The sequence below is a fragment of the Cupriavidus sp. 05T41 genome (assembly GCF_056396525.1).
In genome coordinates this window covers 1-57671 of sequence record NZ_JBFTLQ010000005.1, presented here as the reverse complement: position 1 = coordinate 57671, position 57671 = coordinate 1, and the positions used below count along the sequence as shown (strand labels likewise).

44 protein-coding genes and 2 pseudogenes (1 of these 46 running past the window's edge) are annotated in these 57671 nt (G+C 67.4%); 14 read left to right on the top strand and 32 right to left on the bottom strand.

Features of this window, described 5'->3' with window-relative positions; genetic code table 11:
• The 5 genes from AC1DKV_RS04660 to AC1DKV_RS04640 form a co-directional block, all read right to left on the bottom strand.
• Positions 1–318 carry the 5' portion of an LbetaH domain-containing protein gene (locus AC1DKV_RS04660; protein WP_441612621.1) on the bottom strand. 243 nt of this gene lie to the left of the window's left edge, so the window shows 318 of its 561 coding nt (coding positions 1–318); it begins with the start codon at positions 316–318; its stop codon lies off the left edge, out of view.
• A 352-nt stretch (positions 319–670) separates the two neighbouring features.
• Positions 671–1993 (bottom strand): sigma-54-dependent transcriptional regulator, encoded by a 1323-nt coding sequence (locus AC1DKV_RS04655; RefSeq protein ID WP_477137501.1) that lies wholly within the window; start codon positions 1991–1993, stop codon positions 671–673.
• Entirely contained in the window at positions 1983–3923 is a 1941-nt protein-coding gene (locus AC1DKV_RS04650; protein ID WP_441612619.1) for a sensor histidine kinase, read from the bottom strand. The genes AC1DKV_RS04655 and AC1DKV_RS04650 overlap by 11 nt, the downstream gene beginning before the upstream one ends.
• Before the next feature lie 190 nt (positions 3924–4113).
• Positions 4114–5424, bottom strand: a complete 1311-nt coding sequence (locus AC1DKV_RS04645; protein ID WP_441612618.1) for a dicarboxylate/amino acid:cation symporter — start codon at positions 5422–5424, stop codon at positions 4114–4116.
• Positions 5425–5973: 549 nt separating this feature from the next.
• On the bottom strand, positions 5974–9366 hold the full coding sequence (locus tag AC1DKV_RS04640; protein WP_441612617.1) for a diguanylate cyclase: 3393 nt from the start codon (positions 9364–9366) through the stop codon (positions 5974–5976).
• Between the two features lie 561 nt (positions 9367–9927).
• Between AC1DKV_RS04640 and AC1DKV_RS04635 the strand changes: the two genes are divergently transcribed.
• Together AC1DKV_RS04635 and AC1DKV_RS04630 are read left to right on the top strand one after the other, a co-directional pair.
• A complete protein-coding gene (locus tag AC1DKV_RS04635; protein WP_441612616.1) occupies positions 9928–10245 on the top strand; it encodes a hypothetical protein in 318 nt (105 codons plus the stop codon).
• Between the two features lie 241 nt (positions 10246–10486).
• Positions 10487–10681, top strand: coding sequence for a hypothetical protein (locus AC1DKV_RS04630; protein ID WP_441612615.1), 195 nt, complete (start codon positions 10487–10489; stop codon positions 10679–10681).
• 94 nt (positions 10682–10775) lie between these two features.
• Here AC1DKV_RS04630 and AC1DKV_RS04625 read toward each other — a convergent pair whose 3' ends face one another.
• A complete protein-coding gene (locus tag AC1DKV_RS04625) occupies positions 10776–11849 on the bottom strand; it encodes an acyltransferase family protein (protein WP_441612730.1) in 1074 nt (357 codons plus the stop codon).
• 334 nt (positions 11850–12183) lie between these two features.
• On the opposite strand from AC1DKV_RS04625, the gene AC1DKV_RS04620 reads away from it, so the two are divergent.
• Positions 12184–12642 (top strand): (2Fe-2S)-binding protein, encoded by a 459-nt coding sequence (locus AC1DKV_RS04620; RefSeq protein WP_441612614.1) that lies wholly within the window; start codon positions 12184–12186, stop codon positions 12640–12642.
• Between the two features lie 13 nt (positions 12643–12655).
• A complete protein-coding gene (locus AC1DKV_RS04615) occupies positions 12656–14914 on the top strand; it encodes a xanthine dehydrogenase family protein molybdopterin-binding subunit (RefSeq protein WP_441612613.1) in 2259 nt (752 codons plus the stop codon).
• Between the two features lie 24 nt (positions 14915–14938).
• Here the strand turns inward: AC1DKV_RS04615 and AC1DKV_RS04610 are convergent, their stop codons facing one another.
• Both AC1DKV_RS04610 and AC1DKV_RS04605 read right to left on the bottom strand, forming a co-directional pair.
• Positions 14939–15793 carry an anti-sigma factor family protein gene (locus AC1DKV_RS04610; protein ID WP_441612612.1) on the bottom strand — a complete coding sequence of 285 codons (855 nt, stop codon included), beginning with the start codon at positions 15791–15793 and terminating at the stop codon, positions 14939–14941.
• Positions 15780–16421, bottom strand: a complete 642-nt coding sequence (locus tag AC1DKV_RS04605) for an RNA polymerase sigma factor (RefSeq protein WP_441612611.1) — start codon at positions 16419–16421, stop codon at positions 15780–15782. The genes AC1DKV_RS04610 and AC1DKV_RS04605 overlap by 14 nt, the downstream gene beginning before the upstream one ends.
• A 204-nt stretch (positions 16422–16625) precedes the next feature.
• On the opposite strand from AC1DKV_RS04605, the gene AC1DKV_RS04600 reads away from it, so the two are divergent.
• Positions 16626–17510, top strand: a complete 885-nt coding sequence (locus tag AC1DKV_RS04600; protein WP_441612610.1) for a metallophosphoesterase family protein — start codon at positions 16626–16628, stop codon at positions 17508–17510.
• A gap of 45 nt (positions 17511–17555) precedes the next feature.
• Entirely contained in the window at positions 17556–17972 is a 417-nt protein-coding gene (locus tag AC1DKV_RS04595) for a cupredoxin domain-containing protein (protein ID WP_441612609.1), read from the top strand.
• A 90-nt stretch (positions 17973–18062) separates the two neighbouring features.
• On the opposite strand, the gene AC1DKV_RS04590 is transcribed toward AC1DKV_RS04595, so the two are convergent.
• Genes AC1DKV_RS04590 through AC1DKV_RS04580 form a run of 3 tightly spaced genes read right to left on the bottom strand, consistent with a single transcriptional unit; the run spans position 18063 to position 24085 of the window.
• A complete protein-coding gene (locus AC1DKV_RS04590; protein WP_441643349.1) occupies positions 18063–21260 on the bottom strand; it encodes an efflux RND transporter permease subunit in 3198 nt (1065 codons plus the stop codon).
• Entirely contained in the window at positions 21257–22504 is a 1248-nt protein-coding gene (locus tag AC1DKV_RS04585) for an efflux RND transporter periplasmic adaptor subunit (protein WP_441612607.1), read from the bottom strand. Before AC1DKV_RS04585 ends, AC1DKV_RS04590 begins: the two co-directional genes overlap by 4 nt.
• A gap of 33 nt (positions 22505–22537) precedes the next feature.
• A complete protein-coding gene (locus AC1DKV_RS04580; RefSeq protein WP_441612606.1) occupies positions 22538–24085 on the bottom strand; it encodes an efflux transporter outer membrane subunit in 1548 nt (515 codons plus the stop codon).
• 615 nt (positions 24086–24700) lie between these two features.
• Here AC1DKV_RS04580 and AC1DKV_RS04575 point away from each other — a divergent pair.
• The 3 genes from AC1DKV_RS04575 to AC1DKV_RS04565 all read left to right on the top strand — a co-directional run bounded on the left by AC1DKV_RS04575 (position 24701) and on the right by AC1DKV_RS04565 (position 26606).
• Positions 24701–24985 carry an ArsR/SmtB family transcription factor gene (locus AC1DKV_RS04575; protein ID WP_441612605.1) on the top strand — a complete coding sequence of 95 codons (285 nt, stop codon included), beginning with the start codon at positions 24701–24703 and terminating at the stop codon, positions 24983–24985.
• 122 nt (positions 24986–25107) lie between these two features.
• Entirely contained in the window at positions 25108–25716 is a 609-nt protein-coding gene (locus tag AC1DKV_RS04570; RefSeq protein ID WP_441612603.1) for a 2OG-Fe(II) oxygenase, read from the top strand.
• 35 nt (positions 25717–25751) lie between these two features.
• On the top strand, positions 25752–26606 hold the full coding sequence (locus AC1DKV_RS04565) for a LysR family transcriptional regulator (protein WP_441612602.1): 855 nt from the start codon (positions 25752–25754) through the stop codon (positions 26604–26606).
• A 47-nt stretch (positions 26607–26653) separates the two neighbouring features.
• Here AC1DKV_RS04565 and AC1DKV_RS04560 read toward each other — a convergent pair whose 3' ends face one another.
• The 5 genes from AC1DKV_RS04560 to pdxR all read right to left on the bottom strand — a co-directional run bounded on the left by AC1DKV_RS04560 (position 26654) and on the right by pdxR (position 32530).
• A complete protein-coding gene (locus AC1DKV_RS04560; RefSeq protein ID WP_441612601.1) occupies positions 26654–27604 on the bottom strand; it encodes a GGDEF domain-containing protein in 951 nt (316 codons plus the stop codon).
• Positions 27605–27691: 87 nt separating this feature from the next.
• A complete protein-coding gene (locus tag AC1DKV_RS04555) occupies positions 27692–28015 on the bottom strand; it encodes a hypothetical protein (RefSeq protein ID WP_441612734.1) in 324 nt (107 codons plus the stop codon).
• A gap of 1059 nt (positions 28016–29074) precedes the next feature.
• Positions 29075–30079 (bottom strand): zinc-dependent alcohol dehydrogenase family protein, encoded by a 1005-nt coding sequence (locus AC1DKV_RS04550; protein ID WP_441612600.1) that lies wholly within the window; start codon positions 30077–30079, stop codon positions 29075–29077.
• 427 nt (positions 30080–30506) lie between these two features.
• On the bottom strand, positions 30507–30962 hold the full coding sequence (locus AC1DKV_RS04545) for a carboxymuconolactone decarboxylase family protein (protein WP_441612599.1): 456 nt from the start codon (positions 30960–30962) through the stop codon (positions 30507–30509).
• 122 nt (positions 30963–31084) lie between these two features.
• Positions 31085–32530, bottom strand: a complete 1446-nt coding sequence (gene pdxR / locus AC1DKV_RS04540) for a MocR-like pyridoxine biosynthesis transcription factor PdxR (protein WP_441612598.1) — start codon at positions 32528–32530, stop codon at positions 31085–31087.
• 412 nt (positions 32531–32942) lie between these two features.
• On the opposite strand from pdxR, the gene AC1DKV_RS04535 reads away from it, so the two are divergent.
• The gene (locus AC1DKV_RS04535; RefSeq protein WP_441612597.1) at positions 32943–33524 is read left to right on the top strand and encodes an LOG family protein; all 582 of its coding nucleotides are present in this window, start codon (positions 32943–32945) and stop codon (positions 33522–33524) included.
• A 137-nt stretch (positions 33525–33661) separates the two neighbouring features.
• Here AC1DKV_RS04535 and AC1DKV_RS04530 read toward each other — a convergent pair whose 3' ends face one another.
• Complete coding sequence (locus tag AC1DKV_RS04530; RefSeq protein ID WP_441612596.1) at positions 33662–35938, bottom strand: FdhF/YdeP family oxidoreductase; 2277 nt, start codon at positions 35936–35938, stop codon at positions 33662–33664.
• 69 nt (positions 35939–36007) lie between these two features.
• Positions 36008–38800: an ATP-dependent Clp protease ATP-binding subunit gene (locus AC1DKV_RS04525; RefSeq protein ID WP_441612595.1), complete on the bottom strand. Its 2793-nt coding sequence runs from the start codon at positions 38798–38800 to the stop codon at positions 36008–36010.
• 715 nt (positions 38801–39515) lie between these two features.
• On the opposite strand from AC1DKV_RS04525, the gene AC1DKV_RS04520 reads away from it, so the two are divergent.
• A complete protein-coding gene (locus tag AC1DKV_RS04520) occupies positions 39516–40322 on the top strand; it encodes a family 1 encapsulin nanocompartment shell protein (protein ID WP_441612594.1) in 807 nt (268 codons plus the stop codon).
• A gap of 197 nt (positions 40323–40519) precedes the next feature.
• Positions 40520–41578, top strand: a complete 1059-nt coding sequence (locus AC1DKV_RS04515) for a Dyp-type peroxidase (protein ID WP_441612593.1) — start codon at positions 40520–40522, stop codon at positions 41576–41578.
• A gap of 28 nt (positions 41579–41606) precedes the next feature.
• Here the strand turns inward: AC1DKV_RS04515 and AC1DKV_RS04510 are convergent, their stop codons facing one another.
• From AC1DKV_RS04510 to AC1DKV_RS04500, 3 genes and pseudogenes are all read right to left on the bottom strand, one after another.
• Positions 41607–42527: a bestrophin family protein gene (locus AC1DKV_RS04510; protein ID WP_441612592.1), complete on the bottom strand. Its 921-nt coding sequence runs from the start codon at positions 42525–42527 to the stop codon at positions 41607–41609.
• A pseudogene (locus tag AC1DKV_RS04505) lies at positions 42524–42706 on the bottom strand (hypothetical protein); the annotation flags it as partial. The gene AC1DKV_RS04510 and the pseudogene AC1DKV_RS04505, both read right to left, overlap by 4 nt.
• A gap of 87 nt (positions 42707–42793) precedes the next feature.
• Positions 42794–43085, bottom strand: a pseudogene (locus tag AC1DKV_RS04500) (GntR family transcriptional regulator); the annotation flags it as partial.
• Between the two features lie 765 nt (positions 43086–43850).
• Between AC1DKV_RS04500 and groES the strand changes: the two are divergent.
• Both groES and groL read left to right on the top strand, forming a co-directional pair.
• Positions 43851–44141, top strand: a complete 291-nt coding sequence (gene groES / locus AC1DKV_RS04495) for a co-chaperone GroES (RefSeq protein ID WP_017225479.1) — start codon at positions 43851–43853, stop codon at positions 44139–44141.
• A 39-nt stretch (positions 44142–44180) separates the two neighbouring features.
• A complete protein-coding gene (groL, locus tag AC1DKV_RS04490; RefSeq protein ID WP_477137500.1) occupies positions 44181–45824 on the top strand; it encodes a chaperonin GroEL in 1644 nt (547 codons plus the stop codon).
• 126 nt (positions 45825–45950) lie between these two features.
• On the opposite strand, the gene AC1DKV_RS04485 is transcribed toward groL, so the two are convergent.
• The 11 genes from AC1DKV_RS04485 to cpaB all read right to left on the bottom strand — a co-directional run bounded on the left by AC1DKV_RS04485 (position 45951) and on the right by cpaB (position 57404).
• Entirely contained in the window at positions 45951–46739 is a 789-nt protein-coding gene (locus AC1DKV_RS04485) for a metallophosphoesterase (protein ID WP_441612590.1), read from the bottom strand.
• A gap of 99 nt (positions 46740–46838) precedes the next feature.
• Positions 46839–48302: a vWA domain-containing protein gene (locus AC1DKV_RS04480; protein ID WP_441612589.1), complete on the bottom strand. Its 1464-nt coding sequence runs from the start codon at positions 48300–48302 to the stop codon at positions 46839–46841.
• Between the two features lie 33 nt (positions 48303–48335).
• On the bottom strand, positions 48336–48974 hold the full coding sequence (locus AC1DKV_RS04475; RefSeq protein ID WP_441612588.1) for a TadE family protein: 639 nt from the start codon (positions 48972–48974) through the stop codon (positions 48336–48338).
• On the bottom strand, positions 48974–49453 hold the full coding sequence (locus tag AC1DKV_RS04470; RefSeq protein WP_441612587.1) for a TadE/TadG family type IV pilus assembly protein: 480 nt from the start codon (positions 49451–49453) through the stop codon (positions 48974–48976). The genes AC1DKV_RS04475 and AC1DKV_RS04470 overlap by 1 nt, the downstream gene beginning before the upstream one ends.
• A gap of 91 nt (positions 49454–49544) precedes the next feature.
• Positions 49545–50501, bottom strand: coding sequence for a type II secretion system F family protein (locus AC1DKV_RS04465; protein WP_441612586.1), 957 nt, complete (start codon positions 50499–50501; stop codon positions 49545–49547).
• A 32-nt stretch (positions 50502–50533) separates the two neighbouring features.
• The gene (locus AC1DKV_RS04460) at positions 50534–51508 is read right to left on the bottom strand and encodes a type II secretion system F family protein (protein ID WP_441612585.1); all 975 of its coding nucleotides are present in this window, start codon (positions 51506–51508) and stop codon (positions 50534–50536) included.
• 30 nt (positions 51509–51538) lie between these two features.
• A complete protein-coding gene (locus tag AC1DKV_RS04455; protein ID WP_441612584.1) occupies positions 51539–52894 on the bottom strand; it encodes a TadA family conjugal transfer-associated ATPase in 1356 nt (451 codons plus the stop codon).
• 64 nt (positions 52895–52958) lie between these two features.
• Positions 52959–54170, bottom strand: coding sequence for a CpaE/TadZ family protein (locus tag AC1DKV_RS04450; RefSeq protein WP_441612583.1), 1212 nt, complete (start codon positions 54168–54170; stop codon positions 52959–52961).
• A gap of 76 nt (positions 54171–54246) precedes the next feature.
• Complete coding sequence (locus AC1DKV_RS04445) at positions 54247–54576, bottom strand: hypothetical protein (protein WP_441612582.1); 330 nt, start codon at positions 54574–54576, stop codon at positions 54247–54249.
• Positions 54577–54590: 14 nt separating this feature from the next.
• Positions 54591–56486 carry a type II and III secretion system protein family protein gene (locus AC1DKV_RS04440; RefSeq protein ID WP_441612581.1) on the bottom strand — a complete coding sequence of 632 codons (1896 nt, stop codon included), beginning with the start codon at positions 56484–56486 and terminating at the stop codon, positions 54591–54593.
• 66 nt (positions 56487–56552) lie between these two features.
• Positions 56553–57404: a Flp pilus assembly protein CpaB gene (gene cpaB, locus AC1DKV_RS04435; protein WP_441612580.1), complete on the bottom strand. Its 852-nt coding sequence runs from the start codon at positions 57402–57404 to the stop codon at positions 56553–56555.
• Positions 57405–57671: the final 267 nt, after the last annotated feature.

Sequence of the window (57671 nt, the reverse complement as noted above, 5' to 3'; positions counted from 1 at the left end):
GTGCGCGCCCTGGGAAACCACGCAGTAGTCGCCGATTTCGATCGGCGCCATGTTGTACAGCGTGACCCCGTCGGCCACGCCCACGTGGCCGCCCACGCTCAGGTCCCACGGCGCCCAGATCCTGACCGAGGGGTAGATGTGGACATGCGGCCCGAGGCGCGCGCCGAACAGCCGCAGCAGCGCCGCGCGCCACACGTGCAGCGGGCGCGGGCTGGGCCGGAACAGGCACAGCCAGACCCACCGCCAGAGCTGCCGCTGCAGGCGGTTGCCCAGCGAGAACGAGGCGCCCGTGGTCGGGTCGTTGCCTTGTAGGATCATCGTCGGTCCGCTCGGTGTGATCGAGGCCCGCTCAGCTTGTCCGGTGTCGGCGCTGCTACGCTGTCAATGGTTGGCGACCGCGGTACGGGCCAGTACCGCGGTCGCCGGCCCCGGCCGACGGCCCGGGCTTTGTCCCGCACCGGCCGCGCCTGGCGCCGGTTGGACGCAAGGCGCGCGGGAAGGGGTGAAGCCATGGTGGCGCGGCGTACGGCGCGCTTCGGTGCGGCACCTCACATAGCGCGGCGTGACCGTGCAGAGCGTGCGCAGGAGCCCGCGGGGAGCGGGCGGGGCCGGACGGGATGGGCCGGGCCGAGGCCAGGACCGCAAGGCGCGCGGGGCGGCGCGCCGTGGCTCAGAGCCTGTACTTCTTCACCTTGTCGAACAAGGTGGTCTTGGCGATGCCCAGTGCCTCGGCGGCGCGGCTCAGGTTGCCTTCATGGCGGCGCATGGCCTCGGCCACCATGGCCCGTTCGAACTGCTCCACGGCCTGCGCCAGTGGCAGCGCGGCCGGCTCGGCGGTGCCCTGGCCCGGGTTGCAGCCCAGCCCCAGCACGTGGCGCTCGGCCAGGTTGCGCAGCTCGCGCACATTGCCGGGCCACGGGTAGGCCATCAGCGCGGCCATCTCGGCCCGGCTGGCGGCTACCGCCTCGCGCTCGAAGCGCAGGGCGGCCTGGGCCACGAAATGCTCGAACAGCGGCGGCACGTCTTCGCGCCGCTCGCGCAGCGGCGGCAGCTCCAGCGTCACCACGTTGAGACGGTAATAGAGGTCGGCGCGGAACTGGCCGGCCTCCGACAGCGCCTTGAGGTCCGCCTTGGTGGCCGCCACCACGCGGGTGTTGACCGGTACCGGCGTATTGGAGCCGAGCCGCTCCACCACGCGTTCCTGCAACACCCGCAGCAGCTTGATCTGCATCTGCATCGGCATGCTTTCGATCTCGTCGAGGAACAGCGTGCCGCCCTCGGCGTGCTCGACCTTGCCGATGCGCCGCCGCGCCGCGCCGGTGAAGGAGCCGGCTTCGTGGCCGAAGATCTCGCTCTCGAACAGCTGCTCGGGCAGGCCGCCGCAGTTGATCGGCACGAAATGCCGTGCATGGCGCGCGCTGGCTTCGTGCAGGCAGCGTGCCACCAGTTCCTTGCCGGTGCCGGTCTCGCCGTGGATGAGCACGTTGGCGGCGGTGTCGGCCAGGTCCGCAATCAGCTTGCGCAGCCGTTCGATGGCCGGCGACTGCCCGATCAGGCGCGCCTGCAGCGTGTCGCGCCCGGCCAGCTTGCGGCGCAGTTCGGCCACTTCCAGCACCAGGCGGCGCTGCTCCAGCGCGCGCCGCGCCACCTCCACCAGCTGCTCGGGCGAGAAGGGCTTCTCCAGGAAGTCGTAGGCACCGGACTTCATGGCCTGCACCGCCAGGCTGACATCGCCGTGGCCGGTCACCATGATCACCGGCAGCGCGCCGTCGCGTGCCTTGAGTTCGCGCAGCAGCGCCATGCCGTCCATGCCGGGCAGGCGGATATCGCTGACCACCACGCCGGCGAAGTTCTCGCCGGCTTCGCGCAGCGCTGCCTCGGCGCTGCCGACCGCGCGCGTGGCAATGCCTTCGAGCCGCAGGGCCTGCTCGCAGCCCAGGCGTACGTCGGGATCGTATTCGACGATCAGTACGGTGAGCGGATTACTTGTCATGGCCGGTTTCCCTGCTTGCCTGGTTTTCCTGGCGCGCGCCGGGCCGCGCCAGCGGCAGCACCAGCGTGAAGCAGGCGCCGCCGTCCGGGTGATTGCTGGCCTCGAGGCTGCCGCCCGATTCATCCAGGATGCCGGCCGACAGCGCCAGGCCGAGCCCCAGGCCCTGGCCGGCGGGCTTGGTGGTGAAGAAGGGCTCGAACAGGCGGGCGAACGCCTCCTCGGACAAGCCCGCGCCGTTGTCGCGGATGGTCAGGCGGAGCTTGTCGCCCGCCAGGTGGCCGCGCACTTCCAGCCGCGGCGCGGGCATGCCGGCCACGGCGTCGAGCGCATTGCCGAGCAGGTTGACCAGCACCTGCTCCAGGCGGTTGGGGTCGCACGCCAGCACCAGGCCGGGCTCGAGCTGGCGGCTCAGTTCCGGGCGCACCGCCTGCAGGCGCGTGTCGAGCAGGAACAGCGCGTTGTCCAGCGCTTCGTCCAGCCGCGCGGTGCAGCTGCCGTTGCCGGGCTTGCGCGCGAACGACTTGAGCGCGCCGGTGATGCGGCCCATGCGCTCGACCAGGCCGATGATGGTGCCGAGGTTGGCCTGCGCCGTGGCGTTGTCGCCGCGTTCGAGAAATTTCTGCGTGTTGCCCGAGAGCGTGCGCAGTGCCGCCAGCGGCTGGTTCAGCTCATGCGCGATACCGGTGGACATCTGGCCGACGGCGGCCAGCTTGCCGGCCTGGAGCAGGCCGTCCTGGGCCTGGCGCAAGGTCGCTTCGGCGCGGATGCGCTCGGCGACCTCGGCCTGCAGCTGCTGGTTGGCGGTCCACAGGTCGGCGGTGCGCTCGGCCACCTTGCGTTCGAGTTCGCCGTTCGCGGCTTCCAGCGCCACGCGCGCGGCCAGGCGCTCGCCGACGATGCGCCGGCGCACGTTCCAGGCCGCCGCCAGCAGCAGCACGAAGGCCGTCAGCACGCCCGCCAGCGCGGCGCTGTTGAGCGCGGCCAGGCGCGCCTGCGAAGTATTGGTGAGCAGCGTGAGCTGCCAGTCGGTGCCGACCAGCTCGGCGGTCTGCGCCAGCATGGGCGGACCGCGCCGCAGGCGCACCAGGGCGTCGCTGTCGGACAGCTTGCGCACCGGCGCCAGCTCTAGCTGCGGCAGGGGGGCGCGGTTGTACTGCAGGCTGTGCTGCAGCCGCTCGCGCTGCCCCGGCGCCAGCGGCCTGAGCGCGGCCAGCTTCAGCGACGGGTCCGAGGCCAGGATCACCACGCCGTTCTCGTCGGTCAGCAGCATCTGCGTGTCGGCGCCCTGCCAGCGGTTCTCCAGCGGCTCCAGGCCCACCTTGACCACCGCCACGCCGCTGGGCTTGTGGCGGTCGCCGAGCGGGGCGGAGAGATAGTAGCCGGGCTCGCTGCGCGTGGTGCCGACGCCGTAGAAACGGCCCAGCTGGCCATCGGCGGCATCGTTGAAATAGGTGCGGAAGCTGAGATCCTCGCCCATGTAGCTGTCGGGCCGCTGGTAGTTGCTGGTGGCGCGCACGCGGCCGTGCGCATCGAGCACGTATACCGCGCGCGTGCCGGCGCGGGCGTTGAGCGCCGCCAGGTACTGGTTGGCCGCCTCGACCCGCGCCGGGTCGTCCGGCCTGGCCAGCAGCGCGGCGATCTTGTCGTCCAGCGACAGCAGGCTGGGCACGTAGTCGTAGCGCCCCAGCTCGCTCGACAGCGCCTGGTCGTACAGCCGCAGCTGCACCTGGCCGCGCTCGCCCTGGCGTGCCAGGGCGGCGTCGTAGCTGTAGCGGTAGCCCAGCGCGCCAGCCAGCCCGACCAGCACCGCCAGCGCCAGCATGGCGAACAGGGGTACCCACTGGCGCAGGCGGCCGGTACGGCCGTGGCGAGAGGGGGCGTCGGGCAGGGCGCCTGGCGGGGTGGCGTGTGAACGGAACGGGCCAGTCATGGGCTTGCGAGAAAGGCTTTTGGGCTGCGGATGGCTGCAGCGCGCTTCGCCGTGGCAAGGAAATACACGGGCATGGCACGGCGGCGGCAGCGCGAATAACCCCGTCTTTTACCACATCGCGTATTGTGCACCGCAAAAGAAAAAGGCCCGGCTACCTGATCGGCAGCCGGGCCTTGGCGCGCTGGCAGTGTTACTTGCCGGCCAGGACCTGAACGGGTGTCAGGCCAAGGTTGCCGTCGGCAGCGGGGTCATCCGCTTCTTCGGGCACCGGCGCGCCGATGGCGCCTTCGCTTTTGGCGACGACGGTGGTGGCAATGGCGTTGCCAAGTACATTGGTGACGGTGCGGCCCATGTCGAGCACATGGTCGATGCCCAGCACCAGCAGGATGCCCGCCTCGGGCAGGCCGAACATCGGCAGTACCGCGGCCACCACCACCAGCGAGGCGCGCGGCACGCCGGCGATGCCCTTGCTGGTGACCAGCAGCACCAGCAGCATGGTGATCTGCTGCGTGAGCGAGAGGTGGATGCCATACACCTGCGCCACGAACAACGCGGCGAACGAGGTGTACATGATGGAGCCATCCAGGTTGAACGAGTAGCCCAGCGGCAGCACGAAGCCGGTGATGCGCTCCTTCACGCCGAAGCGGCCGAGCTGCTCGATCACCTTGGGGTAGGCCGATTCGCTGCTGGCGGTGGCGAAGCCGATCATCAGCGGCGCGCGCACCATCTTGAGCAGGCGGAACACGTCGCGGCCCAGGAAGAAGTAGCCCCCGGCGATCAGCGCCATCCACAGCAGCGCCAGCGACAGGTAGACGCTGCCCAGCAGCTTGGCGTACACCACCAGCACGCCCAGGCCCTCGGCCGTGATCACCGCGGCGATGGCGCCGAACACGCCCACCGGCGCGAACGCCATCACGTAGTTGGTGACCTTCAGCATGACGTGGCCGAGGCCGTCGATGGCCGCCAGCACGGGTTTGCCCACGCCGTCCTTGACGGTGCCCAGGGCAAAGCCGAAGAACAGCGAGAACACCACGATCTGCAGGATCTCGTTGGTGGCCATGGCCTCGACGAAGCTCTTGGGGAACATGTGCGCGATGAAGTCGCGCAGGTTCAGCGCCCCGGTCTTCAGGTTGGAGGCGGCGTCGGCCGGCGGCAGCGCCAGGTTCATGCCCTGGCCCGGCGTCAGCAGGTTGGCCATCAGCAGTCCCAGCAGCAGCGAGGTGATCGACGCGGCGATGAACCATGCCATGGCCTTCAGGCCGATGCGGCCCACGGCGCGGCCGTCGCCCATGCCAGCGATGCCGCTGACCAGCGTGGCGAACACCAGCGGCCCGATGATCATCTTGATCATGCGCAGGAACACGTCGGTGAGGATGGACAGGTAGTCCGCGATGGACTTGGCGGCGGCGGGGTCCGGCGCCATGTGGTGGGCTGCCGTGCCGGCCAGCACGCCGAGCAGCATCGCAAGGAAAATCAGGGTGGGCAGTCGGTTCAGTTTCATCAGAAGTCGGGCCATGCGCCCGGCGGGTGGCCGGGCGGCTGTTTTTGCGGGGGCGGGGCTGGCAGCTTCAGGCGTGGAGCGCCGTCCCGCGGGGAGCGTCTCGCGGCCTTGCGCCGGGGACGTCAGCGATGCGGGGTCTGCAAGGCGGGCTCTGTCATTGTTTCCTCCATTGTTTTGTCGGTGCGGGCCGGCGGCGGGGCAGCCGCCCGTCAACCTGTATCTGCCGCTTGGGCGGGCGCATACATCGCACGAGCCGTGCCAGGCCGGCGGGCCTGGGGGCTGCGGCTAAGTTGCTGAAAAACAAGGGGAAATCAAAGTGATCCCGGCGCACGGTTCGGGTTTCCGTGCGTTCGGGCGGCGCGCGCGTTCGGATCTCCGAACGCGCCGGGCGGTGCGGAAGGCACCCGCCAGGGGCGGCGGGGCCGGGTGTGACGCGGGCAGCATGCTGCCCGGCGAGGGGAGGGCCGTCAGCCCTTGGTCAGCCCTTCGTCTGCCTGGTCAGCATGGTCAGCATGGTCAGCCATGAATTAGCCGCCAGTCAGCCGCCAGTCAGGCGTTATCGACCGGCAGCGTGCGGCAGCGCTCCAGGAAGTCTTCCAGCGGCATCGGCCGCCCGATCACGTAGCCCTGGGCGTAGTCCACGCCGATCGCGCGCAAGGTCTGCAGGGTCTGCTCGTCCTCCACGGATTCGGCTACCGTGAGCATGCCCAGCCGGTGCCCGATGTCGTTGATCGAGCTGACGATCTCGCGGTCGACCGCGCTGCCGGCGAGGTGGCGGATAAAGCTGCCGTCGATCTTGAGATAGTCCACCGGGAACTGCTTCAGGTACGAGAACGACGACAGGCCCGCGCCGAAGTCGTCCAGCGCCACGGTGCAGCCGGCGCTGCGCATCTCCGCCACCAGCCGGTTGGCCGCGGCCATGTTGTTGATCAGCGCGGTCTCGGTGATTTCCAGCTGGATGCGGCTGGCCGGCAGCACCGATTCGTGCAGCTCGGCATGCAGGAAGGGCAGCAGGAAGGGCTCGCCGAGCGAGTTGGCCGACAGGTTGATGGCCACCGTGAGCGCCGGCACGGCGGCCAGGCGCGCGCCGAACTCGCGCAGCACGTGGTGGATCACCCAGCGGTCCACGTGACCCATCAGGTCATAGCGCTCGGCGGCGGGGATGAAGGCGCCCGGCATCACCAGCTTGCCTTGCTCGTCCACCATGCGCACCAGGATCTCGATATGGCGGTCGGCATCCGCGGCCTCGTCGTCCTGCTGCAGCGCGCGGATTTCCTGCGCGAACAGGCGGAAGCGGTTGGCATCCAGCGCCGAGTGGATGCCCGCGGCCACCTGCAGCTCCTGGTGGTGGCGCTGCGCATCGCTTTCGTCGCGGCGGTACACCGAGACGCGGCTGCGCCCGGCCGCCTTGGCGGCATAGCAGGCCACGTCGGCGCGGCTCATCAGCTCGCCCACCGGCGGGGTCTCGTTGTCGATGGCGGTGATGCCGATGCTGGCGCCGACATCGTAGACGCGCCCTTCCCACGGGAAGCGCTGGCCGCGGATGGCATCGATGATCTTCTGGCAGACACGCTCGGCCTGGTCGACCGAGCAGTCCTTGAGCAGCAGCGCGAACTCGTCGCCGCCCAGGCGCGCCAGCACGTCGTCGGGGCGCACATGGTGGCGGATCACGTGCCCCAGCTCGCGCAGCAGCACGTCGCCGGCGGCATGCCCCGCGGTGTCGTTGACGATCTTGAAGCGGTCCAGGTCGATGAAGCACAGCGCGTGGTGCTGGTGCTGCATGCGCGCGGCCTCGCACGCCTCGCGCAGGCATTTCTCGAACCAGATGCGATTGGGCAGGCCGGTCAGCGCATCGTGCGAAGCCGAGTGCGCCAGCTCGCGCTGCAGCGCGCGCGCGCTGGTGATGTCCTGGAACACCAGCACCGCGCCGATTACCTCGCCCGTGGCGGTACGCACCGGCGCGGCGGAATCCTGCACGTCGTGGCGGTCGCCGGTCAGGCTCTGCAGCACGGCGCCGTCCTGCAGGTAGACCGGGCGCAGGGTCTGCAGGCACTGCTCCACCGGGCTCGGGATGGGCAGGTTGCTGTGCTCGTCGACGATACGGAAAATGAACTCGAGCGGCTGCCCGGCGGCGGCCTGCATGGTCCAGCCGGTGAGCTGCTCGGCGATCGGGTTCATGAACGTCACGGCCATGGCGGCATCGGTGCAGATCACCGCGTCGCCGATCGAGCGCAGCGTGATGTGCAGGCGTTCCTTTTCCTCGAACAGCGCCTCGGTCAGGTGGCGCTGCTCGGTGATATCCCAGTTGGTGCCGATCATGGACAGCGCGGTGCCGTCGTCCTGGCGCAGCACCATTGCCATGGCGCGGATATGGCGCACTTCGCCGTCGGTGCGCTGGATGCGGTATTCGGTATCGAAGGCGCGCGTGCCGCGCACCGCCTCGCGCATCTCGCTGCGCGCCTTGTCGACGTCTTCGGCATGCACCATGCCGATCCAGTGCTGGAGATCGGGCGCGCCGCCGGCGGGATCGCTGCCGTGCAATGCGTGCATGCGCGCATCCCAGGCGATCGCGCCGCTGGCGATGTTCCACTCCCAGATGCCCACGCGGCCGGCTTCCACCGCCAGTTGCGTGCGGCGCGTCAGCGCTTCGAGTTTTTCCTGCGCGGTCTTGCGATCGTCGATGTCTTCGACCTGCGAGATGAAGTGCTGCGGCGCGCCGGTATGCTCGTCGCGTACCAGCGATACCGCCAGCAGCGTCCAGCGGTAGCTGCCGTCCTTGTGGCGGAACCGCTTTTCGATGCGGTATGACTCGATCTGGCCGGCCAGCAGGCGCTCTACCTGGTGCAGGTCCGGGGCGAGGTCGTCGGGGTGCGTGATCAGCGGGAAGGGCAGGTCGAACAGCTCATTGCTCTCATAGCCGAACAGGTCGCAGATGGCGCGGTTGACCTGCAGCCAGCGACCGTCCAGGCCCACCAGCGCCATGCCGATGGCCGAATGCTCCATGGCCTGGCGAAAGCGCCGCTCGCTGCCGCGCAGTTCGCTGCGGTCCCGCCGGTTCTGCTCCAGCAGGAAGGCGATGCTGATCGGGAACAGCATGATCAGCGCGGTCGACAGTTGCACCGATTGCAGCAGGAATGGCTCGCCCGCGACCCGGCCAAGCGAGGCCGCGACCAGGCCCAGCACGACGGTGGCGGTGATCGCCAGCAGCGTGAGCAGCGCGGTGGCGAACGGGTTGGTCAGCAGCGCGGCCAGCACCAGCGGCAGCGCCATCACCACGAACGGCTCGTTGCTCTTGTACAGCGCCAGCATGCCTACCGTCAGGCTGAGCACCAGCAATGCGGCAAAGCGTCGCAGGCCGGCGCGGCCGAAGGTGTCCGCCACGCGCTCGCGCGTGACCGAGACCATCAGCGGCAGCAGCATCACCACGCCCATCGAGTCGGCGGTCCACCAGGTCCACCAGACGGCGGCGAAACCGCTGTTGTACGCGGTGGCGATGGTGGCCGCGCCGATGGTAGCGCCCACCGCCGGCCCCAGGGTGCTGGCCGCGCCCAGCGTCAGCGCGAAGCGCGCCAGCGGACCCGGCCGGCTCTGCGCCGCGCCCGCGGTCATGGTGCGCACCAGCCAGGCGGAGAAAACGATCTCGGCCACATTGCCCAGCGCGAGCGCCAGCGCGATCGCCGGCTGGTCGCCCATGGTCGCATTTGCCGCCACGCCCGCCACCAGCATGCCGGCAAGCAACCATGGCGCGTCGCGGCGGTGGTGGTGCAGCACCACGCCAAGCCCGAACGCGTTCGCCAGCCAGAGCATGGATACGTTGCCGGGATAGCGCGACACGGCGATGCCGGCCAGGGCAAGCAGGAAGAAGCCGAGGGCGGCCAGCGCCACGCGCTGCCAGCGCGGCCAGGAGGTGGGCAATGGGCGGACTTCCGATTCTGGCGTCATGTCTGCGGCTGCGGTCTGATCTAGGGGCTATGGCGGGGCTATGGCGGGGCAATGGCGGCTATTCGCGCAAGTTGCACGCGCGGCCCAGCCTAATCGGTCAATATAGCGGTCATCCGACGGCGGCACGAGCCGAGAAAAATGCCTGTGTCGCCGTTGTTCGGGCTAGCGCGCCCGGCTGATTTCATGTAGGCGACCGATGCGCCCATGGGGGTTCCATCGGCGCGCCGGCCCCCTTCGCCGCCCCGCAACCGGCCTCCGTGGCGGCTTGCGCGCCAGCGGGGCATGCCCCAGCGCGTGGCTGCCGGCTTCGGCTCGTGTCGTCCGAATCCTACAGGCGTTTCAGGCAATTCCCCGCTGAGGTGGGGGATGCCAGCACATATCGTAAAGGCGTTGGCCTGCAATGCCGGGCATTCCCCCGGCCAGGCTGGACTGCTCTGGCGCGGGCAAGCGCGGCCTGCGTGGCTGCCATGCCGGGTGTCAGTCCGTCCATGAACGATGCATCGCCATGACCATCGCCATGACCATCGCCATGACCATCGCTACCACCGCAAGGAGACCACCATGAAACGAGTCCTGATTCAAGGCGCCATCGTGCTGAGCGCCGCCGCCTTTGGCCTGCCGGCAATGGCCCAGCAAGCCCCGATCAACCAGCCCAACCCGAGCGCGCCGCCCACCGAAGGGCAGAACCAGTCTGACCGCAACATGGCCGGCGCTCAGATGGACAACAGCAGCGGCATGTCGAAGTCCGACGCCAAGTCCAAGGGCAAGAGCACCCACCGCGCCGACAAGCCGCGCCAGCAGGATGCCAATCGCGCGCCAAGCGCCGATGCGCCTTCGGGTCCGAAGGGCGACTCGCCCAGTCCGGCACCGAAGCAATAGGGCTTGCGCCGGGCCCGGGCCGGCAGCCGGTCAAGTACCGCGACTCCCTCTGCGTGCTGACCGCCGCCGCCGGCCATCCGCAACGCCCGCGGCGCGCGCAAGCGTGGCTCCCCGCCGATGCCCGACAAGATCCTGCATGGCCCGGAGCCGGGACTTGCGCTCGCCATCGCTCTCTCCATTCCCCGCTCACATTCCCCGCTCACCATTGCGCTCGCCATCCGGGCGCCAACCGAGACACGCCATGACCCAGGCCAGAGAACACCAGCCGGACCCCCGCAAGCCGCACCGCCCAGACCCGCATCCGGGCCGCGAGCACGAGCAGCGCGACCAGGATGACAAGCCAGGGCGCGACCTGCGCGACGAGAACGGCGAACCGCCATCGGCCAGGCGCCCCGGCAATCCCGACGCCAGCGAACCACCGGTGGAAGATTTCTGAGGGCTGCCGCGCAGTGCGCTGGCCACCATGGAACAAGCATCGATGAACAAGCAACAAGCAACAAGCGCAGGCGATGCGTCTCTATTTGCAGCGGTTAGCCGACCGCCCCAGCGAAGCGCCGCGCCAGGCGGCGGCCCGCCGCCATCGCTGGCTGCTCCACCCAGCGGTGCAGCAGCATGGCAAGGCCGAGCGCGAGCGCCGCGTCGATGGCGAAGCGCGCAAGCTGCCAGCCCATCTGCCCGGGTGCCAGCTCTGGCATCAGCCGCTTGACGGCCTCGATCACGGTCGGGTGCGTCAGGTAGAGCGCGTACGACAGCTCGCCCAGCCATACCAGCATGCGCGGCACGCGCAGCACGCCGGCATGCTCGGCCGCCACCGCGCCGAACAGGAGGGCGCCGGCCGGCAGGGCGCGCCCGCCCAGGCTGAATTCCGGCTCCACCAGCACCAGCGAGGCCGAGAATCCGGCCACCCCGAGCGCCAGCAACACCGTGGCCACGCCGCGCGTGAGGCGATGGCGCGTGCGCGCGTAGAGCCACGCGAGCGCGCAGCCCAGCGCGAACTCCAGCACCAGCGGGTTGGCGATCATCGACAGCCATGCCGAGGCGAACGGATAGGCATGGGCCGGATCGAGATCGACCGCGCCGAAGCGCCACCACGGCAGCGCCAGCGTGGTGACGGCGAACACGGCTGCCATCACCAGCAAGGCGCGCCGCCCGGCCAGCATCAGGCCCAGCGCGCACACCGCATAGAACGCCATCTCGTAATTGAGCGACCAGCCCACGTAGAGCGCGGGGTAGCCGAAGTAGGGCGCGTCCTGCGGCGCGCTCGGGATGAAGGCCAGCGAGGCGGCGAACAGGCCCGGGCTGACCGGGTTGAGCGTCAGCGCGTGCAATACCGACATGAACCAGTACGGCGGTGCCAGGCGGCACACGCGGCGGATCGCGAACGACAGCGTCGGTTCCGGCTGCGTGCGCGCCAGCACCGCCACCCAGGCGATGATGAAGCCGCTGATGACGAAGAACACATCCACCCCGACGTGGCCGCGCTTGATCACATTCTCGGTCAGCCAGCCTAGCAGCGGCGCATGCTCGCCGCCCAGGCGCAGGCCCGAGTGATACACCAGCACATAGGCCGCGGCCAGTCCGCGCAGGGCCTGGATGCTGTCCAGCCTGGCGGGGGCAGCGGCGACGGCGCGCGGCGCCCGCGCGCGCCGTCCGGCGGAAGCGGCAGGAAGCGACGGAAGGGCGGGCGGCTCGGGCACGGATCGGGATCGGGCGGATCTGGCGGGGGATAAGAAAGAGACGCCGGGCACCGCGCGAAGTTCGCCGCGCGCGCATCGCCAGGCCGGCGGCTGCCGGCCCGGTGCGCCGTACTGCACGTGCGCCCCCGTTTTGCACTATGCTCAGAAGGCTTTACGCGCCTGCCCCGGCGGCAGGCGCCGCGGACCGGCCGCGCCCGGCGCGCACCAGGCCAGGGCAAACAGACCCAAGGAGCTTCCCCTCATGACCACCCTAGATATCAACGGCAAGCCGTTGCAAGTCGACGTCGATCCGTCCACGCCGCTGCTGTGGGCACTGCGCGACAACCTCGGCATGACCGGCACCAAGTTCGGCTGCGGCATGGCCGCCTGCGGTGCGTGCACCGTGCATGTGAACGGCCAGCCCACGCGCAGTTGCGTGACCCCGGTGTCCGCCGCGCAGGGCGTACGCATCACTACCATCGAAGGCGTCACGGGCGACAAGGTCGGCCGTGCGGTGCTGGATGCCTGGATCAAGCATGACGTGGCGCAGTGCGGCTACTGCCAGAACGGGCAGGTCATGAGCGCGACGGGGCTGCTGCGCAACAAGAAGCACCCGACCGACGCCGACATCGACCAGGCCATGGCGGGCAACCTGTGCCGCTGCGGCACCTACCAGCGAATCCGCGCCGCCATCAAGGATGCGGCGCGCGCGCTGGCATAAGGAGAGCCACATCATGCGAATACAGAACCTGGAAGCACTTGCCGGCGGCAGCCGCCGGCAGGACCCGTCGGCACCCGCGCGCGCGGATGCCGCAGCCACATTCGACCGCCGCGATTTCCTCAAGCTCGCCGGCTTTGCCGGTGGCGGCCTGGCGCTCGGCTTGCTGCCCGTGCCGAATGCGCAGGCGCAGGAAGGCGGCGCGCCCAAGGCGCCGCCCTCGCCGCCGCAGGCCTTCGTGCTGATCGCGCCGGACAACACGGTCACGGTGGCGGTGAACCGGCTCGAGTTCGGCCAGGGCGTGCACACCGCGCTGCCCATGGCACTCGCCGAGGAGCTCGACGTGGACTGGCGCAATGTACGCGCCACGCTCGCGCCCGCCGGCGATGCCTACAAGGACCCCGGCTTCGGCATGCAGATGACCGGCGGCTCCACGGCGCTCAATCATTCCTTCCAGCAATACCGCGAACTCGGCGCGCGTGCCCGCGCCATGCTGGTGGCGGCCGCGGCGAAGCAGTGGCAGGTCGATCCCGCCAGCTGCCAGGTGGCGCAGGGCGTGGTGACTTCCGGCAGCCACCGCGCCACCTATGGGGAGCTGGCGCAGGCCGCCATGGCGCTGCCGGTGCCGCAGCAGGTGAAGCTCAAGGACCCCTCGCAGTTCAAGATCATCGGCAAGCCCACGCCGCGCCTGGACGCGCGCGGCAAGCTGGAGGCAACCACCGCCTTCGGCATCGACACCCGCCTCAAGGACATGGTGGTCGCCGTGGTGGCGCGCCCGCCGCGCTTCGGCGGCAAGGTGAAGTCCTTCAATGCCGACAAGGCGCGCGCAATCAAGGGCGTGGCCGACATCATGCTGGTGCCGGTGGACCGCGGCGGCACCGGCGTGGCGGTGGTCGCGGATGGCTACTGGCCGGCCAAGCAGGCTCGCGACGCGCTCGAGATTGTGTGGGAAGACGCGGGCTCCACCGTCTCCACCAAGGCCCTGTTCGCGCAGTACAAGGCGCTGGCCGCGCAGCCGGGCACGGTGGCGGTGCAGGCCGACCTGGGTGCCATGTCGGGCGCGGCGCGCACCATCGAGGCGGACTATGAGTTCCCCTACCTGGCGCACGCGCCGATGGAGCCGCTGAACTGCACCATGCAGGCCGAGGTGACGGGCAAGACGGTGCAGTCGGTCAAGGTCTGGGTCGGCTCGCAGTTCCAGACCGTGGACCAGGCCGCCATCGCGCGCGTGCTGGGCCTGAAGCTGGACAAGGTCACGCTCAATACCATGATGGCCGGCGGCGGCTTCGGCCGGCGCGCGGTGCCCACTTCCGATTACCTGGTCGAAGCCGCCAACGTGCTGCAGACCTGGGTCAAGAACGGCCATGACGAGCCGCTCAAGGTGATGTGGAGCCGCGAGGACGATATCCGCGGCGGCTACTACCGGCCGCTGCACGTGCACCGGGCCCGTATCGGCATCGATGCGAAGGGGCAGGTGCTGGGCTGGCAGCACACCGTGGTGGGCCAGTCCATCCTCAAGGGCACGCCGTTCGAGGCCTTCATGATCAAGGGTGGCGTGGACGCGACCATGACCGAAGGCATCGTCGAGAACGACTACGGTTTCCCGCTGCAGCTCTCGGTGCACCATCCGCAGGTGGACGTGCCGGTACTGTGGTGGCGCTCGGTCGGCAATACGCATACGGCCTTCGTCAAGGAGACGCTGGTCGACGAGATCGCAGTCAACGCGCGCCAGGATCCGGTGGCGTACCGGCTGTCGCGGCTGGACGCGGGCAAGCACGCGCGCCATCGCGCGGCGCTGCAGCTGGCGGTGCAGAAGTCCGGTTACGGCAAGCGCAAGTTGCCCAAGGGACAGGCCTGGGGCGTGGCCTTGCACGAGTCGTTCAACACCGTGGTGGCCTACGTGGTGGAAGTGTCGCTGGTGAAGAACCAGCCGCGCGTGCACCGCGTGACGGCTGGCGTGCATGCCAACCGCGTGGTCAACCCGATGTCCGCCGAGGCGCAGATCCAGGGCGCCTGCGTGTTCGGGCTGGCGATGATGCGGCCGGGCTTCGCCATCGAGATCGAGAATGGCGCGGTAAAGAACAGCAACTTCCCCGACTATCCGCCGCCGCGCATCACCGATGCGCCGGTGGTGGACGTGTTCTTCGTGCCGTCGGAGGACAACCCCACCGGCCTGGGCGAACCGGGTGTGCCGCCGATCGCCCCGGCGGTGGCCAACGCGCTGTTCACGCTCACCGGCAAGCGCCAGCGGCAACTGCCCTTCGTGCTGGCCTGAGCAGCGGGCAGGCGCGCGGCGCGCTCAGTGCGCGCCGTCGCCGCCGCCCGCGCGCCATGCCTGCGTGAAACGCAGCAGGTCTTCGGCGGAGGCATCGGTGATGGCGGCATAGCGCATGCCATCGCTGTCCCAGCGCGCAAGCTGGTAGCCCTGGTGCGCCTCGATCGCGGGCGCGGCGACGCTCGCGCTGCCCGCCTTGCCCTCTTTTTCCCCGTCTGCCAGCGGCACGACGAAGACATCGATCGGATGCTGGTTGCGGCGGTACACCAGCACCGCCACCGCGCGTCCGTGCACATAGTCCAGGCGGCCGCCCGTCAGCGGGAAACCCTGCGCGGCCAGGTCCCGGACCGGCGGCGCGTAGTCCAGCTTGCCGTTGAACCAGGGCTTGACCGTGTGGCGGTCCGAAGAAGCCACGTCGATGGCGTGGCCGGAGATCAGCGCGCGCACATGACTGGTGACCATCTCGCGCTCCACGGTCGGCTCGCCGGCGTCACGCAGCGCGAACTGCGCCATGCCGATGCCGAGCGCTGCCACGGTCACCGCCGCCATGGCGGCATTGGCGGCCGGGCCCCATGCAAAGTAGCGGCGCAGCGCCTGCCACCAGCCGGCGGGGGCGTGCCGGTCCCGTGGCAGCGCCGCGGCACTGTCGTTTTCCGCGGCTTCGTCCAGTGCCGCCTGCAGCCGGTGGCGCAGCGCGGGGCTGGCGCGGTGATAGGGCGCTTGCGCGCGCAGCGCGGTGCGCAGTTCGCGCAAGTGCGCCAGCTGCGCGCTGCAGGCGTCGCATTGCGCCAGGTGGCGTTCCACGGCGAGCGTATCGCTGACGCCGAGCTCTGCGTCGGCGCAGGCTTGCAGCAGCATCCTCGTGTCATTGCAGTCCATGGCCTGTCTCCCCGGCACCCAGCGGCGGCGCCACGTTCGTGCCCGTTGCGGTGGCGCGCTCCGCCTGCGCGCCGTGCGCCTGCCGGGCGCGCAGCGCCAGCACCGCGGCCGCCAGCAGCTTGCGCGCGCGCGCCAGGCGCGACATCACCGTGCCCAGCGGGATCTCGGCAATGGCGGCGATATCGCGGTAGGGCAGGTCCTCCAGTTCGCGCAGCACCAGTACCTCGCGGAAGGCCAGCGGCAGCTGTTCCAGCGCGAGGTGCAGCAGGCGCACATCCTCGGCGCGCAGCAGCCATTGCTCGGGGCTGTCGCCGTGGCCGTCCTGCCAGCCGGGCAGGGCATCGCCGTCGAAGTGCGCATCGTCGTAGCCGGCGCTGTCGCCCTGGCCGGGCTGCAGCCGCTTGCGCCACGCCGTGAACCAGGTGTTGCGCACGATCGCCAGCAGCCAGGCGCGCGGCTGGTCGCCGCGGAAACTGTCGAAAAAGCAGAACGCGCGCAGGCAGGCTTCCTGCACCACGTCGTCTGCCTCGGTGCTGCTGCCCGACAGCCAGCGCGCCAGGTTGTAGGCGGCGTCGAGATGCGGCAGCACGAGTTCGTCGAATCGGCGGCGTCGGTCGGCAGCGTTCACGTCACTCCTTTGGCCGGGCGCGCGGCGGGGCATCGTCCTGTCCCGTCGCGCCAAATCCGTATACCGAAGATGCGTCGAGTTTATTCCCGCTTTTCGCGCCCGGGGCAAAAAATAAAATCGGCCCGCGGCGGGAATAAAGGCGCGGAGGCGACGGTATGACAGGCATCCCCACAAGCCCCGCAATCAATCATGGAGGGTGCCGAAATGCAGCAACGATCATGGAAGCGGCGCGATTTTCTTGGCCTTGCCGCCTGCGCCGGCGGCGCGGTATTCGCGCAGGCCTTGCCCGGCTGGGCCGCCGGCCGCGACGAGACGTTTTACTTCGTGCAGTTGTCGGACGCGCACTGGGGCTTCCAGGGCCCGCCCAACCCCGACGCGCGCGGCACGCTGCCCAAGGCGGTGGCGGCGGTCAACGCGCTGCCGCAGCCACCGGATTTCCTGATGTTCACCGGCGACCTGACCCACACCACCGACGATCCCGCCGAGCGGCGCCGGCGCATGCGCGAGTTCAAGGCCATCGTCGCCGGGCTCAAGGTGCCGGTGGTGCATCTGATGCCGGGCGAGCACGATGCCAGCCTGGACGAAGGCGCCGCCTACCAGGAACTGTTCGGCCCCACGCACTATGTGTTCGACCACAAGGGCATGCATTTCATCGTGCTCGACAACGTCTCCGACCCGGCCGGCCGCGTCGGCGCCGCGCAGCTCGACTGGCTGGCCGCCGATCTCGGGCGCCAGCCGCGCGACGCGCGCATCGTGGTGTTCACCCACCGCCCGCTGTTCGATCTCTATCCCCAGTGGGACTGGGCCACGCGCGACGGGGCGCAGGTGATCGAGCGCCTGATGCCCTATCCCAACGTGACGGTGTTCTACGGCCATATTCACCAGGAGCATCACCACATGACGGGCCATATCGCCCATCACGCGGCGCGCTCGCTGATGTTCCCGCTGCCCCCGGCGGGCTCGCAGGCGCAGCGCCTGCCGGTGCCCTGGGACCCGGCCCAGCCATACAAGGGCCTGGGCTGGCGCGAGGTCCAGGCCGCGCGTGCCGGCGGCGAGTTCGGCATCGAGGAGAAACCCGTGGCGGCCTGAGCCGTCCCGACGTGCGTACGGCGCATTCATGCAAGGAGACTGGTCATGCAGGTATCGGCGAAGGAACGGGAACGCGCAGGGGAGCGAGCGAGGGAGCAGGCCGGGGAGGGGCTGAGCCGCCGGCGCGCGCTGTGCTGTCTGCTTGTGCTGGCGGGCAGCGCCCCGCTGCTGCGCAGCACGGCCGCCGCGCCGCGCGTGATCAAGGTGCACGCGCGCAAGTTTATCTTCACGCCGGACCGCATCGCGCTGCGCGCGGGCGAGCCGGTGGTGTTCGAACTGACCGCGCAGGATGTGGTGATGGGCTTCAGCGTGCCGGACCTGGGCGTGCGCGCCGACCTGCCGCCGGGCAAGGTGGTGCGGGTCTCTGCCACGCCGGCCAAGGCGGGCACGTTCGGCTTCCTGTGCGACATCTTCTGCGGCTCGGGGCACGAGACCATGAACGGCGTGATCGAGGTCACCTGAGCCCGGTTCTCCACGGGCAGGTGCGGCAATCGCGCGCGAGGCCGCCGCGCCGGACTTCCCGGCAAGGCGAAGGCCCGCCCCGTCCTGCGCTCAGTCGCCCTCGCCGCCTGCCAGCACTCGCTCGTTGCCACTCCCGGGCTCGGCAGGCGGCACGGGGCCGGCCTTGCGCCTGGCCTTGCGCGCCTTGCGTTCCATGTACCAGTAGTGCGCCCGGTCCAGGTACAGGTACACCACCGGCGTGGTGAACAGCGTCAGGGCCTGGGACAGCACCAGCCCGCCCACCATCGCATAGCCCAGCGGCCGCCGCAGCTCCGAGCCCGCGCCATGCCCCAGCATCAGCGGCAAGCCTGACAGCAATGCGCACATGGTCGTCATCATGATCGGGCGGAAGCGCAGCAGGCAGGCCTGGTAGATGGCTTGCTCGGGCGGCATGCCGTGGTCGCGCTCGGCGGTGAGCGCGAAGTCCACCATCATGATGCCGTTCTTCTTGACGATGCCGATCAGCAGGATGATGCCGATCAGCGCGATCACGCTGAGATCGTAGCCGCCCGCCAGCAGGATCAGCAGCGCGCCCACGCCGGCCGACGGCAGCGTGGACAGGATGGTGAGCGGGTGGATATAGCTCTCGTACAGCAGTCCCAGCACGATATACACCGCGATCAGCGCGGCGGCGATGAGGTAGGGCTGCGACGCCAGCGATGCGCCGAAGGCCTGCGCTGTGCCCTGGAACGAGCCGCCCAGCGTCTGCGGGCGGCCCATGCCGGCCAGGGCGGTGTTGATGGCCTTGACCGCGTCGCCCAGCGCCACGTCCCTGGCCAGGTTGAAGGAAATGGTGACGGCGGGGAACTGCCCCTGGTGGCTGATCGAGAGGTAGGCGGTGCTGTTGGTGTCGATCTTGACGAAGGTGGACAGCGGCACCTGCTCGCCGGTCAGCGGCGAGGTGACGTAGAGCCTGGAGAACAGGCTGGGGTCTTCCTGCAGCGCCGGCGTGGCTTCCAGGATCACGTGGTAGCTGTTGATCTGCGTGAAGTACTGGGCCACCTGGCGCTGGCCGATGGCGTCGTACAGCGTGGCGTCGATCAGGGCCGGCGTGATGCCGAAGCTCGATGCCCGTGCCCGGTCGATGGTCAGGCGCGCGGCGGCGGCGGCGTTCTGCTGGTCGGAGGCCACGTCGGTCAGCTCGGGCAGGCCGCGCAGGCGCTCCAGGATGCGCGGCGCCCACTGGTTGAGCTCGTCCAGGTTGGCGTCCACCAGCGTGTACTGGTACTGCGTGCGCGACAGCCGCCCGCCCACGTTGATGTCCTGGCCGGCCTGCAGGAACAGGTTGGCGCCCTGCACCTGGGCCAGCTTGGGCCGCAGGCGTGCGATGACCTCGTCGGCCGAGACGGTGCGGCCTTCATCCTTGGGGCGCAGGCTGATGAAGAAGTTGCCGGTGTTGATGGTGTTCTGGCCGCCGGTCATGCCCACCGCGGCCACGTCCGGATCGGCGCGCACGATATCGGCGAGCTGCACCATGCGCGCGTTCATCGACTTGAACGACGCATCCTGCGCGGACTCCGCGATGCCGAACATGAAGCCGGTGTCCTGCTGCGGGAAGAAGCCCTTGGGGATGTAGATGAACAGCGCTACCGTGGTGGCCACCGTGAGGATGAATACGCACAGGGTGACGAACTGGTGGCGCATCACCACGTCCAGCCCGCGCTTGTAGGCCCCGAGCATGCGGTCGAAGCCGCGCTCGAACAGCTGGTACAGGCGGCCGTGCTCGTGCCCGCGTGGCGGTGTCAGGTAGCGCGAGCACAGCATCGGCGTGAGCGTGAGCGAAACGATCACCGACACCACGATGGTGAGCGTCACGGTGACCGCGAACTCGCGGAACAGCCGGCCCACGATGCCACCCATCAGCAGCAGCGGAATGAACACCGCTACCAGCGAGACCGAGATCGACACGATGGTGAAGCTGATTTCGCTGGCGCCCTTGAGCGCGGCCTCCATCGGCGCCATGCCTTCTTCCACGTGCCGGTAGATGTTCTCCAGCATCACGATGGCGTCGTCCACCACGAAGCCCACGGCGATGGTGAGCGCCATCAGCGAGAGGTTGTCGCGGCTGTAGCCGAGCAGGTACATGCCGCCGGCGGTGCCCATCAGGGCCAGCGGCACGGTGACGCTGGGGATCACCGTGGCCGCCACGTTGCGCAGGAAGACGAAGATGATCATCACCACCAGCGCGATGGTCAGCACCAGCGTGAATTCCACGTCCTTCACCGAGGCGCGGATGGTCTGGGTGCGGTCGGCCAGCGTGTTGACGTTGACCGTGGGCGGGATGGCGGCCTGCAGGCGCGGCAGCGCGGCGCGGATGCGGTCCACGGTCTCGATCACGTTGGCGCCGGGCTGCTTGGTGATGGCGAGGATGATGGCGCGCCCGTTGTGGAAGGTGTTGCCGGCCGGCGCGGCGGCGCCGGCAAAGCCCCAGCCCGCCAGCTTGGCGTTTTCCGGGCCGTCCACTGCCACGCCCACGTCGCGCACGCGCACGGGCGCGCCGTTGCGGTAGGCCAGCACCATGTCGTTCCACGCGGCGGCCTTGGTGAGCTGGTCGTTGGTGTAGACGTTGAAGGCCTTGGTGCGTCCGTCGGTGCTGCCGGTGGGCTGGTTGACGGTGGTGGCGGCGATCACGCCGCGCACGTCTTCCAGGCTCATGCCCATCGAGGACAGCTTCTGCGGGTCCACCTGGATACGCACCGAAGGTTTCTGCTGGCCGCCGATATTGACCAGGCCCACGCCGGAGATCTGCGATATCTGCTGCGCCAGCACGTTGTCGGCGAAGTCGTTGACCTCGGTCAGCGGCAGCGTGTCGGACTGCACCGCCAGCACCAGGATCGGCGAGTCGGCCGGGTTGATCTTGCGGAAGGTCGGGGGCGTGGGCAGGTTGCCCGGCAGCTGGCCGCTGGCGGCGTTGATGGCGGCCTGCACGTCCACCGCGGCGGCGTCGATGCTGCGGTTGAGGTCGAACTGCAGCGTGATCTGTGCGTTGCCCTGCGCGCTGGTCGAGGTCATCTGCGTGAGCCCGGCGATCAGCGAGAACTGGCGCTCGAGCGGCTGCGCCACGTTCGATGCCATGGTTTCCGGGCTGGCCCCGGGCAACGTGGCCGATACCTGGATGGTGGGGAAGTCCACCTGCGGCAGCGGCGCGATCGGCAGCAGCGGCCAGGCCGCCACGCCCACCAGCAGCAGCGCCAGCGCCAGCAGCGAGGTGCCGATGGGGCGTTTGATGAAGGTGGCGGAAATGCTCATGGCCGTGCGTTCCCGGCGCCGCCCGGGGTGGCGGGCGCAGGCGGCGCGGCGCCGGCGCCGGCGCTGGCCACGGTGGCCGCGGGGGTCGCAGGGGTAGCGGGCGAGGCGGTTTCATTCACCCGCGCGCCCGGCTTGAGCTTGTACTGTCCGTCCACCACCACGCGCTCGTCGGCGGCCAGGCCCTTGGTCACGATGGCGCGGGCGTCCTGGATCTCGGCCACCTCGATCGGCCTGGAAGCCACGGTATGGTCCGCCCGCACCACGTAGACGTAGGTGCTCGACTGGCCGCGCTGCACGGCGGAGGCGGGAATGGTCAGTGCCTGTTCGCGCTCGCCGAGCACCAGCCGTGCGTTGACGTACTGGCCTGGCCACAGCGTGTGCGCGGGATTGGGAAAGCGGGCCTTGAGCTGGATCGTGCCCGAGGTGGTGTCGATGGTGTTGTTGAGCAGGATCAGGCTGCCGCGGCCCAGCAGCTGGCCGCTGCCGCGCTCGCTGGCCTCCACTGCGAGTGGCGTGCGGCTGCCCTGGATAGCCTGGTTGATGCGCTGGAATTCACTCTCGGGTAGCGTGAAGACCACGTCGATGGGGTCGATCTGGCGGATCACCACGATGCCGCTGGCGTCAGCCGCGTGGACGATATTGCCCGGGTCGACCAGGCGCGCGCCCACGCGCCCGGACAGTGGCGCGTTGATGGTGGTGTAGTCCAGCTGCACGCGCGCGGCGTTGACCAGCGCTTCGTCGTTCTTTATCGCGGCGGCCAGCTGCGCCACCTGCGCGCGCTGGGTGTCCAGCGTCTGCTCGGTGGTGGCGTTCTCCTGGATCAGTCCCTCGTAGCGCTTGAGGTCGAGCCTGGCGTTGGCGAGCTGCGCCTCGTCGCGCATCTTCTGCGCCTGGGCCTGCTGCAGCTGGGCCTGGAAGGTGCGCGGGTCGATCTGCGCCAGCAGCTGGCCGGCCTTGACGTCCTGGCCTTCGACAAAGCCCACGCGGTCGAGCTGGCCGTCCACGCGCGGCTTGACCGTGACCGTGGCCATGGCCTGCACGGTGCCGACCCCGCCCAGGCCGATCGGCACGTCCTCGCGCCTGACCAGCGCGCTGGAGACCGACACCGCGGGCGCGGGCGCGGCCGCCTGCCGCGGCGCCATCATGCGCTTGAGCGGCCCGATGGCGAACCAGGCCAGCGCGGCCAGCACGAGTATGGCGAGGCCGATCAGGAAGGGGTTGCGGCGGGAGGGCTGGGTCGCCATGGAATGCCTTGGGAAGTGGTGTGCCTGTGCGGTTCAGGGTTGGGCCGGGGCGCCTGCGCTGCCGGCGGGGGCGAGGGTGGCCGGCGCGTTGCCGGCCGCGCCGGGACTGGCCGGGCCGGACGGGGTGGCGGGGGGCATGGCGGACGGATCGGCCATGGCCAGCGCCGCGCTGCTCCAGCCGCCGCCGATTGCCTTGATCAGGCCCACGCTGGCGGCGAACTCGCGGCCACGCAACTGGATGGCGGTACGTTCATTGGACAGCGAAAGGGCCTGTGCCGTTACCACCGCCAGATAAGATGCCGTGCCGGCGCGGTATTGCGCCAGGCTCACGCGCTCGGCCACGCGGGCGGCGTCCACCGCGCGGTCCTGCACCACCACTTCCTGGTCGAGCACGCGCAAGGCCGAGAGGTTGTCCTCCACTTCCTGCAAGCCGTTGAGCACGGTCTGCCGGTACGCTGCCGCCGCGCCGTCGTAGGCCGCCACCGCCTGGTCATTCTGCGCGTTGCGCAGGCCACCGTCGAAGATGGTGCCCGCCAGCGCCGCGCCGAGCGACCACACGCGCCCCGGCGGGCCGAACCAGTTGGCCAGGCTGCCGCTGCTGGCGCCGCCCACGGCGGACAGCACCAGCGAAGGGAAATACGCCGCGCGCGCCACGCCGATGTTGGCGTTGGCCGCGGCCATGCGGCGTTCGGCGGCGGCGATGTCGGGGCGGCGCTCCAGCAGCGCCGAGGGCAGGCCCGGCGGCACCACGAGCGGGCGCATGGCGAATGCCGCGGGCGGCAACGCGAACTGCGCCGGGGCGAGGCCGAGCAGCACCGCGATGGCATGCTCGAGCTGGTTGCGCTGCACCTCCAGGTCGATCGCCTGCGCGCGCGCCGATTCCAGCGTGACCTGGGCCAGCGCCACGTCGCCCGAGGTCGCCACGCCGGCGCGGAACTGGCTCTGGGTGAGCTTGAGCGATGCCTCGTACGCGGCCAGCGTGCGGGCGTAGAGCGCCTCGAGCACGTCGGTCACGCGCAACTGGATATAGTCCTGCACCAGTTCGCCCTGGATGGTCAGGCGGGCCGCGGCAAGGTCGGCGGCGCTGGCCTGCGCGTTGTCGCGGGCGGCTTCGATGGTGCGCCGCACCTGGCCCCACAGGTCGACCTCCCAGCTGGCATCGAGGCTGGCCGAGTGCGTGTTGGACACGGTCTGGATGCCCAGCGTGTTGGTGCGCGCGCGGCCTGCCGACACGGCGGCGCCCAGGGTGGGAAACAAGCCGGCGCGCGCGCCCTGCGCCAGCGCGCGCGCCTGCCGGTATTGCGCCTCGGCCTGGCGCAGGCTCTGGTTGGCTGCGTTGGCCTGCACGACCAGTTCATTCAGGCGGGCGTCGTCGAAGCCGCTCCACCAGTCCTGGCTCAGGTCCACCGGGCGCGGCTCGGCGATCTTCCATTGGTGGTCGGGCGGCGTGGCCTCGCGAAAGGCCGCGGGCGTATCGGGCGGCGGACGCTGGTAGTCCGGGCCGACGGCGCAGCCGGCCAGCCAGGCGCAGGCCATGGCGATGCCGAGCACGCGCGTTGGAAGCGGGCGCGCGGTGATCATGCGGGGGAGCGACGTTCGGGCGTCATGGACGGGCCTTCGTGGTGATGCCGGTTTCCTGCACTGTCTAGCCTTGCCTGGCGATGTGCCGGCGGGGGCGGGGAAGCGTTCCAGGCATGCATGGAGGCGCGCCGCCGCGCATTGCCGCGAGGCTGTCCTATGGCAAGGATAGTGCGGGCCTGAAAGCGGTGTAATGCGCGGCGCATTACCGAATATTTCACTGGCTTACGCTGGTCCGCCTGGCGCGCGCTGCCAGGTGCGGCCTGGAATACATCGCGTCGGGCCGCGCGGGGGGCGGCGGCCAAGCTGTTACCGGATCTTGCCGGCAAGCCGGCCTCGGCATTGTGCGGTGCGCAAGGCCGCGCCGCCGCCGTGCCGGCGGAGGAAGCCCGGCGGACGTTTCTCGTGCGCGCAGCGGCGCCGCCGGCGCGCAGGGCGGATGCGGCACGCTGTTGTAATCTGGTGTAATCGTGCGGCGGCGCGCGCCCGCAGGTTGCATTTGCCTGGAGTGCCGCGTAGAAAGTAGGTGTCGGGCGGCGCAGCGGGAGGGCTGCGGCAAACCGGGCGGCCGGCCGGCGCACACAAGACCATCTGGACGACGAGCGGGAAGGCGTGGCCATGGAGACAGATCAAGAAAGCACACTGACCTATGCACTGCTGGCGGAGCCGGCGCGCGCCGCGATCTGCCGTGCGCTGCTGGAAGCGGGCGAGGAGGGCATGCCCGCCTTCGACCTCGCCGGCATAGCCGGGCTCAACCTGGCGCGGGCCAGCCATCATTTCCGCGAACTGACGCAGGCCGACGTGCTGGCCCTGATCATCCGCGACCGGCAGGTCATCTACGCGCTCAAGGCGCGCCGTGCCGTGCGCATGGCGCTGGAGTATCTGGACGCCAGCGGACTGTAGCCCGGGCGGGCGGCGCTGCCCCGTATAATTCCGCGCTTGCGAGCCCGCGCGGAGAGAAATCCGTGCGCGCGGCGATGGCACGGTGTGCCGTCCGGCCCCACCGATCCTGAGCTTCCCTATCCATGTCCGTCCTGGAAAACCTGTTTGCCGCCCTCGAAGAACATGGCTGGGCGGTCTCCGACGATCTGATCGGCGCCGACCTGGCATTGCGCCTGCACCGCGAGAGCAGCGCGGCGTGGGAGGCCGGGCGCTTCCATCCGGCCCGCGTAGGCCGCGCCGAGGGCATCGCGCGCGAAGCGGATATCCGCGGTGATTCGATCCTGTGGCTCGACGACGCCCCCGCCTGCCCCGCCAGGCAGGCGTTCCAGGCCTGGGCCGCCGATTTCCGCCAGACCCTGAACGGGCGTTACTTCCTCGGTCTCAAGCGCGAGGAATTCCACTTCTCGCACTATCCCGTCGGCACGGCCTACAAGAAGCACCTCGACCAGCATCGCGCGATGCGCGACCGCCAGATCTCGCTGGTGCTCTATCTCAATGCCGAATGGAGTGAATACGATGGCGGCGAGCTGGCGCTCTATTCGCCGGAGGACGACAAGATCGAGCTGCACCGCGTGCTGCCGCGCTTCGCGCGGCTGGTGGTATTTCGCAGCGACCTGGTCCCGCATGAGGTGTTGCCCTGCAACAAGACGCGCTGGGCGCTCACCGGCTGGTTTCGCACCGATGCGGCGTGAGCGCGCGCAGGCAAGCTGACCAGGCGGCCCGGCACATGGAGTGGAGCGATATCAAGATCTTCCTCGCGATCGCCCGCGCGGGCAGCCTCGGCGGCGCCGCGCGCGCGATCGGGCAGACCCAGCCGACCATGGGACGCCGGCTCAAGGCGCTGGAGGAAGCCCTGGGGCAATCGCTGTTCCAGCGCACCAGCGACGGCTTCGTGCTGACCGCCGAAGGCAGCGCCGTGTTTGCGCACGCGGAGCGCATGGAAGAAGAGGCGCTTGCCTTCGAGCGCCAGCTGTCCGGCCACGGCCGGGAGCTGGACGGCATGTTGCGCATCTCGTCGTCGGACTGGTTCGGCGTGCATATGCTCACGCCGGTGATCGCGGACTTTATCCGCTCGCATCCGCGCGTGGCGGTGGAGCTGGTGACCGACGCGCGCCTGTTCAGCCTGGCACGGCGCGAAGCCGACCTGGTGTTTCGCATCCGCGCCTTCGACGAAGCCGATGTGGTGCAGCGCAAGCTGATGCACATGGACTATGCGCTCTATGGCGCGCCCGGCGTGGCGCCGCCGCGCGCGGGCGGCGGGGAGGGCCATGCGCTGCTGACGCTCGACACCGGCTTCTCCGACCTGCCGGACGTGGCCTGGATGCGCCGCTTGCTGCCCGGCGCGCAGGTGGCCTTCGGCAGCAACAGCCGCGAGGCACAGGCGCGCCTGTGCGCGGCCGGCGCCGGGCTGGCGGTGCTGCCGTGCCTGCTGGCCGAGCGCGTGGGCGGGCTGCAGGCCATCGACCTCGGCGAGCCGCCGCCCGGCCGCGACGTATGGGTGGGCTACCACCGCGACCTGCGCCGGCTGGGCCGGCTGCGCGCTTTCCTCGATGTGGTCTTCGCACGCCTCGGCGCCGGCTAGACGCCAGACGAATGCCGGACGAATGCCGGATGGACGCTGCACGGATGCTAGAACGCAACCCGGTCGCGGCCGGCCGCCTTGGCGCGGTACAGCGCTTCGTCGGCCAGGCGCACGAGCTGGTCCGCGCCGTCTGATGCCATGCCGGCATCGACAGCCTGCGCGACCCCGATGCTCGCGCTGATGGGGATGGCCCGGCCGCCATGGCGGACGGCTTCCGAGCGGATGGCGCGGCGGATCCGCTCGGCCACCCCGATCGCGTCGGCGAATGCCGTGTCCGGCAGCAGCACCGCGAACTCCTCTCCGCCATAGCGGCCGAGCACGTCATGCTCGCGCAGGCAGGCGCCGACCCTCGCGGCGACCGCCTTGAGGACGGCGTCGCCGGCCGGGTGGCCGTGCTTGTCGTTGACTTGCTTGAAGTGGTCCAGGTCGAAGATCAGGATGCAGAGCGGCGAGCCGGACCTGCGCCAGCGCCGGAACGCTTCCCGCAGGCGGTCTTCCAGATGGCGGCGGTTGTAGAGTCCGGTCAGCGCGTCGCGTATCGCGGCCTCATGCAACGCGCCGACCGCCTCGTCGCGCGCGCGTTGCGCAATGGCCAGCTCCGTCACGTCGACGATCGTCACGCACACGGCAATGACCTCGTCGTCTTCCATGAGCGGCAGGAACTCGCAATCCTGCCGCATCCAGTCGAGATCGCAGGTGACCGGCAGGTCATGCGGGAAGCGGAACAGGTAAGGGCGGTGCTCCCACGAGGTGAAGGCGCTGATCTTCAGCAGGAACACCGAATCGAGCGTATGCGTGAGCCAGCCTGCGGGCAATTCGGGAAACAGTTCGAGCAGCGGCCGGTGCAAGGCGGCCGCGGCGCTGACGCCGCTGCGGTCCGCCATGAAGAGGTTCCAGAGCACGATGCGGTATTCCCGGTCCAGCACGAAGACGCCGCAGCCCATGCGCGCCAGCGCCAGTTCGTGAAGCCGCGCATGCGCGGCGGAGTCGAGGGACATGTCAGGGGCTCCAGACACTGCAAGGCAAAAACTGCAAGGCGAAGACCGCGGAGCCGGGTTCCGGGTCCCGCGGGGACTGCTAGAGAGCTAGAGACGGGCCAGCACCTCGTCGAGGGCCGTGCACAGCCGCTCGATCGCGCCCTGCGCCAGCATGGCGACCAGGGTCGCCTTGAAGCCGCCGTCCCCGATGCGGATGCTGAGCTCGAGCAGCAGCGCCTGGCCCAAGGCCGGATTGCCGGGCTTGTGCGCGGCGCCGAAGATCTGCTCCGCATCGATCTCGCGCGGCACGGAGAAGGTCGGCCTGCGGCCGAGCTGCGCGAGCAGGCCGGATACGCAGGCGCCAGCGAACACATTCGCGATTTCGAGCAGCAGGCCTCGCGACGCCATTTCCGCGCCGCCTTCGGCAGCCATGTCCTTGCCTGCGTAGACGGCTTCGCACAGCGCGCGCGCCGTCGTGGTCGAAGAACACCATGGTCTCGCCGGCGATATCCGAGCGGAAGCTCTGGCGGAAGGCGGCCACGTCGGGCATCTCGCCCAGCAACCGCGCGATTTCGTCCCTGAGCTGCTGCGGATCGACCAGGCAGATGCGCGGGATCGACAGCGTCACGACGCAGCCCAGCAGGCGCGCAAGCATCGCCCCCGCCGTGCCCATGCCGATATTCGCGATCTCCTGCAGAGCGTCGCAGCGGTCTTCGCCAAGGGTGGCGCGCGGGCCAGGAGCCGGCTGCGCCCTGATGAGCAGCTTGCGCGCAAGGGTGGCGTCGTCGCAGACGAGGTCAGGGCGTGCCATGAATTTCCTCCGATCAGTGTGGTGTCCGCCGGACGAGGATCCGTCTCGCTGGCAGCCCGGGGGCGGCTGCGCGCAGCTATTCGTCATGCTGTCCTGCCGGCGGGAGTCACATCGGGAATGCATGGTGAGAAAGCCGGCCGGATGGCATTCGGGTTAGCGAATGGCGGTGACATCCGGGTATCTGGAAGCTGTCCTCAATTAAACGGCGATGGACGCAAAGAGTAAAGCGGCCTTCCGATTCGGATTCTTATCGATGCCTTGATGCGAGGGATGCAATGCATTCATCCTCTTGCGGTCCCAATGAATCGGATAACTCTTATTTAATTCCTATTCACTTCGACGTGCTTCGGCAAGGATTCCCGGCGGGCGCCGGATGGAGCGGGGGCGGATGATTCGGCGGGATTTCACCAGATTTCCGCGCGTAGTGGCGGAAATCGACGGCGGGACGGCGTTCGGGGGCGCCTGGAAGATGGTCGGCTGCTTGACGGTGAGGATGTGATTATTCTTAATAATTCTTATCGGAATTCAAGGCGCGAAGTGGCATGTTGGCGGCGGATAATCCGAAGGCGAAATACCTTTATCCAGGAAATGGATGGCATATTCGCCCCTGTTCTGCCAATTGCCGTTCCCTCCAGGCCACGGCCCGGCCGCGACGTGTTGCGCGGCCGGGCCGGAATGGTTTAGCCCCGCGCGATTTCCACCACGAGCTTTCCCTTGGCCGCACGCGTCTCGATGGCGTGGTGTGCCTCGATGGCATTGTCCAGGTGGAAGCGGCGCGGATCCAGTTGCACGGTGAGCTTGCCGGCATCGGCGAGAAGGGTGGCCTCCCGCAGGATCTCGCCATGGTGTGCGCGGCCCTTGCCGGTCAGGAGCGGGATCAGGGTGAACACACCCGAGTAAGTCGCGGCGCGGAACGACAGCGGCGCCAGCTTGTGCGTCCCCCAGCCCAGGCAGCTCACCACATGGCCGCCATAGGTGCGTGCGGCGAGGAAGGCGTTGTCCAGCACCTCGCCGCCAACCGTGTCGTACACCACGTCGAAGCCTGCGCCGCCGGTGTGCTGCTCGACGTACTGCTCGACCGTGGTCGTGGCGAAGTCGATTGCGGTGGCGCCATAGCCCTCGATCGTTGCCTTGTGCCCGGCCGAGCCGGTGGCGTAGACCTGCGCACCGAGCGCGCGGGCGATCTGCACCGCGACATGGCCGACGCCGCCGGCGCCGCCGTGCACCAGCACCTTCTGTCCGGGCTGCACGTTGGCCCGGTCGACCAGGCCCTCCCACGCGGTGATGAAGATCAGCGGCAGCGCGGCGGCTTCGCGCATCGAGAAACCGGCGGGCTTGGGTGCGAGCAGGTCGGCGTCGACCGCGGCATACTCGGCCAGCGAACCTTGCACGCCGCCCACGCCGCCGGTCATGCCGTAGACCTCGTCGCCGGGCGCGAAGCAGGACACGCCCGGGCCCACGGCCTCCACCACGCCGGCCAGGTCGATGCCGAGCACGGCGGGCAGCGGCTGACGCGCATGCGCCGCATTGCCGGCGCGGATCTTGGTGTCGAGCGGGTTGACCCCGCTGGCCAGGATGCGCACCAGAACCTGGCCGGGACCAGCCTGCGGCACGGGAAGCTGGACGGACTTGAAGGGCGCGCCTGCGGTTTCGACGATCAGGGCCTGCATGGAGGCTTGCGGCATGGTGAACTCCCGGTAGGAATTGGGTTGAGTCGGATTGAGTCGGGCTGGGTTGGTATCACCATTGTTGTTCATGCGAAAACGAAGATAAATCAACTTGTTCGCATGATATTCATTCATTTGTGCATGACGACATGACCGGGCCGCGCTGATGTGCCTTCAGGACCGCGCTTCCGTGCACGTATCAGAGGGGCGCTGCGGGTGCGCTGTTGCCCGGCGCCCGCGGCGGCGGATCCGGCACCCGGATCGCCGGCAAGCGTAAGCGCATCATGGATGCGCGCGGGCACTGCAGTCGCGCAAGGGGCAGGCCGCCATGCGTCGATTCGGGAGGCGAGCGCCGAGCGCCAGGCATTGCCATGCGCTCAGCGCTCGCTGATGGGGCTGATGGGGCTGATGGGGTTGATGGGGCTGATGGGACTTGTCGGGCTTGTCAGACTTTGGCAGCAGCGGCCGGGGGCGAGCGGAACGCGATTCCGAATCGATTGAACGCGTTCATCAAACCGATCGCATAGGTGAGGTCGGCCAGTTCCTTCTCGCTGAACCCGGCAGCAGCGGCTTCGTAGTCGGCATCGGGAACGCCGGTTTCGGCCACACGCGTCACGGTCTCGGCCCAGGCGAGCGCGGTGCGTTCGCGGGCACTGAATACCTCGCCCGCGTCGCGCCACACCGGTACCAGTACGAGCTTGTCTGCCGCCAGGCCAGACTTGAGCAGATCGCGGGAATGCATGTCGATGCAGAATGCACAGCCATTCATTTGCGAAACCCGCAGATACACAAGATCGACCAGTTCCTTCGGCAGGCTGCTTTTCTGAAGCGTGAGGTACACCCCTCCGAACGCCTTGTAAGCTTCGGGCGAGGCCTTGGTGTAGTCGATACGATGAATCATGACGAATCCTTGTTTGGCTGTTGAAGGACTCTATCGTGTTGCATCCTGGCCTACGCCAGAAGATCCATGATCCGGCTTGCGCACTGGACCATGATTGCCGCCGGGGACGGCGACTGCCAGCGTCATAGCAGCTGCAAGATACGCCTTCCGAGATTCTCGGCGGTGCCCTGGGAGTCGATGTTCGTGAAATTGAGAAGCAAGGCCGAGGCTCCGTCACTGTCCCTCGCACCGTCCCGCGCACCGTCCCTCGTCCAGTTCGTCAATGCTTCCCCGTACAGGCCCGCTGCCCGCATGCGCGCTGCAAGCCGGCGATCCGACTGCTGGCCTTGCAGCCGCAAGATCAGGTGCATTCCTCCAGGCTGTGAATCGATTCGCATGGTTTTCCCCAGCACGCTTTCCAGGCCTGCTGCCGTCGCTTCCCGACGCTCGGCATAGAGCTTGCGCATCCGCTGGATATGGCGCGCGAAGTGCCCCTCCGCCATGAAGGCCGTGACAATCGCTTGCGTCAGCCCGGGACTGCCCCCTGCAAAGGCCTGGGTGATTTGCTCGAACCGCTCGACCTGCGCTTCCGGCACGACGAGATAGGCAAGCCGGATGCTCGGGAAAAGCACCTTGCTGAAGGTGCCGGCATAGAGCACTCGCCCGTCACGGTCCAGGCTCTTCAGCGCAGACAGCGGACGGCTGACATACCGGTACTCGCCGTCGTAATCGTCTTCAATGATCCATGCATTGTTTTGCGTCGCCCAGTCCAGCAGCGCCAGGCGCCGGGGTAGCGACAGAGACACGCACAGCGGACTCTGATGAGCAGGTGTGACCACAGCCGCGCGCGCCCGGGGCGCCAACGCGATGCCATCGGCAATGACCACGCCCTCCCGGTCTACCGGCACCGGGACCGCCGCAATATGCATATGCCCCAATAGCTCCCGCGTCGGCGGGTATCCGGGATTTTCGAGCCATACGTGATCTCCCGCCTTCAGTAATGCATGGGCAATCAGCTCGATGGTGTTGCGATATCCCGATGTCACGAATATCTGAGACGGGGAGCAGTCAATTCCGCGCGAAACCTGCAGGTATGCGGCAATCCCGGCGCGCAGCTCCTGCAAGCCATATACGGAGGGATGGGCCATGTCGGATGGTTGCATGGCACGTACACACCGCGCGCCCAGGCGCGCCCAGATCTTGCGGGGAAACGCATCCAGGGCAGGCAAGCCCATTTGGAACGGCAAGATCGAATCCGGACGAAAGCTGGCCGCAGCAATGGCGCTGCCGGGCCGGGGCAGGGTGCTCGCAACTGGCGTTCGCGGCTCGAGGCCCGGCGTCACGATGGTCCCCGCCTGGCCGCGCGCCTGAATGTACCCCTCGGCTGCCAGCAATGAATAGGCCGCCTCGATGGTGCCTCTCGCTAAACCCAGCTCCTTGGTCAGCGCGCGTGCCGAGGGTACCCGGTCACCCGGCTTCAACACGCCACTATTGATCGCGCCGCGAAACCGGTCGTAGATCTGTCGGTAGAAGGGTGCGGCCGCAGTTGGATCCAACGGCGGAATACTACTGGTTTTCGCGACGGTCATGGACCAGTCCATTTTTGCGGCTGTTTGAAAATGACTATACCATGATGAGCGGCGAGGAAAGCTCGAGGCAAATGCGCGCGACATGCGTGCGGCGATCCCAGAAAGGCGATCCCAAGAAGGCGAACCCATTTGACCTCCCGTCCTCACGCGCGCCCCCATTCAGCGGTTCATGCCTTACCCGGCTTCTGCCGGAAGGAGGCACGTCATCTGCCTGTGCCACCGCCAGCCTGCCAACAACAATCATGGATCAGTCGCAATTTCCGTTCATGGCCCTTGGGTGCGGGTCATGAGCTTGGTAAATTGAAGGCTCCTCCCAGGCATCGGATCGGCAGGTACAACCAGCATATTTCCCTCCGTTTTAGCTTTAATCCATACGCGGCCCTTTATCCGCCCCCAAGGAAATCCAGGTGATATGACGATACGTTCAATCAAGACCATCGCCGTCTTTTGCGGATCGAACTACGGCGCATCGGACGAGTTCGCCGACGGAGCGCGAGCGCTCGGACGGGCACTGGGAACGGCGGGCATAACAGTCGTCTATGGCGGCTCGGCAAGGGGCCTGATGGGTATCGTCGCGGATGCCGCCCTGGCTTCCGGTGGCAAGGTCCATGGCGTGATAACCGAAAGCCTGCACCAGCGCGGCCATTCGCATCCCGGCCTGACCAGGCATGAAATCACGCCGACCCTGCGTAGCCGAAAGGAACGCATGGTCGTGCTTGCCGATGCATTCATCGCCCTGCCGGGAGGCATCGGGACGATCGAGGAACTGATGGAGGTGTGGAGCATGAACCAGCTCGCGGAGATCGACAAACCTGTCGGCCTGTTGGACTCCGCCGGCTTTTTCGCGCCGTTTCTGGGGTTTATCGACCATATGGTCGACACCAAATTCCTGCCGGCGGCGCATCGGCATTCGATATCGGTGGATGCGGACGCGAGCGCCTTGATCGGCAAGCTGCGCGGCTATGCACGTGTCGATGGACCTAAATGGCTATAGCGCCGGACGGTGTCTGCAATGACGACGTCTCGCGTTTCCATGGCGATGCTCCTTCCTTCCCGTCCTGTGGATGCCCCGATCCACCAGGGCTGCCGGGCGCATCGAATCCTGGTACGGTGCACCCGGCGCATCCACGATCAATTGGCGGCTGAACGCGTCACTCGGACGGGAATGGATTTGTACGAGGGCGTGCCGCTTTCCTTGTCGATGTAGTCGAGCGGTACCAGGACGTTCGCCTCCGGATAGTAAGCGGCCACGGATCCGCGCGCGATGCCGTAGGCAATCGCCGTGATGTTCTCGAGCCGGAGCCGTCGGTCCGAGACGATGGTCTCGATGTCTACCAGGTCCCCGTGTTCGATCCCATGCGAGGCCAGGTCGGCCTCGTTCATGAACAGGACGTCGCGGCGGCCGAACACACCACGATAACGATCATCCAGGGCGTAGATGGTTGTGTTGTACTGGTCGTGGCTGCGGATCGTGATCAGGCGCAGGACGTTTTCACCTCCCAGGACCTCGGCGTCCTCGTGCACGCCGGCGTACACGGAGAACTCGGCCTTTCCTGAAGGCGTATGCCACTTGCGCTCGGTCGGCGGCAATGGCAGGCGGAATCCGCCCGGCATCCGGATGCGCTCATTGAAGGCTTCGAACCCGGGGATGCTCCTGTCGATCAGGTCACGGATCTTGTCATAGTCGGCGATCAGCTCCAGCCAGGGGACCTTGCTGTCCGGCAGGGTTGCGTGCGCGATGCTGGCAACGATTGCCGGCTCGGAGCGCAAGTGCTCGGAAGCCGGGGTGAGCTTGCCGGCCGACGCATGGACCATCGACATCGAGTCTTCGACCGTGACCGATTGCGGGCCGCTCTGCTGCACATCGAGTTCGGTACGCCCGAGGCAAGGGAAGATATAGGTTTCCTTCGCCACCAGGAGGTGCGTGCGATTGAGCTTGGTGCCGACGTGCACGCTCAGGTCGAGCTTGGCCATCGCGGGCAGGGATTGCTCGGGATCCGGCAGCGCGACGGCGAAGTTCCCGCCCAGGCAGATCAGGGCCTTCGAGGAACCCCTGATCATCGCCTCGATGGCGTTGACGGCATCGTGCCCGTGTTCGCGGGGAAGCTGGAAGCCGAAGATGCCTTCGAGCCGCTCGAGAAAGTCCGCCGACGGCTTCTCCGTGATGCCGACCGTGCGGTTTCCCTGGACGTTGGAGTGGCCGCGCAGCGGGCATATGCCGGCGCCGGGCTTGCCGAAGTTGCCGCGCAGCAGCAGCAGGTCGGCGATCAGGCGAACATTGGCCGTGCCCTTGTTATGCTGGGTGACGCCCATGCCGTACGTGACAATCGCGGCATTCGACTTCGCATAGGCGATGGCCACCTGTTCGAGATCGGCTTGCAATAGTCCGCTCGCTTTTTCGATGTCCTCCCATGTCGTGGCTTGCAGATCGGCCGCGAAGGCGTCGAAGCCGACCGTGTGCGTGGCGATGAATTCGCGGTCAAGGACGTTACCCTGTTCCGCATCCAGCGCCAGCAGCGACTTCATGATGCCCTTGAGTGCGGCCGCGTCGCCGCCGGCGTTGACCTGGAAATAGGTCGAGGCGATCCGGGTCGAGCCGTAGGTGGCCATCTCAAGCCAGTTCTGCGGATCGGCGAAGCGCTCGAGGGCGCGTTCGCGTAGCGGATTGAAGACGATGATCGGTACGTTGCGACGTGACGCTTCGTGCAGCGTGCCCATCATCCGCGGATGATTCGTGCCGGGATTGTGCCCGATCGAGATGATGAGGTCGCACGTGTCGAAGTCTTCGAGCGACACCGTGCCTTTGCCGATGCCGATCGATTGCGGCAGCCCGATGCTGGTCGGCTCGTGGCACATGTTCGAGCAGTCAGGGAAATTGTTCGTGCCATATTCCCGCACAAAGAGCTGGTACAGGAAGGCGGCCTCGTTCGAGGCCCTGCCGGACGTATAGAACTCCACCTGGTCTGGCGACAACCCGCGCAGGATCTGCCCGATCCGGCCGAACGCCTCATCCCACTCGACTGCCCGGAATTTGTCCGTGGCGCGGTCGTAGACAAGCGGATGCGTCAGGCGGCCCATGTCCTCCAGCTCGAAATCCGAGCGCTGCAGCAGCGATGCCACGGTGTTGTTCTCGAAGAACTCCGGGCGCACGCGCTTGGTCGTCGCCTCCCAGGTGACGGCCTTCGCGCCGTTCTCGCAGAACTGGAAATTGGAACGGTGTTCCTTGTCGGGCCAGGCGCAGCCCGGGCAATCGAAGCCGTCCGGCTGATTGGTCCGGAGCAGCGTGATCGGGGCCTTGATGGTTTCCATCTGCAGCCGGATGGCCTGGGCCGTCGCCCGCAGCGCTCCCCAGCCGCCGGCAGGGCCTTCGTATTCCCTGATACCGGGCACTTCGCGTCGATTGGTCATTTGATGAACTCCATGGATGAAAACGGCGGCACCATGCACTCGGGTCAAGCTGACGCTTCTCGCTGGCTCCTATGCGGCGGACTTCCTCGGCTTTGAGCCGGCACGGCGCTCTGGCGCCTGCTCCAGGGACGGCGTGCCATCGGGGGGCGGGGCATCCTTTGCGCTGTCCTTTGCCTTAGGCTTGGCCGGGAGCTTGTCGAACCGTACCGCCGCGCTGTCCGTGTCGTAGTCGATCCTCGCCTTGTCGCCCGGCTTCAGCGCGTCACCGAGGATCTCCTTGGCGAGACGCGTTTCGATGACCTGGCGAATCTGGCGTTTCAGTTCGCGCGCGCCGAACTCGGGCTGGTAGCCGACTTCGACCAGGTGCTCGACGAGCGCGTCGCCGAAGCTGAGCGTGATGTCCTGTGCCGCCGCCGTGCGCACGATGCGATCGAGCTGGATCTGCACGATCGCGCGGATGTTCTCCTTGCCAAGCGCATGGAAGACGATGATCTCGTCGATGCGGTTCAGGAACTCCGGACGGAAGTGCCCCTTCAGCACGCCCATCAGTGCCGCGCGGACTTCCTTGTCGGATTTTCGCTTGGCCTCGGGCTGCGCCAGGTTATCCATGATGATGGCGGAGCCGAGGTTGCTGGTGGCGATCAGGATCGTGTTGCTGAAGTCGACCACGCGGCCTTTGCCATCGGTGAGGCGACCATCGTCGAACACCTGCAACAGGACGTTGTAGACGTCGGGGTGCGCCTTCTCGATCTCGTCGAGCAGGATCACGCTGTAGGGACGTCGCCGCACGCGTTCGGTCAGCTGGCCGCCCTCCTCGTAGCCCACGTAGCCCGGCGGCGCCCCGATCAGGCGCGCCACCGCGTGACGCTCCATGTATTCGGACATGTCGATGCGGATGATCGCCTGCTCATCGCCAAACACGGTTTCGGCCAGGGCCTTGGCGAGCTCCGTCTTGCCGACGCCGGTGGGCCCCAGGAACAGCAGGGTCGCGATCGGTCTGTGCGTCTGGCCGAGGCCCGCGCGCGACAGGCGTACCGCGTCGCTCACCGCGACCACGGCATCCTCCTGGCCAACCACGCGCTCACGCAGCTTTGCCTCCATGCCAAGCAGCTTCTGCCGCTCTTCCTGCGTGAGTTCCGCGACCGGAATGCCGGTAAGGCGAGATACGACCTCAGCCACCGTCGCCACCGTTACCTCGAGCGTCTCCGAGCCCGTCTTTCGCTGCCACGCCTCCATCGCCTCGTCGAGCTGCTTCTGCTTCTCGCCGATGCGTTCCTCGAAGCGCTTCGCCTCGTCGAAACGCTTGCGCGAGGCGGCATAGTCCTGCTCGCGCTTGAGCTGCGCGGCTTCCGCTTCCAGTTCCAGGATCGCGGCCGGACGGGAGGTCGCGCCGATCCGCACGCGTGCCGCGGCCTGGTCGATCAGGTCGATCGCCTTGTCGGGCAGGAAGCGTGACGTGATGTAGCGATCCGCGAACTCGGCCGCCGCGACAAAGGCATCGTCGGAGAAGGTCACCTGGTGATGTGCCTCCAGCTTGTCACGCAGGCCACGCAGGATCACGATGGTCTGCTCGACGCTCGGCTCCGGCACGAGCACGGGTTGAAAGCGGCGCTCGAGTGCCGCATCCTTTTCGATGTACTTCTGGTACTCGCTCAGTGTCGTTGCACCGATCAGGCTGAGCTCGCCGCGCGCCAGCGCAGGCTTGAGCACATTGGCGATGTCGAGGCCTCCCTCGCCCCCGCCCTGGCCAGCCCCGACGATCGTGTGCAACTCGTCCACGAACAGGATCAGCGAGTCCCGGCTGGCCGTGACCTCGTCGATCAGGTTCTTTGCGCGCTCCTCGAATTCGCCGCGGTACTTCGCGCCCGCAACCATCGCATTGATGTTCAGTTCGACGAGCCGCTTGTCACGCAGGACTTCCGGCACGTCGCCGTTGACGATCCGCTGCGCGAGTCCTTCGACGATCGCTGTCTTGCCAACGCCCGGCTCGCCGATCAGCACGGGATTGTTCTTCTTGCGCCGGGCAAGCACCTCGATCGTGCTCTCGATCTCCTGTGCGCGGCCCAGCACCGGATCGAGCTTGCCCTGGCGCGCCATCGCGGTGAGGTCGCGCCCGAACTTGTCGAGGTTGGGCGTGCCCGTGCCGCCTTCGATGCGACCGTCCTCCGCGCCTTTTCCCACCACCTTGACGACCTTCTGGCGCAAGGCTTCCGGTGTCACGCCATATTTCTTGAGGAGGGCTCCCGCGATGCTCTCGGGCACGGCGGCAAGGCCAATCAGCAGATGCTCGGGCCCGACGTACGAGTGACCCAGTTCGCGCGACGCCTGGAAGGCAAACTGAAAGGCCTTCTTCAGGCGCGGCGAGATCGTCATCCGGTCGAGTGGCGCATCGGGGTCCGCTTCCCCCGTGCGCGCGTGCTCGTCAATATAGGTCTTGATGTCTTCGGACGAGATCTTGAGCTCCTTGAGCAGTGCGCCGGCAATGTCGTTCTCGGCAAGCACATAGAGGAGATGCTCCGTGTCGAGCTCGGCGCGGCGTAACTCGTGCGCCTTCTCCGCCGCGCGCTGCAACAGCTCGATCGTCTGCTCGCTGAAGGCGTCCGTGGCATCGACGGACTCGCGCGGCACCTCGGTGGAGAAGGAGCCTGCATCGTCGGTCTCGCCGCCCAGGCCACCGAACAGGTGTGACATCCCGCCTCCACCGTTCAGGAGGGAGTCGAACGGATTCATCATGTCCTGATGCCGCAGCATCTGGCGGTAGTGATAGTCGCAGATCGAGAGCGTGCGGCGCTCGCCGTTCTCCGTCACGGTGACACGGGCAACCGCGGGGCGTGCATTACAGATGTCGCAGAGGACTGGCATGGCGTGAAGATCCCTGTTGTGAAGATCCCTGTTGGTCGAAGCGTTCAGACTGTTCGATTCGGATGCGGCATGGCAGCCGGGCGTTGCCGGACATGCGAGGCCGGGGACGCCGGGGACACCGGAAGCGTCCGGCCGTCGACTGATGTTTCTGCCTCTGATGCCGCGGCGCGTTTCCGACTTCGTCGCGGCAGTCTCGTGCGTCGAGAACCAGGCGCTCTCCGGAAAGCCGGCACGACAGAGTTCAGCCTTTGGCTAACATAGTTGATGGCCAGGCTGGCGAAAAGATACAGTTGAAAACGATCTGCGCAAGTCGGCTGCGCGGTCCCTCTTTCCCGGCTTTTCCGCTGAACGGAAAGCGGGTGAAACACGATCTGCGGGGAAGCGCCCGACCTTGCGAAGGCGAGCGTCATCGGCCTTTGCCTGCCCGCGGGCTGCCAGCGGCGGACTCTGGTGCGGCGGCAGTTGCCCCGAATCCCGTGCGCGCGGCGAGCATCGTTTAGAGCACAGCGGGAGCGGTTCGCGCAAGCCGATGCGGGAGAAGCCTTGCTGTGCTCTTGCCGAGCCCGGGACGTTCATCGAGAATGATCGGGCAACAAGGCGACGCCACGCTCGGGCGGCACACCCGAGGCAGCGGCGGAAAGAAGGGAACACAAGACACGCGACGAAGACGGCATGACGATTCGACGCGTAGCGGCCAGCCAAAGGAAGCCTTCAAATGAATAATCTTCGTCGGGAGCTCGCGCCAATCTCTGAGGGAGCGTGGGAGCAGATCGAGCAGGAAGCATCTCGCACCCTCAAGCGCTACTTCGCGGCTCGGCGCGTTGTGGATCTGGTCGGACCGAAGGGTCTCGGGTTTTCCGCGGTCGGTACCGGCCAGGTACGGCAAATCGAGTCGCCAGGCGATGGTATCGAAGCCGTCCAACGCGATGTGCGGGCCCTGGTGGAGCTACGGGTCCCGTTTGATCTGTCCCGCCTGGAGATGGATAGTGTCGAACGAGGGTCGAGCAATCCCGACCTGCAGCCACTGAAGGATGCGGCTCGCAAACTCGCGCATGCGGAGGATCGCATTGTCTTCGAAGGCTATGCGGCGGCCGGGATCCAGGGGATTTCCCAGGGTGCCAGCAATGTCGCACAGGCCCTTCCGCCCGATGTCGGCGGGTATCCGGCCGCGGTGGCGCAAGCGCTGGACCAGTTGCGCCGTGCCGGTGTCGATGGCCCCTACAGATTGCTTCTGGGTGACAAGCCATTCACGGACGTCGGCGGGGCCACCGACAATGGCTATCCCGTCCTGCGGGACCTTCGCCAGCTTGTAGACGGCGAGATCATCTGGGCGCCGGCAATGGAAGGCGGCATGGTGCTCACCGGGCGGGGCGGCGATTTCGAACTGCACATTGGCCAGGACGTTTCCATCGGCTACCTTGACCATTCCGAGGCTACCATTCGATTGTATCTGCAGGAAACCCTCACGTTTCTCATGTTGACTGCAGAGGCGGCCGTGATGCTTGAACGTGCCGGGCGGTAGATGGCCGGCCATGCGCCCGGATCGTCCGCCAGCCAACTTATGCAAAGGGCGGCTGCCGTTCCAAGGCAATGTTCGGACCGCCTTTCTGAAATTCACGATGCCACCTGAACCCAAAGTATAGGTAACGATGAGCGATAATTGAGCGGCGCCTATCGTTCCGTTATCGCTGGAATTCGACATGGAAAACACTCGAAAAAATGCCTGACATCATCCCCGAACAGCAAGCCGTGTGTAGTCCGATCACCCGTAGCGCGATCTTTATCGTCGCGGTCCTGTCAGCAGGCGATGACAGCGCAGATGCCGTGCGCGCGTTGTGCGCGGATATCGGCGCGCTCGTTCGTGCCGTGGGAAAGCGGGTCCCCGGCGGAAACCTCTCGTGTGTCTGCGGATTTGGTTCGGATGCCTGGGACAAGCTGTTCGGCGCCCCCCGCCCGGCCGGCTTGCACGCCTTCCGGGAATTCGGCGCCGGCGATCGCCGCGCCATGGCGACGCCGGGTGACCTGCTCCTGCATATTCGCGCCGAGCACATGGATCTGTGCTTCGAACTCGCAACGCAGCTGATGAGCCGGCTTGGCGCGGCCGTGTCGGTGGTTGACGAGGTGCATGGCTTTCGCTACTTCGACATGCGAAGCATGGTCGGTTTTGTCGACGGCACCGAGAACCCGACCGGAGCCGAATCCATTCGTTTCACGATCATCGGTGACGAGGACCCTTCGTTCGCCGGGGGCAGCTATGTGATGGTGCAGAAGTATCTGCACGACATGGCTGGCTGGAACAAGCTGCCCGTCGAGACGCAAGAGCGAATCATCGGCCGCACGAAGCTGTCCGACATCGAACTCGATGAGGCGGTCAAGCCGTCGTCGTCGCATAGTTCGCTCACCACCCTCGAGGAGAACGGAGAGGAGGTGAAGATCTTGCGCGACAACATGCCTTTCGGGCAGCCGGGCAAAGGCGAATTCGGTACGTTCTTCATCGGATACGCCCGTTCGCCCAGGCCGCTGGAACAGATGCTCGAGAACATGTTCGTGGGGCGGCCGCCGGGCAACTATGACAGGTTGCTTGACTTCAGCAGGGCAGTCACCGGCGGCTTGTTCTTCATTCCATCGGCAACGCTGCTGGAGGACCTTGCCGAGCGTCACCCGGATTCCATTCAAGCCGACGGTGGAGGTCACGATTCGATTTTGTCGTCCGAGGCGCAAGGCCATGACGGCTCGCTGAAGATCGGTTCGCTAAAGGCAGCCTCGGAAGCCGATTGACCTGGTTCGACATGCCCGGGAAGATCGCCTACGTGAACTGATACGGCCGCACCGGCAGCGTTTCCGGCGGCAGCTCGCGATCGCAAAGCTCGAGAACAGATCGCTCGATATTGCGCGTCATCGCATCGAGCGCCAGCGCGTTCGGTGCAAGTCCGAATGGTTCGGCGACTTCGCTTGCGATCGCTTCCAGTGCGATCAGCGTGTAGGAGATAAAGACGCATAGCAATGGCGTGAAAAGCTCGGTCGAGTCGACCAGGCCGAAGGGAAGCATCACGCAATAGGCATAGACGGTTCGATGCAGCAGCACGTTATAGGCAAACGGGATCTGCGTGGAGATGATCCGCTCGCAGCCCCCGAGCACGCCGCCCAGCTCGTTGATCTGCTGGTCGAGTATCCAGCGTGTGCTGTCGGTTGCGGCGACTTGTCCCTGGCAGCCGGCGAGGCCGCGGCGAATGTCGTTCAGCAAAGCCATCGGCTTGTAGCATTTCCCCTGCAACGCCGCCATCTGGTCGGGGCCGAGGTAGCGGCGCAGGTCCTCTGTCGGGTCAGTCATGCGCAAGCGATGCTTGAGCGCATAGGCGAATGCAATCAGCATATTGGTGATCCGGGTACGATCCGCGGCAGGCAGGTTCTCCGGGAGGTAGCAGAGCATCTGCGATGTGAGCGCCCGCGATGCAATCAGCAGACTGCCCCATAGATGGCGAGCCTCGTTGAAGCGGGCGTAGCTGGCGTTGTTGCGAAACGCGAGGAAGATGGCCAGTGCCAGGCCGAACAGCGTGAACGGTGCCGTATTGAGCGGAATCTTCTCGCCGAATATCCGGCCATGCGTGAACACCGCCAGGCTGCTGACAGCCCCGATGAAAACCAGTTGGGGAAGGATGGTCTGCAATACCGAACCGTTCCAGGCGAACAGCATCAGGAACCAGTTTTGCCTCGGCCTCACGATCATGGCGTCGTTTCCCCGACATTGGCGTGGCCGGGGCTGGCGTCGCCTTCCCGCACCTTGCCCCGGAAGACCCGGTACTGAAGTGCGTTATAGACCAGGATGATCGGTAACACAACGATGGTGCCAACCGGCGCGAAGCGCTGGCTGGACGGGCTGGAACAGGCTTCCCGGATCGTCAGCGACGAGGCCGATCCGGGCCGCCGCCAACCTTTGAAGGCAGATATTGATCGCCTCGGTCGCGCCCGCGTTTGTCACGTTCCGGAGCATCAAAGCCGGCTGACGTCCACCGGGGAGGACATGGCGATCGGCTTCGAATGCTCGCAACGCCTGCATTCGTCACCCGTCGCTTGCGCGTTGCAGGTCGACGAAATAGCCGGACTGCGGCCGGCTCACCAGCAGGCCGCGGCTTTCCAGCAGCAGGTAGGCGTGAAGCACCGTGGTAATGCTGATCCGGTGTTGCCGGCTAGCCTGCCGCACGGAAGGCAATCGTCCGCCGTGCCGGTAGACACCTTGCCGGATCAGCCGCTCGATATCGTCGGCGAACCTCTCGTAGAGCTTCATCGGACGCTCCTCCCGGCCGGATCGGCGCCAGGTGCATCGCGGTAGCGGAAGCCTCGATCGTGCGCTTGCGGCGGCACGGCCGGACTGCATGAATCGGGTCTGGTGGCGCTGTTGCCGGGCAGCGCAACTATGTCGGGTCGTCCGCGGCGCAAGCCGGCGACAAGGTGGAGGCAGACTTCGCGTATCTTCCCTGGTTCGTCTTTCACGACGGTAGCTCCGATCAATGCGCGTCGCCGGGCCTTGGGGACTGGAACTGGCTGCGCGTCATTTTGTTGAAAGGAAGAGTAGGGGCGAAGCTGTATTGCCAGGAGGCACACATGAGCGTGCCGAAAAAGAGTACAGATTCAATCCTGTGCCAATATCTGGAAAGCTGTACTTGAAGTCGCTGGCATGTGCCGAAACCGGCGCATCGCGGGGTTGCGCTGGGAGGGCGCGCCGGCCGCGCCCGCGCGGTGAGGGTGCGGCTGCGATTGCCCGGGAACCGGGGAAAAGGTGAGCGGACTCGCGTAAGTCCGTCGGCCGTGACCTGCCGAGGCGGCCCGCCCGGAGCACTGGTCGCTGCCTGATTCGCTCGCGCATCGACAGCATCAAGGGTAAACACGTATCAAGTCGCTGACTTGAAAACGTAAACCCCCGTCCCTATAATTAGCACTCGTTGGGTTAGAGTGCTAACAGCCCTCTCTCAGCCTTCCGATTCTGCTGGCAGCCAGCTAAAGCGGCCAGTTCTTGTGAACGTAAAATCACTTTTTGTACCAAGGAGTCCGTATGAATCTGCGTCCTTTGCACGACCGCGTGATCGTCAAGCGTCTGGACAATGAAACCAAGACCGCTTCCGGCATCGTGATTCCCGACAATGCTGCCGAAAAGCCTGATCAAGGTGAAGTGCTCGCCGTGGGCCCCGGCAAGAAGGATGACAAGGGCGCTTCGATCGCTCTCGACGTCAAGGTGGGTGACCGCGTGCTGTTCGGCAAGTATGCCGGCCAGGCCGTGAAGGTGGATGGCCAGGAACTGCTGGTCATGCGCGAAGAAGACATCATGGCCGTGGTGAACAAGTAATCCACGCCACCCCCCGTACAGATTTAGGAGATTCAGAACATGGCAGCTAAAGACGTAGTGTTCGGCGACGCCGCCCGTGCCAAGATGGTCGAAGGCGTGAACATTCTCGCCAACGCAGTGAAGGTGACCCTGGGCCCGAAGGGCCGCAACGTGGTGCTGGAGCGTAGCTTCGGCGGCCCGACCGTGACCAAGGACGGCGTGTCCGTGGCCAAGGAAATCGAACTGAAGGACAAGCTGCAGAACATGGGCGCGCAGATGGTCAAGGAAGTGGCTTCCAAGACCAGCGACAACGCCGGTGACGGTACCACCACCGCAACCGTGCTGGCCCAGTCGATCGTGCGCGAAGGCATGAAGTACGTTGCCGCCGGCATGAACCCGATGGACCTGAAGCGCGGCATCGACAAGGCTGTGGTGAACGCGGTCGAAGAGCTGAAGAAGCTGACCAAGACCACCACCACCAGCAAGGAAATCGCCCAGGTCGGCTCGATCTCCGCCAACAGCGACGAAGTGATCGGCAACCTGATCGCTGAAGCGATGTACAAGGTCGGCAAGGAAGGCGTGATCACCGTGGAAGACGGCAAGTCGCTGGCCGACGAGCTGGAAGTCGTGGAAGGCATGCAGTTCGACCGCGGCTACCTGTCGCCGTACTTCATCAACAACCCGGAAAAGCAAGTTGTCGCCCTCGACAACCCGTTCGTGCTGCTGTTCGACAAGAAGATCTCGAACATCCGCGACCTGCTGCCGGTGCTGGAGCAAGTGGCCAAGTCGGGCCGCCCGCTGCTGATCATCGCTGAAGACGTCGAAGGCGAAGCCCTGGCGACCCTGGTGGTGAACAACATCCGTGGCATCCTGAAGACCGCCGCCGTCAAGGCTCCGGGCTTCGGCGACCGCCGCAAGGCCATGCTGGAAGACATCGCCATCCTGACCGGCGGTGCAGTGATCGCCGAGGAAATCGGCCTGACGTTGGAAAAGGCAACCCTGCAAGAACTGGGTCAAGCCAAGCGCATCGAAATCGGCAAGGAAAACACCATCATCATCGATGGCGCCGGCGATGCAGCTTCGATCGAAGCCCGCGTGAAGCAGATCCGTGCCCAGATCGAAGAAGCGACCTCGGACTACGACCGTGAAAAGCTGCAAGAGCGCGTGGCCAAGCTGGCCGGCGGCGTTGCAGTGATCAAGGTTGGCGCAGCCACCGAAGTCGAAATGAAGGAAAAGAAGGCACGTGTGGAAGATGCACTCCACGCAACCCGCGCAGCCGTGGAAGAAGGTATTGTCCCCGGCGGCGGTGTGGCCCTGCTGCGCGCTCGCGCTGCCATCGCGAACCTGACCGGCGACAACGCCGACCAGAACGCCGGCATCAAGATCGTGCTGCGCGCCATGGAAGAGCCGCTGCGCCAGATCGTCCTGAACGCTGGCGAAGAAGCCTCGGTCGTGGTGGCCAAGGTCATCGACGGCAAGGGCAACTACGGCTACAACGCCGCCACCGGCGAGTACGGTGACCTGGTGGAAATGGGCGTGCTGGACCCGACCAAGGTGACCCGCACCGCGCTGCAGAACGCAGCTTCGGTCGCGTCGCTGATGCTGACCACCGACTGCGCAGTTGCAGAACTGCCGAAGGACGATTCGGCTCCGGCAATGCCGGGCGGCATGGGTGGCATGGGCGGCATGGACGGCATGATGTAAATCTGCCGGCCTGCCTCCAGGGCAGCCTGCTTTACCCGTAGCATCCGTAGTAGCAAAAACCCCCGCTGGCGCGAGCCGGCGGGGGTTTTTGTCTTGGGGCCGCCGCTTCGCGCGGACTGGGCGGCTTCAGATCTCCACGGTGAAGCACCAGTCGAATGCCGGGTTCTCCAGCTCGCCGGTATGGCGTCGCACGTAGCCGCGCGGATTGCACACCACGCGCGCGCCGTCGAGACGGTAGTCGAAGCCCGTATGCGTATGGCCATGGATCCACAGGTCGGCCTGCGCAACCAGGTCGGGCCGGCGCGAGATGAAACCCGCGGAGACCACGTCGTGCGAGTAGCGTGGATCCAGGCTGCCGAGATCGGGGGCGTGGTGCGTCACCACCACGGTCTTGCCATCGAACGGCGCGGCGAGCTGCGCCGCCAGCCAGGCGCTGGCGGTCTCGTGCAGCGCGAGCGCATCGTCGGTGGTGAAGCGGCGGCGCTGGCCGTCGCCGCCGTCGATCTCGATCAGGCGGTGATCCACCATCCGGCTGGCGCACGCCCGCATGGCCTCGTCGCGCCGGCCGGTGCCGAACAGTGTGTAGTCGGTCCACCAGGTGGTGCCGATCACGCGCGCGCGCTCGCCGGCGGGGCCGTCGAAGTAGGCAACGGCCCCGTTGAGCAGATGGACATGGGCCGCGTCGCGCGCCGCGTCGGCCATGGCGGCCTCGGCCGTGTCGAACGCACTCTCGTAGTACTCGTGGTTGCCGGGCACGTAGACCACCGGCTGGGCAAACGTGCTGGCGGCCCAGTCCACGCCGGTGCGGCCGTTGGCAATGTCGCCCGCCAGTACCACCAGGTCGGCGGCGCAGTCGGGCACGGATGCGGGGATGTCGTGTTCGATGTGCAGGTCGCTGAGGATGCGGATCTTCATGCTCTCTCCATGCCGCGCGCACGCCCGGGCGCGGCGTGCCCGTTCGCATGGATTCTTCAGAAAACCCCGGCCGCGGTCAAGCGCGGCCGGGCCATGCACCTATTTGGAGATGCGCAGGATCTCGGAGGCGAGCTTGGAGAAGCAAGGCTTCAGGTTGTCGATGGTCTTGGCGTAGCAGTAGACGCCGGAGGTCTGGTTCTTGTTGTACAGCGGCGCGTCGATGGTATTCGCCATGTTCTTGAGCAGGTTCGCGTCGAAGCCGCCGTTGCCGTCGAGTCCCAGCGTGAACACGTACACATTGTTGTTGCGCAGGTAGCTGGCCATCTCCACAGCGACGTTGGTGGCGGCGTTGTAGACGTTCTGGGACGAGTATGCCGACGTGACGGTGTACGGCACGGTGGTCGGGTAGATCGGGAACTCCTGGTCGGAGGCATTGTGCGCGTTGTAGTACTGCGGCATGCCCATCGGCTGCACCGTCGTCGTGACGACGGTGCCGTCGCTGTTGCCGTTGTTGTCGTCGCCGGTGCTGTTGCTGTTGCTCACGTTGGCGCATGCGCCGCTCATCTTGGTGTTCTGTACCGTGGTGATATAGAAGCCATTGGGCGTGGAGCCGGGCGACGATGCCGTGATGCCGCCCGCGCAGCTGTTGCCGGTCGGCGTGGTGGCGCCGGTGGTGGTGGTGCTAGAGCAACTGCGGCGCCCGCACGTGGTGACCCGCGTACTCGTGGTGCTGCCCATCTGGTAGGTGGCCGCCAGCGTGTTGGGCTGCCCGTCCGAGAAGAACACCACCACGCGCAGGCTGGAGCGGTTGGTGGTGATGCTGTCAAGCTGGGAGCGGGCCTGGTACAGGGCCTCGGCATAGTTCGTGTTGCCGCCATTGCTCAGGCCGCTGATGGTGCTCTGCATCGTCTTGCGGTCGAAGCCGCGCGTGGTCTTGCTGATCGGGATGTCGGAGACAGCGCCCGAGGCGAAATGCACGAGCCCGACGCGGTCCGACGAGGGGCTGAACTGGTCGAGAAAGGTGTTGGCGTTGGACTTGACCGTGCTCCAGACGGGCGACATCGAACCGGACGCATCGATCACGAAGATCAGGTCGAGGTCCTTGCGGATCGACTGGGCCGTCGCGGCGACCGCGACGTTGTTCATGCCGAGCACCTTCATCAGTGTGAGCGGCATGGTGGCCGATGCCGAGACATTGATGGTGACCGCGCCCGCGGTCGGGGTGTCGAACAGCACGGCCGGCGTGGCCAGCGTCGGCACGGCCTGCAGGTAGCCGCTCGGGAAATTGGTGTTGAAGAAGTCCTGCGCCGCCTGCCGTGCGGCGGCCGCCTGGTCGGGTTGCGTGGTGCCGTTGGTGACGGCGCGCGCCGCGGCGACCGCGGCCGAGTCCACCGCGGCATTGAGCTTGGCCTTGGTCACGTAGGCCATGCCCGCGTCGATCGCGAGCCCGGCCGCGCCGAGCAGGCCGATCATCGTCACGGCGGCGACCAGGGTGATCTGGCCGCGCTGCCTGCCGGCACCCGGCGCGCGCGTGCTTCGCAGTGTCGTTCGCGGGGTTTTCATGGCGGCTCCTTTGTCTTGTTCTTGTGGCGGCAGTCAGAACGATGTGACCGAATACAGGTTGGGGCCGATGTCCGGCATCTTGAGCAGCCCCATGGTCAGCCCTTTGAACAACATGTCGAAGTTGTAGTAAGACTCGACCACGTAGACGATCTGGCCGTCGCTGAGCAGGCCCGTCATGGCATTGGCGGTGGGCGACGTGCTGCCGCCGGCGGGCATGCTGCCGCAGCTGCCGTCGCTCTGCCACTGGCCGCTGCCGCTGCCGCAGTTCCAGACCTTGCTGCCCGGGACCGAGCCGCCGAGCGACCAGCCCCCGGCCCAGCGGTATTGCTCGAGCACGATGTTGCGCACGGCGCAGTTCTTGCCGTTCTTGTTGCACTCGTTGTCGCCCATGACCTTGGTGATGTAGATCATGCCGCGCTGGCTCATTTTCAGCGGCGGCGTGGTCTGCGCCAGCGCGGTCATGATGTCCTGCGGCGTGTAGGCAGAGCTGCGCGAGGCGAGGCTGGCGCCTTCGCGCGTCAGGTTGACCAGGATCAGGTTGGCCTGGATGGCCCGCGCGAAGTCGATCACCGGCAGGGTGAGGAAGATGAAGATCGGCAGCAGGATGGCGAACTCGAGGCTGGCGATGCCGCGTGCGGCACGCCTGCGCGGCAGGGGGCGGATGCGTTTCATCAGAAGGCCTCGTTGCGCATGGTGGCGGCCACGCTGAACGTGTACTTGCCGCCCGTGGAAGAGAAGAACGCGGCCACCATCGGCGTGAGCAGCGGCCAGGAGCAATTGACCTGGATCACCACGAGGTCGCCGGCGCCGCCGAACATCGTGCCGCCGTTGGCCTGCGTGCTGCCGTTGACCCAGGTGGTCACGGTGGCGCCGGACATGTCGTAGATGCCCAGCGAGGTGTCGTGGATCTTGGCCAGCACGGCCTGGTAGCGCTGCTGGGTGGTGTTGGCCGGGTCGAGGGTACTCTGCCCGGTGACGGCGAAGCGCGCGCCTTCGCGCACGGCATTCTGCATGGTGAGGTTGGCGAACATCATCATGCTGAAGTCGACGATGGAGAAGAAGAGCAGGAAGAACACGGGCGCCACCAGCGCGAACTCGACGGCGCTGGCACCGCGCTGGCGCAGCCGCCCGAGGATTGCCGAGGGTTGCATGGTAGGACCTCCTGCGTTTGGTTGTGCCCGCCTTGCCTGCCATCGCCGCCGCGCCGCTGGCGCGGCCGGCGACGGGCGCGGGGTGGCCGGCCTATTGCCCGTTGCCCATCATGTACGGGATCAGCGTGCGGTAGAACTGGATTGCCGGCGAGCCGAGCAGCACCACGAACAGCGACGGCAGGATGAACAGCGTCAGCGGGAACAGCAGCTTCACGGCGATCTTGGCCGCGCATTCCTCGGCGCGCTGGCGGCGCTTGGTGCGCAGGGTGTCGGCGTGCACGCGCAGCGAGTCGGCCACGCTGGTGCCGAAGCGGTCGGCCTGGATCAGCATGCTGACCAGCATGTCGATGTCTTCCACGCCGGTGCGCAGCGCCAGGTTGCGCAGCGCCTTCTCGCGCGAGAGCCCGGCACGCAGCTCCAGCACCAGCAGTTCCAGCTCCTCGCCGAGCGCGCTCTTGTCCTTGCGCAGCTCGTCCACCACCTTGAGCAGGGCGGCGTCGAGCGCGAGGCCCGCTTCGACGCAGACGGTGATCAGGTCGAGCGCGTCGGGGAAGGCTTCGAAGATCGCCTCCTTGCGCACGCGGATGCGCCGGCGCAGCACCAGGTCGGGCAGGTAGAAGCCGGCAATGGCGGCGGCCAGCAGCGCGGCCGGCAGCAGGCGCGGGTTGTCCTCGCTGATCACCCCCTGCGTGGCCAGCAGCACCGCCAGCGGAAACAGCATGGCCAGCGCGGTCTTGGCGGCGAAGTAGACCGCCACGGCGGAAGGGCTGCGCCAGCCGGCGTTCATGAAGCGCGTGCGGATGGCCGAGCCTTCCCAGCCCTCCTTGGGCAGCGCGAGCCTGGCCAGCGGCTGGGACAGGCGCTCCAGCTTGCGCATCCAGTCGTCCTGCAGCACCGACGGCACCTCGTCCTCGGGCACGGCCGACTTGGTGACCTGGGTGATGCGCCGGCGCAGCGCATCGGCCTGGAATGTCATCATGGCGCCCAGCGTCACGCCGAAGGCCACCAGGAACGCGAAGACCAGGATCAGTATTTGCTCGATTCTCATGATTCCCCCTTCATCTTGGCCGTGGCGGCGTCCTACATGTGGATGCGGACGATCTTGCGCATCCACAGCAGGCCCAGCAGCATCAGCAGCACCGCGTATCCCACGATCCAGGGCCCGACCGGATCGCTCGCGAGCGGGTCGAGGAAGGTGGGATTGAGCACGTACATGGCGCCGGCCACGGCGAACGGCAGCACCGAGAGGATGATCCCGGAGAAGCGTCCTTCGGCAGACAGCACCCGCACGTGCCCGAGCAGCTTCATGCGCTCGCGGATGATGCGGCTGACGTTGCCGAGGATCTCCGCCAGGTTGCCGCCGGACTCGCGCTGGATCAGCACCGCGATGACGAGGTAGCGCAGGTCGGGCAGTGGCGCGCGGTCGGCCATGTTGGTGAGCGCGTCATGCATCGACGCGCCGAAGTTGAGTTCGTCGAACGTCATGCGGAACTCGGCGCCGAGCGGCTCCGGCAGTTCGTTGCCAGCCATGTCCAGCGCGCTCGAGAAAGAGTGCCCGGCGCGCAGCGCGCGGCTGATCAGGTCGGCGCCTTCCGGAAGCTGCGCTTCGATCAGCTGGAGGCGGCGGCTGCGGCGCCGGAGCACAAACCAGAGCGGCGTCGCGAGCGCGCACAGCGCGGCGGCCGCCACCGCGATGGGGGGCAGCCCCAGCAGCATGCCGAAGGCGAAGATCGCGGCCGCCGGAAGGAACGTGAAGCCCAGGAACGTCGACACGTTCCAGTACAGGCCCGACTGCATCAGCAGTTTGTCCAGCGCGTGGATGCGCGGCAGCTTGCGCAGCAGGCTGGCGAACCTGGCCGAGCCGGAGAGGGCACGCTCCTTCATGATGGACGCGGTGTGCTCGTCCCAGGTCGCGTGGGCCACCGCCTGCAGGCGGCGCCCCAGGCGCCGCGCGCCGGCGCTGTGCTTGTGCTGCCACCACTGGTAGCCCAGCACCAGCAACAGCACGATGGCGATGAACAGCGAGAGGGCGAAGGCCGCGAGAGTCGGGTTCATGGCTGGTCTCCTGCGCAGGGCGTGCGCGGTTCATACCTCGAAGCGCATGGATGGCTCGAACAGCCGTTCCGGCACGGTCACGCCGAACGCCTGCAGCCGCTCGCAGAAGTGCGGGCGCACGCCGGTGGCGCAGAAGTGGCCCTTCACGCGGCCCTCGGCGTCGACGCCGGAACGCTTGAAGGTGAAGATCTCCTGCATGTTGACGACATCGCTCTCCATGCCGGTGATCTCCTGCACGCTCATCAGCTTGCGGCGGCCGTCGGTCAGGCGCGAGACCTGCAGGATCACGGTCAGTGCCGACACGATCTGCTGGCGCATGGTGCGCGGCGGCAGCGACAGGCCGGCCATGCTGATCATGTTCTCGAGCCGGGTCAGCGCGTCGCGCGGGCTGTTGGCGTGGATGGTGGCGAGCGAGCCTTCGTGGCCGGTGTTCATCGCGTGCAGCATGTCGAGCGCCTCGGCGCCGCGGACTTCGCCCAGGATGATGCGGTCCGGGCGCATCCGCAGCGCGTTCTTTACCAGCGCGCGCTGCGTGATCTCGCCCCGGCCTTCGATGTTGGGCGGGCGCGTTTCGAGGCGCAGCACATGGTTCTGCCGCATCTGGAGTTCGGCCGCGTCCTCGATCGTGACGATGCGCTCGCTCGCCGGGATAAAGCCCGACAGGATGTTGAGCATGGTGGTCTTGCCGCTGCCGGTGCCGCCCGAGATCAGGATATTGAGCTTGGCCTTGACCATGGCTTCGATCAGCTGCGCCATCGGCGGTGTGAGCGTCTGTAGCTCCACCAGGTCCTTGACCATCAGCGGGTTCACGGAGAAGCGCCGGATGGAGAGCAGGGGGCCGTCCACCGCGGACGGCGGGATGATGGCGTTGACGCGCGAGCCGTCGGGCAGGCGCGCATCCACCATCGGGCTCGATTCGTCGATGCGCCGGCCCACGCGCGACACCATCTTGTCGATGACCTTCATCAGGTGGGCATCGTCGCGGAAGGTCACGTCGGTCAGCTCCAGCTTGCCGCGGCGCTCCACATAGACCTGCTTGAACGTGTTGACCAGGATGTCGGAGACGGTGGGGTCGGTGAGCAGCGGCTCGAGCGGGCCGAAGCCCAGCATCTCGTCGCGCACGTCCGACACCAGCCGCTTGCGCTCGGTCTCGTTGATCGGTATGTTGCGCTCGTCGATGATGCGCTCCACCAGCAACGCCAGTTCGCGGCGGACCTGCTCGGGCGAGAGCCGTTGCAGCTTTTCCAGTTCCACGCGTTCGATGATGGCTTCGTGGATCTCCATCTTGAGCTGCTGGTAGGCGGCGTTGGCGGTGGTGGTGGCCGGGCCGACGCGCTCGGCCACGGTCTCGCCGGCCTTTTCATAGAGTTGTTCACGCAGTGACATGTCGATTCTCCGTGGCGCGTCGCGCGCCGGTATCCGATTCGCGGACTAGTCCCTTTGCCGGCGCTCAGGCGTGCCGTTCCACCGGCACGCCCTGCGCGCCGCGGTCCTTGCCATGGCCGAGCAGCTTGCGCAGCAGGCCCTCGTGCTGCCTCGGCGCATTCGGGTAGACGGTCTCGACCATCTGCACCAGCGCGCGCGAGATCGCGCTGTGCTCGCCCAGTTGCAGCACGGGCAGGCCCTGGTTGCTCGCGTCGCGCGCGGCTCGGGCATCCGCCGGCAGCACATGCGCTACCTTGGCGCCCAGGGTTTCCTCGAGCGTGCGTACGCTCACCGGCGAATGCTTGTCGAAGGCGTTGACCACCAGGTGCATGCGCTCGGCCGGATAGCCCAGCGAGCGGAAGATGTCCATCAGGCTGCGCCCGGCGCGCAGGTAGGGCAGGCTGAGCTGCATCACGGGGTAGATCGTGTCGCTGTGATCCAGCACCATGATCGACGAAGGGTTGATGTCCTGCCCGATGTCGAAGATGATCACGTCGTAGGCCGGACGCACCAGGTCCAGGATGTTCTCGAGATGGGCGGACTTGATGTCGCCCGCCTTGACCGGGTCGCCGGCCCCGGCGATCACATCGAAGTTCGGATGCGCGTGCGTGATGCAGGCGTCGAGCAAGGCCAGGTCCAGCCGGTCCACCTGCTGGCAGATATCGGCCAGCGTGGCCGGCGGCGCCTTGTCGGTGACCAGGAAGGCAGCGTCGCCGAACTGCTGGACCAGGTCCACCAGCAGCACGCGCTTGTGGCGCCGCGCGGCCAGCGCGTAGCCAAAGTTGGCGGCGACGAACGTGGTGCCGCTGCCGCCCTTGCAGGCGGCGAAGGTGAAGGTGCGCGCCTCAAGGCTGCTGCCGGTGAGCGGCTTGACCGCGAGCCGCTCGAGCTCGTCGTTGAACTCGCGCGGGTCCAGCGGCCAGTGCAGCACGCTGCGGATGCCCATGCGCATGGCCCGCATCAGCAGCTCGGCCGACGGCGACGGCGCGACCAGGATGCAGGGCACGTCGCCCGGCTCGGGGAAGCGCTGGCGCAGCCGCTCGAGGATGTCGGGGCTGAAGTCGTCGGCCTGCAGCACCAGGAAGTCGGAGGGATGGATCAGCCCGGCCATGCCGAGCGCCTTCTCCGGGTCGGCGCAGACCAGTTGCAGCTGGCGTTGCGTGGCGGCCTGTCCGGCCATCGAGGACATCTGCCGCGCACGCGTCTCGTCGCCCGAGACCAGAATAAGCTTTGCCATCTCCATTTCTCCCAGTTTCAGTTGAAGCTGCCGGTGCGCGGCGGCGCTTCCGGAGCCGCCGCGCACCGCCTTCCGGTCATGGCGCCGAGGACATCGCCGACGACGAGCCCGAGCCGACCCCGATCGCGTACGCGTTCGCGTCGGTGGGCGGGTTGCGGTACGACTGGTTGTAGCGGTCCATCGCGTAGGTGGCGCTGCGGGCGTCGACGCCGGTGACCGGGTCGGTGTTCAGCGATGCATCCGGGTTGAGCGTCTGCATGGCGCGCACGATGCGCACCGCTTCGCCGAAGTGGGCGTCGTACACCGGCGTGGTGGTCATGCAGCCGGCCAGGCCAGCTGCCGCGCACGCGGCGGCGCTGGCGAGGGCGAACCGCGCGACGCGGGCAAGGCTATGGCGGAAGTCCATGATGTGTCCCCTGTTCATTGCGCGGAGTCCGCGCTAGTCGCCGTACCGGCGATGGTGGGTGCGGGCAGGGCGGCGGCGCTGTCGCGCGGACCGGCCATCGGCTCCTGTCTCGTGGTGGGCGCGGCCGGGGCCGGGGCCATCGGTGCGGCCGGAGCGCCGACCGGCGCGGGCTGCGGGTTGGCTGGCGCGGCCGGCAGCAGGTTCACGTCGGGATGACCTTCCATGTTGCCGTTGATGAAGACCTCGCCCGGCGTCGGCTTGCCGAAGGAGTCGGTCGGCATCGGGTAGTTGGCCGGCAACGGCTTGACCAGGCGCGGCGTCACCACGAACAGCAGCTCGCTCTTGTCCTGCTGGAAGTTGGTGCTGCGGAACAGGTTGCCAAGGATGGGCAGCTCGCCCGCGCCCGGCAGTGCTTTCAGGCTACCCGTCACGTTGCTCTTGATCAGGCCGCCGATGGCGAAGCTCTGCCCGTCCATGACCTGCAGCGTGGTGGATGCGCGCCGGGTCGTGATCAAAGGCAGGATGGTGGTGCCGCTCAGGTTGGGCGCGGTCAGCGCGACGCCGGTCGGCGACAGCTCGGACACCTCGGGCGCCACCTTCAGGTTGATGCGGCCGTTGGCGAGTACCGTCGGCGTGAAGCGCAGTCCCACGCCGAAGGTTTCTTCCTGCAGCGTGATGGTGGTGCCGCCCGCGCTCGAAGCCTGCGGTACCGGGATAAACACCTTGCCGCCGGCGAGGAAGCTGGCTTCCTGCCCGCTGATGGCCATCAGGTTGGGCTCGGCCAGCACCTTGACCAGGCTGTCGCCTTTTTGTGCATCGACCTGGAAGTTGAAGGGCAGGTTATTGTTCTTGACACCGGAGAGCACGCCCGCGCCGCCCGAGAGGAAGTTGGCCAGCAGGCCGAAGGTCCAGCTGCCGAAGGCGCCGTTGAGGTTGGCCGCGGCGCCGAGCTGGTCGATCAGCGTCTTGGAGACTTCGGCGACCTTCACTTCCAGCATCACCTGCTGGGGCGCGTCGACGCTCATCATGTTGATGATGCGCTGGCTGCGCAGCGGCTGCCCGCCGGCGCCGCCAGCGCCGACCATGCCCATCCCCATGCCGCCCATGGGCATGCCGTTCATGGCGAGCATGGGCTGGCCGGGCGCGCCGAAGCCTTGCGGGGGCGCCGACATCGGGCTGCGCGTCTGGCGGATCACGAACGCGTTGGCGATGTCGATCACCATCTGCGCCACGGTGGAGTCCGGCACGTTGCCGGTCAGCACCAGGCTGTCGGCCGCCGACGATACGCGCACCTTGCGGGCCTCGGGCACGAGCTCGTGCAGGCTGGTCTGCAGGCCGCCGGGGTCGGCGCCCACCGTGACGTCGATCACGGTGCAGTTGCCACTCTTGCCCTGCACGATCATGTTGGTCGTGCCGATATCCAGGCCGAGCAGGTAGAGCGTCTGCGGCGACACCAGCATGGCCTGGACCACGCCTGGGTTGCCCAGCGTGCGCGTGCGCACGGCCTCGGGCAACTGCAGCATGCGCGACTTGCCGACCGGCACCGTCACCTGTTGCGGATCGCGCGTGGCGCCAGAGCAGTTCGGGCCGCGGCTGATGCTGGCGTCGGCGGGCGGCGGTGGCACGCTGGCCGCGCCGATCGTGAGCTGGATCGGGCCGTTGGCGGCCAGCTTCATTGCCTGTGGCGCGGCCTGGGCGGCTGCGTTCGCCGCATTGGCCGCATTCGCTGCGTTGCCAGCATTGCCAGTGTTGCCGGCGGTGCCTGCGGCATCGGCGGCCTGTGCCTGTTCACTGGCCAGCCAGACGCAGGTCATGGACAGCACGGCGAGCGCGGTTAGGTTCAGGCGTGAGGGGCCGTTGCGCGGCGCACGGCTGCGCGGGCTGCCCTCCTGGGTATGGTGTCGATCCATTTGATTTCCCCGGTTTGTTGACCCCATTGGCTGGGGCCGGCATCTGGCTTGCTCAGCGTGCGCGCATTAGAAGCATTCTTGGTTTTGCTGCATCCCGCTGATCACGCCCACGCAGTTGCGCGAGACCTTCTTCTCGGCGATGCGCTGCACGACCTGCACCACCTTGGCCACCGGCGCGGCCGTCACCGCGGCCTTGAGCACCGGTTCGTTGAGCAGGCTGCGCTTGGTGGCGCCGGCGGTTTCCACCGGGCGCGGATCGATCTGGTTGCGCAGCACCAGCGAGAGCGTGCCCACGCTGCGTGCGAGGTCGAGCTTCTCGGCTTCGTCGGGAGAGACTTCCAGCGTCACGGCGTTGACCACCTTGGGTTTGGTCTCGTCGCGGTTGACCTCCTGCGCGATGGCGAGCACGAGGATCTTCTCGAGCACGATCTTGGAGATCGACTGCTCGGTCTGCGAGGCGCCTTCGTTCTTGGCCTGGTCTTTCTGTGTGTTGACGATGATGTCGACGAAGCTGCCCGGCAGCGCGAAGCCGGCCACGCCCACCACGTCGTTGACGCGCACGGTGATGGCGCGCTTGCCTTCGGCGATCACGGCGGAGAGGCCGCCGCGCGTGCCGACCGGCGTGAGCTTGGATTCGAGGATGGGCTCGCCGCGCATCACGCTGGCCTTGGTCACGCGCCCGTCGATCAGCTTCTGGTCGGTCAGCGCGCCGGGCGGCAGGCTCTCGCGCGGCCAGTCGACGACCTTGACGAACTCGGGCGCGAGCCGCTGCCCGAGGTTGATGTCGGTACCGGCCACTAACACCTTGGTGACGCTGCCCGAGCTCTGCTCGATCATCCAGCGCGAGGCCAGCACGACCGCCGCCAGCCCGGCCAGTGCCGCCACCAGCAGCATCACGATTGCACGTACGTTTCTCATTTGACGGTCCCCCCAGTGTGGATCCAGGCAACGGCGGCGCCGGCGAGGCACGAACGCCCCCCCTGGCTGTCACGCCAGACTCGGTTCATCGGCGCCGCGCGCGGCGGCGTTCAGTCGAATGCGGTGATGCCGCGGCGATGCCCCAGGCGGTGTGCGTCCGCGTGGCTGCGCCGGTAGCCCTGGGCGTGGCCCGCGGCGAGCGGGTTGCACTGGCGCGAGCGCCTGCGCGCGCCTGCGCTCGCGCGGCCGGGCTGCCAGGCGCCATGC

Bases quoted from the DNA above. Each gene is read 5' to 3' on its own strand.
- AC1DKV_RS04530 (WP_441612596.1), bottom strand. From the start codon at position 35,938: ATGACCAATCGACGCGAAGTGCCCGGTATCAGGGAATACGAAGGCCCT.
- AC1DKV_RS04615 (WP_441612613.1), top strand. From the start codon at position 12,656: ATGCGAATACAGAACCTGGAAGCACTTGCCGGCGGCAGCCGCCGGCAG.
- AC1DKV_RS04590 (WP_441643349.1), bottom strand. From the start codon at position 21,260: ATGAGCATTTCCGCCACCTTCATCAAACGCCCCATCGGCACCTCGCTG.
- AC1DKV_RS04460 (WP_441612585.1), bottom strand. From the start codon at position 51,508: ATGAACCCGACTCTCGCGGCCTTCGCCCTCTCGCTGTTCATCGCCATC.
- AC1DKV_RS04595 (WP_441612609.1), top strand. From the start codon at position 17,556: ATGCAGGTATCGGCGAAGGAACGGGAACGCGCAGGGGAGCGAGCGAGG.
- AC1DKV_RS04465 (WP_441612586.1), bottom strand. From the start codon at position 50,501: ATGAGAATCGAGCAAATACTGATCCTGGTCTTCGCGTTCCTGGTGGCC.
- AC1DKV_RS04520 (WP_441612594.1), top strand. From the start codon at position 39,516: ATGAATAATCTTCGTCGGGAGCTCGCGCCAATCTCTGAGGGAGCGTGG.
- AC1DKV_RS04515 (WP_441612593.1), top strand. From the start codon at position 40,520: ATGCCTGACATCATCCCCGAACAGCAAGCCGTGTGTAGTCCGATCACC.
- AC1DKV_RS04445 (WP_441612582.1), bottom strand. From the start codon at position 54,576: ATGGACTTCCGCCATAGCCTTGCCCGCGTCGCGCGGTTCGCCCTCGCC.
- AC1DKV_RS04620 (WP_441612614.1), top strand. From the start codon at position 12,184: ATGACCACCCTAGATATCAACGGCAAGCCGTTGCAAGTCGACGTCGAT.
- AC1DKV_RS04610 (WP_441612612.1), bottom strand. From the start codon at position 15,793: ATGGACTGCAATGACACGAGGATGCTGCTGCAAGCCTGCGCCGACGCA.
- AC1DKV_RS04630 (WP_441612615.1), top strand. From the start codon at position 10,487: ATGACCCAGGCCAGAGAACACCAGCCGGACCCCCGCAAGCCGCACCGC.
- pdxR (WP_441612598.1), bottom strand. From the start codon at position 32,530: ATGACCGTCGCGAAAACCAGTAGTATTCCGCCGTTGGATCCAACTGCG.
- AC1DKV_RS04640 (WP_441612617.1), bottom strand. From the start codon at position 9,366: ATGACGCCAGAATCGGAAGTCCGCCCATTGCCCACCTCCTGGCCGCGC.
- AC1DKV_RS04480 (WP_441612589.1), bottom strand. From the start codon at position 48,302: ATGAAAACCCCGCGAACGACACTGCGAAGCACGCGCGCGCCGGGTGCC.
- AC1DKV_RS04525 (WP_441612595.1), bottom strand. From the start codon at position 38,800: ATGCCAGTCCTCTGCGACATCTGTAATGCACGCCCCGCGGTTGCCCGT.
- groL (WP_477137500.1), top strand. From the start codon at position 44,181: ATGGCAGCTAAAGACGTAGTGTTCGGCGACGCCGCCCGTGCCAAGATG.
- AC1DKV_RS04565 (WP_441612602.1), top strand. From the start codon at position 25,752: ATGGAGTGGAGCGATATCAAGATCTTCCTCGCGATCGCCCGCGCGGGC.
- AC1DKV_RS04535 (WP_441612597.1), top strand. From the start codon at position 32,943: ATGACGATACGTTCAATCAAGACCATCGCCGTCTTTTGCGGATCGAAC.
- cpaB (WP_441612580.1), bottom strand. From the start codon at position 57,404: ATGAGAAACGTACGTGCAATCGTGATGCTGCTGGTGGCGGCACTGGCC.
- AC1DKV_RS04575 (WP_441612605.1), top strand. From the start codon at position 24,701: ATGGAGACAGATCAAGAAAGCACACTGACCTATGCACTGCTGGCGGAG.
- AC1DKV_RS04455 (WP_441612584.1), bottom strand. From the start codon at position 52,894: ATGTCACTGCGTGAACAACTCTATGAAAAGGCCGGCGAGACCGTGGCC.
- AC1DKV_RS04600 (WP_441612610.1), top strand. From the start codon at position 16,626: ATGCAGCAACGATCATGGAAGCGGCGCGATTTTCTTGGCCTTGCCGCC.
- groES (WP_017225479.1), top strand. From the start codon at position 43,851: ATGAATCTGCGTCCTTTGCACGACCGCGTGATCGTCAAGCGTCTGGAC.
- AC1DKV_RS04545 (WP_441612599.1), bottom strand. From the start codon at position 30,962: ATGATTCATCGTATCGACTACACCAAGGCCTCGCCCGAAGCTTACAAG.
- AC1DKV_RS04440 (WP_441612581.1), bottom strand. From the start codon at position 56,486: ATGGATCGACACCATACCCAGGAGGGCAGCCCGCGCAGCCGTGCGCCG.
- AC1DKV_RS04550 (WP_441612600.1), bottom strand. From the start codon at position 30,079: ATGCCGCAAGCCTCCATGCAGGCCCTGATCGTCGAAACCGCAGGCGCG.
- AC1DKV_RS04485 (WP_441612590.1), bottom strand. From the start codon at position 46,739: ATGAAGATCCGCATCCTCAGCGACCTGCACATCGAACACGACATCCCC.
- AC1DKV_RS04475 (WP_441612588.1), bottom strand. From the start codon at position 48,974: ATGAAACGCATCCGCCCCCTGCCGCGCAGGCGTGCCGCACGCGGCATC.
- AC1DKV_RS04450 (WP_441612583.1), bottom strand. From the start codon at position 54,170: ATGGCAAAGCTTATTCTGGTCTCGGGCGACGAGACGCGTGCGCGGCAG.
- AC1DKV_RS04645 (WP_441612618.1), bottom strand. From the start codon at position 5,424: ATGAAACTGAACCGACTGCCCACCCTGATTTTCCTTGCGATGCTGCTC.
- AC1DKV_RS04585 (WP_441612607.1), bottom strand. From the start codon at position 22,504: ATGGCGACCCAGCCCTCCCGCCGCAACCCCTTCCTGATCGGCCTCGCC.
- AC1DKV_RS04635 (WP_441612616.1), top strand. From the start codon at position 9,928: ATGAAACGAGTCCTGATTCAAGGCGCCATCGTGCTGAGCGCCGCCGCC.
- AC1DKV_RS04650 (WP_441612619.1), bottom strand. From the start codon at position 3,923: ATGACTGGCCCGTTCCGTTCACACGCCACCCCGCCAGGCGCCCTGCCC.
- AC1DKV_RS04560 (WP_441612601.1), bottom strand. From the start codon at position 27,604: ATGTCCCTCGACTCCGCCGCGCATGCGCGGCTTCACGAACTGGCGCTG.
- AC1DKV_RS04470 (WP_441612587.1), bottom strand. From the start codon at position 49,453: ATGCAACCCTCGGCAATCCTCGGGCGGCTGCGCCAGCGCGGTGCCAGC.
- AC1DKV_RS04580 (WP_441612606.1), bottom strand. From the start codon at position 24,085: ATGATCACCGCGCGCCCGCTTCCAACGCGCGTGCTCGGCATCGCCATG.
- AC1DKV_RS04570 (WP_441612603.1), top strand. From the start codon at position 25,108: ATGTCCGTCCTGGAAAACCTGTTTGCCGCCCTCGAAGAACATGGCTGG.
- AC1DKV_RS04555 (WP_441612734.1), bottom strand. From the start codon at position 28,015: ATGGCTGCCGAAGGCGGCGCGGAAATGGCGTCGCGAGGCCTGCTGCTC.
- AC1DKV_RS04510 (WP_441612592.1), bottom strand. From the start codon at position 42,527: ATGATCGTGAGGCCGAGGCAAAACTGGTTCCTGATGCTGTTCGCCTGG.
- AC1DKV_RS04655 (WP_477137501.1), bottom strand. From the start codon at position 1,993: ATGACAAGTAATCCGCTCACCGTACTGATCGTCGAATACGATCCCGAC.